This is a genomic window from Pseudomonas sp. SLFW, from assembly GCF_009905615.1.
GTDB classification, from domain to species: Bacteria; Pseudomonadota; Gammaproteobacteria; order Pseudomonadales; family Pseudomonadaceae; genus Aquipseudomonas; species Aquipseudomonas bambusae.
Window position 1 is genome coordinate 53,939 of record NZ_JAAAKW010000016.1, and the last position, 56,782, is coordinate 110,720.

The window sequence follows — 56,782 nt, forward strand, 5'->3', positions numbered from 1 at the left end:
GCTCTGACCCACCAGCTTGAACCCCGCGGTTTCGGCCAGCTTCACCACGTAATCGGTGGGCAGGTAGCCGTTCTTTTCGTTGTCCTTGGCCGTGGTGCCCGGCTTGGCCCGATGGTCGACCACGCCCAACGTCCCGCCCGGTTTCAGCACGGTGTAAAACGCCTTGAATGTGGCGGCTTCATTGCCTTCATCGACCCAGTTGTGCACGTTGCGGAAGGTCAGCACGGTGTCCGCCGAACCAGGCTTGCCGAAAACCGGAGCCTTGGGGGCATACGCTACGACGTCGACCTTGCCGTAATGCGCAGGGTCGGCGGCGTATTTCTGCCGGAGGCTCTCGGCGGATTTTTTCGCATAATCGTTTTCCGAAGGGTCGACGATGGCGGCGACGTAATGACCTTTGTCCTTGAGCAACGGGGCCAACACCTCGCTGTACCAGCCATTGCCCGGCGTGATTTCGATGACCGTCTGATCGGTGCGCACGCCAAAGAAGGTCAGCGTCTGTTCCGGATGCCGGTACTGATCGCGGGCCGCATTTTTGGGCACGCGCCAGTCGCCCTTGAGCACTGTGGCGAACTGTTCATGGCTGATGTTTGACGCGGAAGCAGGTGTGGCGGCAGTGGCCAGTGACGACCCGAAAAGGGCCGCGAGGGAAACGGCTAACAGCGTTGTTTTCATGTGCATCCCGGTTAACGGCAGGAAGTGATGGCCGAGGCTAGCACGCACACTTGAGGGACGCGTGGCACATTTGGTTTGGTCGTCATAACCAAACGATCTACATCTTTTCCGGTCTCGATGTACAACGTTGTATCGGTCATGTGCAGAATTGCAGGGCCGCTTCTTCCTTACGTGAAGGATCAGGGGGTTCGAGTATTCCTTTGGCGACCTTCGCACCCGACCGGTATCCCGACATGGCTCAAGGCTACGCAGAATTAAGAATGTACGTTGCCCCTGACCGCGTGCGCGAGGCGCAGGAGCAATGGGTGAGCCGCGTGCTTGAACTGCTCGGGGCAGAACGCCTGGACGCCCAGTCGCTTGATTTGCCGCAGCTCTGGCTGTCGCCGCATTTATTGATCACGCAAACCTGCGGCTACCCGCTGATGACCCAACTGCGGGGGCAGGTTCAGGTGGTGGGACGTCCGGTGTATCAACTGCGCCACAGCGCTGATGGCAACCATTGCAGCGTGCTGGTGGCGAGGACCGATGATGCGCGTGGGCGGCTGGAGGATTTCCGCGGCAGTCACGGGCTGCTCAACTCCCGAGACTCCAATTCCGGCATGAACCTGTTTCGCCACGCGTTGGCACCGCTGCAAGAAGGCGGCACTTTCTTCGCCCAAGTGTCGTTGACCGGGGGCCATCGCAACAGCCTCACCGCGATCAAGGAAGGGCACGGGGATCTTGCCGCCATCGACAGCGTGACCTTCGATTATCTCGCTCGGGATCACAGCGAGGAGGTGGCGGGAGTGAAGGTGATCGGGCGCACCGCCGAGGGGCCGTGCCTGCCCTATATCACCCGCGTCGGCGCGGATGCCGAGGCGATTCGGGCCGCGTTGAATCAGGCCCTCAAAGACCTGCCGCACGTTGCGCAGGTGCTGGCGATCAGCGAAGTGCTGCCCGCCCGCGAAGAGGATTACCAGGTGCTGCTCGATTACGAACAACATGCGCACCGCCTGGGATTGCCAGCGTTGTGAGCCGCCTCGCAGATCACAGGTTGGGGGCTGATGTGAAAAAACTGAAACCTGCGACGTGCGCGCAGGTCTTGAGTGAAACGTGTGCTGTGCCGAAGCCGACCGAGCCTGCCGTGACAGGGGCTTGATCGCTGACGATGTGACCGACCTCATTAACCAGAACTAAAAAGAGACAACCATGACATCGATCAAACACTTGCTGGGCGGCTCGCTGCTCGCGTTGGCGGTTCTGACCCAGCCCGCGCACAGCGCTGAAAAGACCACGCCCATTCACTTCGGCGACATCACTTGGGAAAGCGGCAGCCTGATCACAGAAGTCCTGCGGACTATCGTCGAGAAGGGCTACGGTTACCCGACCGACAAGCTGCCAGGCAGTACGGTCAGCCTCGAAGCGGCGCTGGCCAAGAACGACATTCAAGTGATCGGTGAAGAGTGGGCCGGTCGCAGCCCCGCGTGGGTGAAAGCGGAATCCGAAGGCAAGGTCTACGGCCTCGGCAACATCGTCAAAGGCGCCACCGAAGGCTGGTGGGTGCCGGAATTCGTGATCAAGGGTGACCCGGAAAAAGGCATCAAACCCCTGGCGCCGGACCTCAAATCGGTGGCTGACCTGCCCAAGTACAAAGACGTGTTCAAAGACCCGGAAGACCCGAGCAAGGGCCGGTTCCTCAACAGCCCGACGGGTTGGACCTCTGAAATCGTCAACACCCAGAAGCTCAAGGCGTACAAGCTCAACGACACCTATGTGAACTTCCGCACCGGCTCGGGCGCGGCACTGGACGCGGAAATCGCCTCGTCGATTCGCCGTAACAAACCGGTGCTGTTCTACTACTGGTCACCGACGCCGTTGCTGGGCCGTTTCAAGCTGATCAAGCTGGAAGAGCCGCCGTTCAATGAGGCCGCGTGGAAGACGCTGTCCGATGCCTCCAACCCGAACCCGATCGGATCGGCCTCGTTGGCCGCGCACTTGGCCATTGGCGTGTCCGAGCCGTTTCACAAGCAATACCCAGAGCTGGTGAGCTTCTTCGAGAAGGTTGATCTGCCGATTGATCAACTGAACAAAACCCTCGGCGAAATGAGCGAGAAACGTCTGGAGCCGGATGCGGTGGCCAAGACGTTCCTGAAAGACCACCCGGAAATCTGGACTGCGTGGGTGCCTGCTGACATCGCGAAGAAGGTCTCGGCGGGGTTGTAAGTCGTTTCGAGCAATTCCCCTTGTGTGCACGGGCTTGCCCACGAAGGCTGATTCCAGAAACCACAGGGATGTGGATGATCTGGCCCCTTCGTGATCAAGCCCACTCCCTTCTGTGCCGGTCTTCCAGACTGCAATCTCCTCTCAACCTTGCCCCGAATCTGTGGTCTCACCCCTGAACGCACCGCTCGCCTTGAGCCGGGCACGCGTTCGATCAGTTGGTAAAGCGTCGCTCAACTGCTAGCGTTCGGGGGAGTCAGTGAGTTGATCACACAGATAAAAGTCGCCGGGGAGAGGACATGGGATATAGCAGATCGACTGCGTTGACGATTTTGAACTTGGCGGCCGGAGGGCTGTTTGGCGTATTGGTGGGGGCGTCAAACTGTGCGATGGCGGGCGACACCGCTCCCGATCCCTCAGCCTCGCGCCCAGCACAACCCTCCGCTCAGCCACCGGCCACCGCATCTACAGCACCCGACGCGCTGGCTTTCGTCAAGGATCATCATTTGGGCGAGAGCCTCGGCTGGCTGGGGTACCAGGTGGCGTCGCGCACTGTGACGTTCACCACCATCGTCGAAGCCGTCGGACGCACCAAGGCTCAGGAAATCGTCAAGGACGAACTTCAGTATTTGCAGCCCCAGTATCAACAGGAATGGGATCGAAACCTCGCCGCTGCCTACTCGGCTTCGTTCACCCCTGACGAACTGACGGCCCTCGACGCGGGTGATCCCCCGCCTGAAATCGCCAATAAATTCCGCGCCAAGCAGCGCGACGTCGGCATGGACATGAAAGGCCGTTCCAGCGAGTTGCTCAAAGTCTATGTGTCGACCGCGCTGGACAACGCGCTGAAAAAAGCCAAGCCTTGAGGCGTCGGGTGCTGCGAGCAGCGTCCGGCCTATTTTTTGATCGACAGGGGAAGGAGAGACCATGGACCCATTCATGCAGGCGGCCATCGACGAAGCGCAGAAGGGGCTGGACGAGGGTGGCATTCCCATCGGCTCGGTGATCGTCCACGACGGCAAGATCATTGGTCGCGGCCATAACCGTCGCGTGCAAGAAGGCAGCGCGATCAAGCACGGCGAAATGGACGCGTTCGAAAACGCCGGACGCCAGCCCGCCAGGGTTTACCGCGAAGCCACGCTCTACACGACCCTGTCACCCTGCGCGATGTGCAGTGGCGCGATCCTGCTGTATGGCATTCGCAAGATCATCGTCGGCGAGAACGAAACGTTCATGGGTGAAGAAGCACTCTTGCGCTCGCGAGGCGTGCAAGTGGACGTGGTGCACAACGCCACCTGCATCGGGCTGATGAAGCAATTCATCGCCGACAAGCCTGAATTGTGGAATGAGGATATCGGCGAATAAATGTTGGCGGATGATTGATCCTGTGGGAGCGAGTTCATTCGCGAAGACGTCAGTACAATCGATAGGGATTTATTGACTGATCGTCCGTTTCGCGAATGGATTCGCTCCCACAGGTGCGTAGTGTTCCCGAGTGATGGGCTCAATCCAGCCGCAACGTCGAATTGAACTGGCTGATCGCATCCACCACATGCCGCGATCCCTGCTGGATTTCCAGAATCACTTCCCCGGCCTCATTGGCCAGTTCCACCCCGGTGCCCGTTCGGCTGAGGCTCGACTGCATGCTCGACACCGCGCTCTTGGCCAGCTCGTTGTTCTGTCGCACCACGTCCACAATCTCGATGGTCGCCTTGCTGGTTCGCGCTGCCAGCCCTCGCACTTCATCGGCCACCACCGCAAACCCACGGCCGTGCTCTCCCGCGCGTGCGGCCTCAATGGCCGCGTTGAGGGCCAGGAGGTTGGTCTGATCGGCAATCCCGCGAATGGTCTGGACGATGGTGGCGATGATTTCCGACTGTTTGTTCACCGCATCGATGCTGCGCGCCGCTTCGTTGAGGTCATTGGAAATCTGCTCAATCACCTCCACCGTTTGCTGCACCACGCTGGAACCCTTCTGCGCACAGGCATCGGTGCGCACCGAGGTGTCGTGGGCAGTGGTGGCGGCGTTACGCTGCACGGTCACTTGTTCAGTGATGTCGCTGGCGAATTTCACCACCTTGTACAGACGCCCTTTGGCATCGAACAGCGGGTTGTACGTCGCTTCGAGATAGACCGTCTGACCGTGCTTATCGACCCGCTCGAAACGATGGGCGTGGTATTCGCCGCGATTGAGCGATGCCCAGAACGCTTTGTACGCCGGGGACTCCACTTCGGCGCGGGTGCAAAACAGGCTGTGGTGCTGACCCACGATCTCGGCCAGCGTGTAATGCATGGTCTTGAGGAAGTTTTCGTTGGCCGTGATGACCCGACCGTCAGGGGAGAACTCGATCATCGCCATCGAGCGGCCGATCGCGCAGATCATGCTCTGGTTTTCGTGGCTCTTGTGCGCCCGAGCGGTGATGTCCGACGCCACTTTGATCACGCTTTGAACCCTGCCGTCGGTGTCATAGACCGGCATGTAGCTCGCTTCCAGCCAGATTTCCCGTCCGGATTTGTCCAGACGCATGAACTCGCCGCACAGCGGTTCGCCACGGGCCAGGTCGCGCCATAATTTGCCGTAGGCCTCGCTGTCGCAGAACGCTTTCTCGCAAAAGATCCGGTGATGCTTGCCGACCAGCTCACCCGGCTGATAGCCCATGGTGAGACAAAAATTCTCATTGGCGTCGAGGATGATGCCATCCGGCGTGAATTCGATCATGGCCATGGAACGGCTGATCGCCGCCAGCTTGGCCTTCGACTGGCACAGCGCGGCGGTGGAAACTTGCAACTCGGCTTCGACAGCCTTGCGGACGGAATTGAACATGGGCCAGACACCTCGATAATTACGAAAACGCGGTCAACGCGACCGTCTTCCTTGATTGGCTGATACGGAAATCGACCTGAGGGCGTCGTGCATGAGTCATGGCGGTATGACATCGCACGGCAATGAGCACTGCCGAAAAGGGCTGCCGGGCGCGTAATAGAAGGGTTGGGGAATGTTAAAACTTGTGAATACCAGTCGTCTGATCACAATCGAAGCGATCAGCGGTAGTCGATTTGCGGGGTGACCGAGCCTGTCCATATGCGGCGCCTGACTTCCAGTGTCGATGACTGATGCGGCCCGTGCACGGCGTGTTGTCAGCGCCGAGCCACGTTGGATCAGAGCATAGTCAACCTCATGGCGGTTGCAATCCGAATAGTGGCAATTTCACATGCGATTGCGTTGGAATTCACAAATGACCACATAAAACTGCGCCGTCTTCAGGAAGGACAGCGCGACGGTGGGGTAGATCAGTGCTGTGGATGGGCCGCGCCGAACAGCTGGACCTGGTGCAATTGGCCGTTCTGCTCGATGAGCCGGATCGGTGCTGTGCCGCCGGGCATCACCACCTCAACCAGACCCGCCTCGACCCAGCCGCAGAGCCAGGCCGTCGACGCCACCGCGCTGGCGCTGGTTCCGGAGGAGGCGGTCGGCCCTTCGCCGCGCTCGAACACCCGCGCCATGATCCGGTTGGGGGCGATGCGCGCGGCCCATTGCAGGTTGATGCCAGCAGGGCAGGGGTCGCCATCACCGAATTCGCCCGCAGCGAAGGCGATGCGAGTCAGGGCATCGTTGAGAGGGGCGTCGTGCAGCGCATCGAAACCGGGCAGGGACTCCACGTCCGGGACCAGCGTCACGCAATGAGGGTTGCCGACTCTGACGAACACGCTGGTGTGCCAGTGAGGGTGCAGCGTGGCGAGCCGTTCGACGCGATTGACCGGCGCGTCATTGTGTGTGGTCTCGCTGACGCCTGGCCCGATGGCCCCGACCGCTTTCGCCCCGAAGCCTGGCGTGCCGATGTCCAGCCAGAACCCCGACACGCTGTCGATCACGGTGGGCATCGCTTGCGTCGGCACCGGGCTGGCGGAGTCGGCGCTGTCGTGATGCACCCGTAGCGTGAACGCCTGATCCAGCGGTGTGCGACCGGTGTCGGCCAGGGATTGCGAGAAGATGGTCAGCCCGTTGCCACTGCGCTCGGCGAGGGTGGCGTCAGTGTTGACGATCAGCACGTCGAACGGCGCTGTGTCCTGAAACGGACCGACCAAGAGACCGTCGGAGCGATGAGCCTTGCTGCCCGCCGGCCGCTGGCCTTCAGGCCAGTCACAGATCGCCGCCACCGCCTGAGGCGCCCAGCTTAGACGGGCCAGCGCGGCGTCGGCGGCAGACAGCGGCACATTCACACCCAGCGCACGCAGGGCTTCAGGGGAAATCACAGCGTAGATATTGCCGCGCGCGTCGTAGAAAGGGGCCATGGCGGGAGGTCCGGAATTCGTGTTGAAAGCCGGCATTAAATCATGTGGGCGTCCCTTGCACAGATTTGTCATTGCGGCCGGGATCAGTCTTCAGGCTTCTGCAAAACCTGTAGGAGTGAGCTTGCTCGGGAAGAGGCCTGTACATCCGCCACATTTCTAGCGGCTAAGCCTCAGTCGTCGCGAGCAAGCTCACTCCTACAGAGGATCGCAGTTCTTCAGCGACCCTGGGGCATGTTGGCGACAACGCGGGAATTCTCACACCACCAACGTCAACCACGCCGATGCCACCAGCAGCAGTGCCATGACTTGATTGAACCGTTTCATGCTCTGCGGCGAACGGAAAAACTTCGCAGCGCTCACGCCCAGGTAGGCCCACGCAGCCATGCACGGGATCGCTACCAGAAAGAACGTCAGCGACAGCCACATCACCCGCAGCATCCGATCCGCGTCAGTCCCGGCAAACACACTCACCACGGCCAGCGCCATCATCCAGGTTTTCGGGTTGACCAGTTGCAGGCTGGCAGCGCTCCAGAGCCCCAGTCGCGGCCCAGTGCTCGCTTGGTCAGGATCAATGGCCTCGGCGGGCGCGCTGAAAATCTGCCACGCCAGCCAGGTCAGCCAGGCGATGCCGACCCACGCCATCACCGTTTGCACTTGATGATGACGGGCCAGCACGTCGCCCAGCCCCGTGCCGACGACCAACACCAGCAACGCCGCCCCGGCGCAGCCGCCCACGACGATCGGCAGTGTGCGCAGCAAGCCATATCGGGAGCTGTTGGTCAGCACCAGAATGTTGGTCGGGCCAGGGGTGATCGAAGAGACGAACGCGAACAGCAGGAACGGCAGAAAGGCTTGCATGGGGAACAACTCGGCAGCGAAGGATCATGCCGTGATGATCGCGGCGCGGGCGGGTGTCAGTCTGGAAGATTTGAGCAGCGCTTGCGGTAGTCGGCAGGTGCCATGCGGTAGGCGCGCTGGAACCAGCGGCCCAAATGGCTCTGATCGGCAAACCCCAGCGCCGCCGCGACATCGACCGGCAGTTCACCCCAGGCCAGCAGGCGGCGGGCGCGGGTCAGGCGCAGTTGAATGAGGTAGGCATGGGGCGCCAATCCGAAGGCTGCCTTGAACGCCCGGCTCAAGCGAAAACGGTCGACGCCGGTCACCGTCGCCAAATCGTCAAGACCGATGTCCTGATGCAGATGACTGTGAAGATAATCCCGCGCCCGTTGCGCCACCAGCGGCAGGCGCGGATCGGGATTGATCAGCGCACGCCAGCGCAAATGGTCCGTGAGACTCGATAAAAGGTTGTCCAGCGCGGTCTGGCGCACGATGCGCAGCTCGCCACTGTGCATGGCTTCGAAGGCGTTCGCAGTGGCGATGGCCAGGCGGTTGTCGTCGGCCAGGGTCGCGGCAAAGCTGACGTGCCCGTTGTCCGGCGCCTCTTCGAACTGGGCGCGCAACTCCCGGTCCATCCAGTGCGGGTCGAGGTACAGCGTGCGGTAGGTGAAGCCGTCCGCTTCCGGCGCGTGTCCGTCATGAATTTCGCCCGGTTCGAGCAGAAACACCTTGCCCGGCGTGCTGTTGTGCTGCTGACGACGGCAGTTGAATTGCTGCACGCCTTGCTCGGTAATGCCCACCAGATAACTGTCGTGCCAATGCGGGTCGTACGCATGCCCTTCGAAATGCGCGCGCACCGTCTCGATGCCGGACAAGGCGTCCTGCTTGAGATCGATCCAGTTGCGTTCGGGCATGGAGGCTCCTGAAAAAAGAGGCACGGCTGCACACGTTAGCGCCCAGCCTACCCTCAGGTCTGGAAGATTTGTGCAGCAGCCGACCGGCTGCCTTCGTTCACGCGTTCAGGTCGAAGCCGCTGCGGCCCAGGCATTCACCATTGATCAACACGTCCACCTCGTGCCGTCCGGCGTAATGCACGCGGGTCGTGAAATTGCGCACCTGTTGCTCGCGGCGCAGGGTCACAGACGCGCCAGCGGCCAATTCCAGCGTCTTGAACTTGAAGACCTTGGCCGAGGTGCCGCCCGATTTTTTCACGTAATGAATCGCGTAATCGATGATCAGGCGCTGAACGTCCTTTGATGTGGAGGTCAGCGTGAACGCCAGCTCGATCCGCTCACCCAGGCTGATGGCGTCAGGCGTCACTTTGAGGTCGCTCAACAGCACCTGCGCTTTTTCGCCCGCACCCATCAGCGTCAGCGCACGCACATCGCCTTTCTTGATCAATGAGCGCAAGGCGTGGCGAGCGATCCAGGCGCTGTTCGGGTTGTCCAGCGACCATCCCTCCAGTTGATCGAGCACCCATTCGGGGTTGTCTTTGGTGATGTCGTTGAAGTGATTGGCCACCGACTTGCGCACGTACAGGCTGTCGTCGGCCTTGAGATTGTCGAGGATATCCAGCACCGGCGAGGGATCGACCATCAGGTTTTCCAGCCGAAACGACCACGGCAGGCGAGGGCGGCATCCTTCACTCGCTAGACGCCGGACGTGCGGGTTGTCGTCAAGTGACCAGCCGTGCATCACCTCGATGGCCCGTGAGAAATCCCGGCGCAAGAAGTGCCGCACGGCGAATTCCGAAGAGCCGAAGGCAGTGAAAAACTTCAGCGCTTCCATCGAGCGTTCAAAGTCGTCCTGACCGTACAAAGCGACGTATTCCGGGAGGATCAGGCTGACGAACGCGCTGTTCAAGCGTGGGGCCAGTTGATAGAGGATGTCCAGTGCCGCGAGATAATCCTGGGGCAGTCCGGCGTGCAGGCTTTGGCTGACCCGGTTCAGGCGTTGCATGAGGGACAGGCCGTCCAGACCCTCTGTCGCCTGGGCGATAAAGCGCTTGCGATCAAATGCCGGATAGACCGCGAAGGTTTCATCGGCAATGTGCTTTAGCCGTTCGTGGTTGAAGATTTCCTTGAGGGCAGGGGCGTCGGACATGGCAGGTTCGGAACTCGGCGGCTTTTTTCGTCGGCAGAGGTTACACCCAATCCCGGGCCCGATCATCGAAGGCAGGCGACTGCCCGCTTTCCAGGCTCTCCCAGACTTTCCCAGGCTCTCCCCAGACACTCATCGTTACAAAGTGAAATGCCCTACCGGTTGCTCATCCTTTCTCGCACCGCGAATCTCTCTGCGCATCTCGTGGCGAACCTAGGGCCGCCCGCGCCATCCAATACCGGACTCGCCACTCAATCATGCCTCCGAGGTCAATGATGAACAGCTTTCTGCGACGTCTTGCTCTGTCTTCCCTGACTGCCTTGTTGGGCGTCGGCGTGGCTCATGCCGATGTGCCTTCCGCGCAATCCCCTCAACTGTTGGCCTCGGCCAGCTACCCCAACCGCAGCAACAACAACGTCGATGACGGCGCCATTCGCCGCGCCAATCCCAACAGCCGCCAAGGGACTCAGCCCATTGCGCCGGTCCCGCGCAATTCGACCCTGAATACGTCACCCCAACGCATGCCCACGCTGGAAAACGGCGGCATTGGCAACGGCTACCCTACTCGTCAGCAGTCACCGCGCCCGTCCAGCAACGCGCGCGGCAGCAACTAAAACCTCAGCAAAAGGATCGCCCATGTCCCATCGCAGCCTGTTCCGCAAGACCCTGATCGCCACGCTGTGTGCAACGGCCTTTTTCAGTCTCTCGTTGCAAGCCTCCGCCGCCACGTACAAAAGCGAGGAGGGCACACTGACGGTGGACGAGGTTGTGGGGGGCTTGAAACACCCGTGGGCTGTGGCGTTCCTGCCGGACCACAAAGGCATGTTGGTGACTGAGCGCACGGGCAGCCTGCGCGTGGTCAGCCCCGACGGCAAGCTTTCGGCGCCGCTGTCCGGCGTGCCGAAAGTCTGGGTGCAGGGGCAGGGCGGCTTGCTCGATGTCGTGCTGTCTCCGGACTTCGCCAAGGACCGCATGGTCTACCTGACCTACGCCGAAGCCTCGGCGGATGGCCAGACCGGTGGCACTGCCGCAGGGCGTGGACGGCTGTCGCCTGACATGACCAAAATCGAAGGCTTCACGCGAATTTTCCAGCAGCAACCGAAGTTGTCCGTGGGCAATCATTTTGGCTCACGAATGGTGTTCGACCAGGACGGCTACCTCTTCATCGCTCTGGGTGAAAACAACAACCGGCCCACCGCCCAAGACCTCGACAAGCTGCAAGGCAAGATTGTGCGCTTGAACGCCGACGGCTCGGTCCCGGACGACAACCCCTTCGTCGGCCAGAAAAATGTCCGCCCTGAAATCTGGAGCTACGGCCACCGCAACCAGCAAGGCGCCGCACTCAACCCTTGGAACGGCACAGTCTGGACCAACGAACACGGCCCCATGGGCGGCGACGAGATCAACATCATCGAACGCGGCGCTAACTACGGCTGGCCGATTTCCACCTTCGGCATCGACTACAACGGCCAGCCGATTCCCGAATCCAAAGGCAAAATCGTCGAAGGCGTTACCCACCCGTTTCACGTCTGGGAAAAATCCCCGGCCATCAGCGGCATGACGTTCTACAGCGCCGACAAATTCAAGCAGTGGGACCACGACATCTTCGTCGGCGCGCTCTCCGCGCAGGTGCTGATCCGCCTGGAACTCAAGGACGACAAAGTCGTGCACGAAGAACGCCTGCTGGGCGACCTTAACGCCCGCATTCGTGACGTGCGCCAAGGGCCGGATGGCTATCTGTATGTGCTGACGGATGAAGAGAACGGGAAATTGCTGAAGGTGGGGTTGGCGCAGTAAACGGGTTGTGAGCTGTCATACATGGGGCTCATTTCCGATTGGAATGAGCCCCATGTATGGGTGCGCTGTCCCTCAGCCGGACACCGGCTCCCGCGCCGACGCCGGCACATCGAACACCCGGTCGAACCCCCACTGAAACACCAACGCATAAAAGAAGAAAAACACGAACAAACCCAGGTTGGTCGCCAGCGCGCTCCACCACGTGATGTCCAGCCACCAGGCCACCAGTGGCACCAGCATCACCACCAGTCCACCTTCGAAGCCCAACGAGTGCAGCAGCCTGCGGCCCAAGGTCCGTGTGCGGCTGGTCTGGCGGGCTTCCCAGTATTCGAACAGGGAGTTGTAAACCATGTTCCAGAGCAGCGCGCTGGCCGAAAGCATGGCGGACAGCGCGCCCGCATGGGCCAGGCCGTCGTCGTAGATCAGTGAAAGGGTGGGCGACAGCACGGCAATCGCGATGACTTCGTAGAGGATGGCTTGAACCACCTTGCGTGTGGGGCCTTGCATGGGCTTTATCCTGAGGCGTGAAGAACGATGGCCGTCACCCTACCGAATCGTCGGCGTCGGGTGAAATGAGATAAATTGACTCCGCATCAATTCATTTCATGCAGGGAGCTTTCCGTGTTTTCCACTCTTCCGCTCAATGCGTTGCGCACCTTCGAAGCGGCGGCGCGGCTGGGCAGTTTCAAGGCGGCTGCCGAGGAACTGTCGGTGACGCCCGCGGCCATTTCCCATCAGGTCAAGACGCTGGAAGCCTGGCTGGGCGCGATGCTGTTCGTTCGGTCCGGTCAGGGCGTGGCGCTGACGGAAGAGGGCGAGCAGCTGTATCGCCAGAGCCATCAGGCGTTGCTGGACATCCGTCGCAGCCTGGAAAGCTTCAGCCCCGAAACGGCTTCTCAAACCCTGACGCTGTCGACCACGCCTGCACTGGCGTCGGCGTGGCTGATTCCCCGATTGGGCCGTTTTTATCGGGCATTTCCTCAGTTCAATGTCCACATCGACACGCGCAATGAGCTGGTCGATCTGTCGCGTGATTCCACTATCGACCTTGCGATCCGAACCGTCAGCCGCGATGACCCGAGCCTGTTTCAGCAGGACCTGATGAATGAGTGTTTCGGCGTCTATGGCGCGCCCGGTCTGCTGGACGCGCTGGATGAGCATCGGGTGGAGTTGATCGATTTGCGCTGGCCGATGCCGGGCGCTTTTTCGGTCAACTGGAAAAGCTGGTGCGAGGCTGCAGACAGCGACGGTTGGCTGAAAAAGGCGCGAATTCGTCAGTTCGACGACGAGCATTACGCCTTGAGCGCCGCAGTCGCCGGGCATGGGCTGGTGCTGGCGAGCACTGTGCTGGTGGCGGACAGCGTTGCGCGCGGAGAGTTGGTGGCGTTCCGGCCGGAGGTCAGCCTGCCCGGCCCGCGTTATGTGGCGGTGTGTGTGCCGGGTCGTGAGCGTGATCCACAGGTGAAGGCGTTTTTGGCGTGGCTGTCGGAAGAGGCGGCGGCCACACCCTTACGCTGAATGTCAGGGCTTGCGCGGCAACAACCCCGGCACCGCGTGGGTCAACGCGTGAATCGCAAACCCGATAAACATCACCCCGCACAGCCGCGTGATGGTCAGTTCGTGGCGCTGATACAGGGTACGCACGTGGCGAGCGCCGACCACGCCGATGATGATGCCGTAGGCCGCGATACCCCCCAAGGTGCTGATCAGAATCAACAGCGGCAGCATTGACCAGTTCAGCAGATCGACCCGGCTGGAAAGCAGCGCGGTGAACGTCGCGACTGCCACCGGGTAGGCTTTCGGATTGGTCAGGCCAAACATGATGCCGTGCCAGAACGGGTGGCGGGCTGGGGCTTTGGGCTCGTCTTCGCTGCTGCGTTCGGCGCGAATCGCCCGCCAGCCGAGCCAGAACAGGAACAGTCCACTGATGACCCCCAGCACGTCGAAGGTCGTTGACCCGATGACCTTGGCGCCGATGATCGCGGCCAGCGCGGTGCTGCACCAGATCACATCCCCCAGCAGATGCCCGCAGAGAAACGCCGCACCCGCGCGTCGCCCCTTGGATGCGCCGATGCCGAACACCGCCAACACCCCTGGGCCGGGCGAAATGGCGTAAATGAAGCCCGAGGCAAGAACGGCAAGCAGCAGCGAAGGGGTCATGACGGAAATATCCTGCAAGATAGGCCGCCGAGTGTAGATGAGTGGACGTCCCCGTTTCGAGCGTTTTCATACGTGCAAAGAGGACGTATCGAGGTTGTAAAAAAACCATACAGAACGTAAAAAGTGCGCCGAGAAACAATCCCTCCTGGAGCTTCACTGTCGATGACCACCCCACGCCGACCTGCAGCCGGTTTTCCGCGCCGCCTGCTGCCGCTGAGTATTGCCTTCGTCTCGCCATGGCTGGCCGCGCAAGAGGCTGAGCCGCTGACGCTGGACGCCGTCAAGGTCTCAGGCGAACAGGCGTCGATCTACCAGGCCAGCAGCGCGTCGGTGGGCGGTTTCAATGAAACCCCCTTGCGCGACACGCCGGCGTCGATTTCGGTGTTCAGCGAGGAGATGCTCAAGAACCAGCAGGCCAAATTGCTCAGCGACGTGCTGCGTAACGACGCGTCCGTGGGCGACAGCTACGCGCCAGTCGGTTACTACGAAAACTTCGTCGTGCGCGGTTTCTCCCTGGATGCGGCGAACAGCTACCGCATCAACGGTCGCAGCATCACCGGCGAGCAGAACGTGGCGCTGGAAAACAAGGAGCAGGTCGAGTTGCTGAAAGGGCTGTCCGGCCTGCAAAGCGGCGTGTCGGAGCCTGCCGGCGTGGTCAATTACAAGACCAAACGCCCGGAAGACGTGCGCTCGGTGACGGTGTCCACCAACGAGCACGGCGAGCGGTATATCGCCACGGACGTCGGCGGCTGGTTTGGCAGCGAAAAACAGTTCGGCCTGAGCGCCAACGTCGCCCACGAAGACATTCGTTCCTACGTCGAACACGCCAATGGCCAGCGGGATTTCGCCTCGCTGGCGTTCGACTGGAACATCAATGATCAATCGACCTTGCAATTGGACGTCGAGTACCAGACCAAAGAGCAACGCTCGGTGCCGGGTTATCAACTCATCGGCGGAACAGAGCTGCCCCACGATGCCTCGCCGCGCAAGTTGCTGGGCTACCAGAGCGGGTCGAACCCGGTGGGCATCGACTCGCTGAACATGAGCGGTCGCTATGAGTACCGTTTCAGCGACGACTGGAAGGGAAGTCTCAGCGCCTCGCGCAGCCGCGTGGTGATCGACGATTACAGCGCGTTCGCCTATGGCTGCTACTACCAAAGCGATTGCCCGGCGACACCGGTGACCGGCCATTTCAATACCAATGGCGGCTACGACATCTACGACTTCCGCAGCCCCGACGACACGCGCCGAAACGATGAAGTCGAAGCGGCCATGACGGGCCTGTTCAACACCGGCTGGCTCAAGCATGAGCTGACCTTTGGCACCAGCGCGTTTCGCCGCACGGTCGATACCCGGCCGTATTTCAGCAATTACATCGGGTCCGGCAACATCAACGAAACGCCGGAAAGCTTCGCTCCGTCCGACCTGCCCGTAGGTCACACCGAACGCCGTCTGGACAGCCGTCAGTACGGTCTGTTCGCAACCGACCGCATCAGCTTCAACGAGCAATGGCAAACCGTGATCGGCGGTCGTCAGGCGCGCCTCGATGAAAAGGCCTACAACGAAGACGGCAGCGACAATCGCCACACGCAGCGCTCGATTTTCCTGCCTCAGGGCGCGCTGATCTACAAGCCCGTGGACAACGTTTCGCTCTATACCAGCTACAGCAAAGGCCTTTCGTTGGGCGCCACGGCGTCGGTGTTCGACACCAACATCGGTGAGATTCTGGCGCCGACGATCTCTCGCCAACTGGAAGCCGGGGTCAAGTACGACTGGCAACGCATGAGTTTCACGGCGGCCGTGTTCCAGACCCGTCAGGCCTACCAGTATTCGAAGCCCAACGACGACGGCACGTTGACGTTCGTGCAGCAGGGCCAGCAGAAAAACACGGGGCTGGAGCTGAGCGCCAACGGCTGGCTGACTTCACAGTTGCAAATCTCGGCGAGTGCCGCCGCCATCAAGGCTCGCGTGGAAGACAGCGACACAACGGCCTATGAAGACCATCAGGCGATCAACGTGCCGAAATTCCGCGGCAGTCTGTCCGCTGACTACAGCCTGCCGATTCCGGGCCTCGCGCTGCTAGGCGGCATGCAGTACAGCTCCAGCAAATACGCCAACCGCGAAGGCTCGGTGAAGGTGGATGATTACACCGTGTTCAACGCAGGCAGCCGCTACAGCACCAGGCTCGATGGCTACGACACCGTGTTTCGCCTGACGGTCGACAACTTGTTCGACAAACGTTACTGGCGAGACGTGGGCGAATACCTGGGTGACGACTACCTGTTCCTCGGCGCACCGCGCACGGCGAGATTGTCCGCGACGGTGAGTTTTTAATCCGTTTCTCAGCATCCGCCGACGGGATGTTTGGCCTGCGGCCAGAAACGAGGCCCGGACCTTTCACCGTCGTATGTAAAAGCGCATCCTGTCGCTCTGGCTCAATGGCTGTGCGCGAACGCGACCGTTCGTGCGTTTTCTCCTTCCGGAATCGCGACATGATCGAACTCAAACCCGGCAATATTTCGGACATTCCCCTGCTCTGGTCGCTGCGCACCCGGGCGGTTCGGCAGCTGTGCGCCAGCCATTATTCGCCCGAACAGGTCGAGATATGGAGCGGGTCGCCACCCCCCGAGTCGTACCTTCGGCTGTTTGCCACGCGATGCGCGCTGGTCGCCCAGGAAGACGGTCAACTGCTAGGCTACGGCATTCTGGACCGGCAAAGCGGCGAAGTGATTGCTGTGTTCGTCGAACCCGCGCACGCCGGTCAAGGTGTCGGTAAACGCCTCATGGACGGTCTGGAGACGATTGCCGCCGAAGAACACTTCACCCGGCTCTACCTCTACGCTTCGCTCAACGCCGCTGATTTCTACCGAGCGATGGGTTTCGTTGCGATTCGCGATGAGGCGTACGAGCACCCCAGCGGCATCGCGTTGCGCAGCCTCTACATGGAACGGGTGATGCCAATGGAATCGGTGCACTGACCGACATTTGAAACTGGCGCCATGCCCTTTGGCTTGCTACCGTCGGCAAGCCACTCAACAGGGAAATCGGGCCATGCCAGCACAGTACCCGTTGCAACGCCGTATCCAGGATGGACGACCACTGCTGACCACGGCGCTGTTGCAGGCGGGCAGTGACGAGACGTTGCACCGTTACCGTGAGGGTCAATTGTGGGCCGTCCGGCAAGGGGTTATCACGGCCGAGCTGGACACTGGCAGTTGGGTCGTTCCATCGCGGCACATTGGCTGGATTCCTCCCGGGGTCGCCCACGCCACGCGTGTGCACGAGGCCACGAAAGGCTGGATCATCTACCTGCGACCCGATCTGTGTCCGCTGTTTCCTAACACACCGACGGTGTTCGACATGACGTCGCTGTCCAGCGCCTTGCTCGAACGCATCGGCGGCTGGAATGATCACTCGGGGGAGCTCACCGCGCCGCAGCATCGGCAGCTCGACGTGTTGTTTGACGAGTTGAAGGTGTCCCCCGCCAACACGTTGTTTCTGCCAATGCCCAGCAGTCCACACCTGGTCGGCATGACCCTGACCATCGTCGCCGATCCCGCCAACAAGACCAGCCTCGACGACTGGGCGCGGCGGGTCGGCATGTCCCGTCGCGGGTTGACCCGACACTTTCGTGCTGAAACCGGGATGTCGCTGATGCAATGGCGGATTGTCGCGCGGATGAAGCGAGCGCTTGAATTGCTGGCCGAGGGCGACAGCGTCAACCGTGTGGCCCAACGGCTCGGTTACGACAGCGTCAGCACCTTCATCAGCGCGTTCAGTGCGCAGTTCGGCATGACGCCCGGCGTGTATGCCCTGTGATGTGACGTAACGCCGGTGGTCTGCGAGCCGCCCTCAACCCGTCAGCTTTGTTATCCTGCGCGCCTTTGTCGCACCTAACTGCCGTTTTAACTGCCAAATGGGGTCTCTCATGACAGCCATTCTTCGACCACGTCCACAACCGATCAGCCGGGGCGACTATAAGACCCTGGGCTTGGCGGCACTGGGCGGGGCGCTGGAAATCTACGATTTCATCATCTTCGTATTCTTTGCGCTGACCCTCAGTCAGTTGTTCTTTCCGCCGGAAATGCCCGAGTGGCTGCGGCTGTTGCAGAGTTTTGGAATCTTCGTCACCGGCTACCTGGCCCGTCCGTTGGGCGGCATTCTGATGGCGCACTTCGCTGACAAGCTGGGCCGCAAGCGTGTCTTTAGCCTGAGTATCATGATGATGGCCCTGCCATGCCTGCTGATCGGCGTGATGCCGACCTATGCCGACATCGGCTATTGGGCGCCGTTGATTCTGCTGGGCCTGCGTATCTTGCAAGGGGCGGCAGTGGGCGGTGAGGTGCCGAGCGCCTGGGTATTCGTCGCCGAACATGCACCCAAAGGCCATCGCGGTTATGCCTTGGGCGTGTTGCAGGCCGGTTTGACGTTCGGCTACTTGATCGGTGCTTTGACCGCGACGTGGCTGGCCAAGGTGTTCAGCCATGCAGAAATCCTCGACTTCGCCTGGCGCATCCCGTTTCTGCTGGGCGGCGTGTTCGGGGTAATCGGCGTCTGGCTGCGTCGTTGGCTGAGCGAAACGCCGGTGTTCATGGCCTTGCATGCCCAGCGTCAAGGCATGACCGAACTGCCCCTGCGCGCCGTGGTGCGGGAGCACCGCCAATCGCTGTTGCCGGCTGCGCTGCTGACCTGTGTGCTGACCTCCGCAGTCGTGACCCTGGTGGTGATCACCCCGACCGTGATGCAACAACGCTTCGGCATGAGCCCCAGCGACACCTTCGCGCTGAGCAGCGTCGGTATTGTCTTCCTCAACATCGGTTGCGTGCTCGCTGGCATGCTGGTGGACCGCATAGGCGCCTGGCGCGGCGTGGTCCTTTACAGCCTGCTGCTGCCGGTGGGCGTGGGCCTGCTGTATGCCAGTCTGGTGATCCAGTGGCTGCCGATAAGCCTGGCCTATGCAGTCGCGGGCCTGGCGTGCGGAATCGTCGGCGTGGTGCCGTCGGTCATGGTCGGACTGTTCCCGGCGAACATTCGCGTGTCCGGCATCTCGCTGACCTACAACATCAGCTACGCGTTATGGGCCAGCACCACGCCGCTGGCGCTGATCGCCTTGATGCCGTGGAGCCCATGGGTGTGCGTCGGCTACTGCGCGATCATGGGCGCCGTGGGCTTGCTGACCGCCATGTTCTTCGGCATGCGCAAGGGCATGCAAGTGGATGACGCACTGCCTGCACGCTGCGGCCACTGACTGACGGGGCGTCGTTGAGCAACGCCCCGCTCGGGACTACGCTTGCCTGACCGCTATCCGAATGACTCACAGAACAGTCAAGGAGAACCGTCATGAGCGTCAAACCTATCCCCGACGGTCAGCATAGCCTGACCGTGTACCTGGGCGTTTCGCCTGCCGCCAAAGCCATCGAGTTCTATAAAAACGCATTTGGCGCCAACGAGATGTTTCGCCTCGACAGCCCCGACGGCCGTGTTGGCCACGCTGAATTGCAGATCGGCGACTCTCGCCTGATGCTTGCCGACCCTTGTGATCAGGGTGGCTTCACCAGCGCTGATCCTCACGGCAAAACATCCTTCGCCATGCACCTTTACGTGCCTGATGTCGACGAACAGTTCAAACGTGCCGTGGACGCGGGGGCGACAATCGTCACCGATGTTCAAGACATGTTCTACGGCGATCGCAGCGGCAGCGTTCGCGACCCGTTTGGCCATCTCTGGTTCATCGGCACTCACAAGGAAGACCTCACACCCGACGAGATTCGTGAGCGGGCCATGAAGATGTTCAGTCAGGCATCATCCTGATTTCTTGTCATCCATTTCCTTTTTTAGCGTCGGCGATTTGCACTTACTCTAGTACAAGTCGCCCTTCGTTTTATGAATGTCTCACCCCAAGTCAAGCCTCGCGCCGTCACATGATTTGTAACGGGTGATTGTATTTGAGAATTGTTCCGTTTATTGTCGCTGTCTATACCTCTGACTCGCACTCCTCATATGCAACCTTGTTTGCGTATGAGCCGAACTGTGCCTGTTGCATGCCTTTGTAAGACCAAATCAAGGATTTGTCTTCAGGGAGTGTAGGATTAATTACCTTTTGCGGTGCAAATTATAACCTTCATGCCGAATATTCAATTCAAGTGTAAAAAAGACAAATTAACGCTCAATAAACGCCCGTCGACGCCGATGGGAAGTTTAGTGCCAGGGAAGGCATCCACGAAAAGCGACATCAAGTCGATGCAAGAGGGAGAGCCTATGCGACAACGAGCGAACCGGGCGACGCCACGGGAGTATGAGGTCTTGCAGCTGGTGCTGTTGGGCTACACCAACAAGGACATCGCGCAACGATTGGGCATCAGTGATTACACGGCCCGTGATCATGTTTCGGCACTGCTGAAAAAGAATGATGTGAAGAACCGTGCCCAACTCATGGCGCTGCATGTGGTGGTTCCACGCAAACGAAAAACACAAGTACCCCCTACATTTGACGGATTGTTTCGGTGAATCAAATGCGCATAATAGGAAGTATCTTGGGTGGCGTTAATAGGCGTTGGTATTACTGGCAGACGCTTATGTGGCGTTCATAAAAGAATAAATGCGCACGGTGTAGGGCAATGACAGGGAAACGTCATGAGTTATGAATTGGAAGCCTGTTCATCATGTTTTTTTGAATTACGCAGCGTTAGCCAACAGTATGTTCGGGGGAGTGCGACGCTATGCGCATTGGATACTATCGATTTCACGCTAGATCACGGCGACACCTGTGCGATAGTCGGTGCGTCCGGGTCTGGCAAAAGCACACTGCTGAATATCCTGGGTTTGCTGGAACGTCCCATTCGGGGAAGTGCACGATTTGTCGGAAACGACATCGTGGCCGCTTCCGCCAATGATCTGGCTGCCTGGCGAAACCGGCATATAGGTTTCATTTTTCAGGCCTTCAACCTGTTGCCGCGCTTGAGTGCGTTGGACAATGTCGCACTGCCACTGGCGTATCGAAATGTGCCTCGAAAGTCGGCACGTGCGTTGGCGTTGGCACAATTGCAGGCTGTGGGGCTCGCCGACCGGGCGGAGCATCGGCCTGCGGATCTTTCCGGAGGGCAACGCCAGCGGGTGGCGATTGCCAGAGCTCTGGTGGGGCAGCCATCGCTGATTCTGGCGGACGAGCCCACCGGCAATCTCGACCCCTGTTGTGCCAACGAAATCCTGGAGCTGTTCCTTACGCTCAACCGTGAACAAGGCGCGACGTTGGTCATGGTGACTCACGACGCGAACCTAGCCGCACGCTTCGAGCGCAAGGTCGAAGTGGCTCAAGGTCGCGTATATGAGCGTGTCGGGCATGTCGCGGTCTGACGCGCTGGCACTCGGTCCTTGGGCCATGCAGGTTGCCGAGTCTGTGCACAACCTGCTGGCGATGGGGCAGCGCTCCTGGCTGGGATTGCTGGGCATCGCAGTGGGGAGCGCATCGATCGTCGCGCTGCTCAACATCGGTCGCAGTGCATCGGACGACGCGATGGCGACCTTCAAGGGGCTGGGCACGGACGTTCTGGTTGCGAGTTTTCCGGGGTTCGATTCGCGCAGAACGCCAATGCCGGGCACCTTGGACACTCGATCCGTTCACTTCGCGATGCCTGAGCTGATGCAGCTGGCGCCTGTCAGCCAATACGCCGTCAAAGTCAGGGCGGGCGGTGCCGAACTTGATGCCACGGTGATCGGAACCTCTGCTGCGCTGATGCCTGTCATGGGCCTTGAGTTGGCTTCGGGGCGGTTCATTTCGCGGCTGGATCGCAACGGGCTGTTCGCGGTGATTAGCGACGGAGCTGCCAGCGCATTGGGCATCGAAACGCGTCCGCTACGGCCCGGAGACTTGCTCGGTCTCGGCGATTATCAATTTCAGATCATCGGCATTCTGAGGCCTCAGCCTCACAACCCGCTGCTTCCGGTGCCCGTCGATTCGTCAGTTTTCATACCCGCACACAGCATGGCCCGACTGTCCTCAACCATCCGCTTGGGACATGTGATCGCCAGGGTGCAGCCGAACGTGGACGCGTCCGTAGCCGCCCAATCGCTCCAGCGACAGTTGCAGGAGCGACTGCGGGGGCATGAGGTGAACGTACAGATCCCTCGCCAACTGCTTGATGGCCTCAAGCGTCAGGCCGACATCTTCGCTTGGCTGCTCGCGGGGCTTGGCGGGATTTCCCTGTTAGTGGCAGGGGTAGGCGTCATGAACGTCATGCTCATGAGCGTGCGTGAACGCCGTCGTGAGATTGGCGTGCGCATGGCGCTTGGCGCCCGGCCTCGGGACATCAGGTCACTGTTCCTGATCGAAGCTGCGCACCTGTCGGTGATAGGCGCTCTGCTCGGGGCAGCGTTCGGCTGTGGCATCGCCTGGTTATTCACGCAGCTCAACGGTTGGCCATTGAACCTGTCATTCGACGCGCTACTGCTCGGGGTCGGCAGTTCACTGATGACCGGTCTGTTTTTCGGCTGCTACCCGGCGGCACTGGCCGCACGACTCTCACCCGCTGTAGCGCTCAGGGATGACTGATCCACCTGCCGTACGAACTGAACAGATTCTCGACTCAACAACAAAAAGGAATGCCTCAATGACTGACTGCAATTCAAGCGACCACAGCCCTGCAACCGCGGAGCGTCCAGGCATCACCGACCACGGCGACGACCTGGAAATGGACCGCTTTCATGAAATGGTTCACAAACAGGCTGTGTACAGCAAGGAGGATCTGCACACGATGCACCGACAATGGCTCGGCCCCCGTGGCGTGTTCGCGACCTTTGAAGAGGAAATCGAGCAACTGGGGCGACAGGCGCCTGCCCTGGAAGACCTCAAGAAGCTCACGACGCCGGAACGCTTGCAGCAGGCCGAGCAGGCTGTGGCATTTGCCTTGGCCCAGAGCCATCGTCGTACGGCGGCGATCAATCCGTTCGCGGGCCTGAGGCGCGAAGCGCTGTGCGGTGTGGTGTTCGACGACTCCGGGCTTTACACGCTGGTCGAGCGTTACGCCGCATATCAGGCGGTACGCAAGAGTGACGCAGACATCTTCATCAAATTAATCGCCACCACCCGGGGTGTGGTGGAGAGACGCATCGTTTTCCGGGGTTTGCTGGAGCATTACGACCGGCTGTTGCCCATCGAGAAGAGCATCTATCCCGAGGGTTATCGCAGCGTTCAGCAAGGTCATCTGGACCGTGAGGAAGCCCTGTATGGGCCGCTCAAGATGGAGGACGAGATCCTGACCTTGCTCGGGACGATGTCCGCTGCCGAGCTGTTGGAGCGCGTTCAGCCACCGGCGGGTTCATCGCTGTGAAACACCTCGCTTGGGACCGTAGCCCGGTCCCAAGCCGGACTGGCCGGTGTATCCGGCCTGTCCGCCTGATGGGGTATGCGCGGCCATTGATGATGGTGTTCAGCGTCCTGTCGATTGAGCAGGCGCGAAGTGAGGTGGGGCCGGAACCCCCGATGTCTGCGCCGAGTATGCCTGTGTCTGCCACGAAGGGCGGCCAATGGGCCTTGTCGCAAGGCACTGTCAGCAGCCTGCAATTGAGCCTGGCTGACGCAGTGGCAATGGGACTGCGCACCAACCGGGACATTCGCCGCTCCTACTTGCAGCGGGTGGCGCAGAAGTTCGACGTGCAGGTGGCGGAGGCTTTTTTCTCTCCGCGCTTTCATTTAAGCGCTCGGCAGGTTGCACGCCGTGATTCGGAGGATCGCAGACAGGAAGTCAGCGTGACGCCGAAAGCCTCGCTCAATACGGAATGGGGAACCCGCTTCAGCCTGTCCTGGGCGCAACGGGTCGATCGGACTGATCGCGCAGGCCGCCAGCAACAGCGGGGCCTGGGCATCGAAGTTGTGCAGCCGCTACTGAAGAACGCGGGGCGGGACGTCGTCACCGCTCCCCGCCAGCGCGCGCGGTTGAACGAACGCAGCCATCGGCTCGGGTTGGAAGCGTCAGTGGCGCAAAGCGTGACTCAAATCGTGTCTGCCTACCGCGAGTTGCTCAAGGCGCAAGAGCAACTGCGGATTGTGACTCGTGCGCTGGAGCGGTCGCGCGAGCAGATGCGAGTCAACGAAGCGTTGATTGCGTCCGGGCGCATGGCGCAGGTGGATCGTCTGCAAAATGAGGCGGATCTGGCCTATCAGGAACTCAATGCCGAACAGGCCTCGCATCACCTGGAGGCGAGCCGTCGGGCGCTGCTGAAATTGTTGGCGCTGGACCTCACCACACCGCTGCACGCCAGTGATGATCTGAGCGCCGAGCGTATCGACATCGATCCCGAGCACGCATTGAGCATTGCCCGACAACGTCAGCCCGCCTACCTGCGACAGCGCATTGCAGAGGAGCTGGCCGATATCGACCTGTTGATCGCCAAAAATCATCAACAGTGGGACCTGTCTCTGGTCGCCGGAGCCGCCGAGGATCGCCAGCGTAATTCGTCGAATGCACAGCAACGTCAGGACAGGCGATGGAATGCCTACGCAGGCGTGCAACTGGACATTCCGATTGGCGACCCTGCGCAACGTCAGCGACGGGTTCACGCCCAGGTCGCCGTTGACACCCAGGCGCTGCAACAGGCTGAAGCCCGACAGTGGCTGGAGCAGGAAGTCACCGATGCCATTCGTACGATGCAGACCCATTGGCGGCAATACGAAATTGCCCTTCGCAGTCGCAGTTTGTCCGAGCAAAAACTGGCTGTGGAAAGGCGAAGGTTGCACGTCGGGCGCACCAGCACCTTTCAGGTCTTGAGTTTCGAGGAGGACCTGCGTCGCGCCGAGAATGCCGTGCTCAATGCGCTGATCGCCTACCTCAATGCCCAGACACGACTGGATGAACGCTTGGGCACGACCCTGGACAGCTGGGAGATCGCGCTCAATGACTGACGTATTGAAACTCAAACCCGCTGCTCTGAAGGCGGGTATGGCGGGCGTTCTGGCGCTGCTGATCGCAGGTGCGGGCTTTTATGGGAGCAGGCAGGATGAGCCAGCGCCAACGGAGCGCTGGGTACAGGTCACGCCGGCTCCGCTGGAGCATCGCATCGGTCTGGTCGGACGTATCGTGCCCGGAGAGGCCATGACGTTGATCGCGCCCTTCGAGGGCCATATCGAAGCGCACATGTTCGCCATCGATCAACGTGTCGCTCAAGACCAGTTGTTGCTCAGGATCAGCCCCGACCTGTTGCACCTGCAGATTCGGGAAGCCCTGGCCGAACGTCTCAAGGCCGAAAGCGCCGTGCAGGTGTTTGAGAGCTGGGCTGACGGCGAGGAAATGGCCAGGGCACGCCGGGCGCTAAACAGTGGTCAGTTGGGGCTGGCGGATACCCAACGCAAACTCGCAGAGACGCAGGCCTTGCTGGAACAGGGCATTGTGCCGCGCATGGAGGTCGACAGCCTGACGCAGCAACTGCGCACGCAGTCGCTGGATGTCTCGGCGGCTCAAGCTGAGCTGGCTCAGGTCAGCAAGCGAGGGAAGGGAGAGCATCGACAAATCGCGGACATGCAGCTCGCCAGTGCGCGTGCCCGGCATGACGCATTGCTGGCGCTTGAACAGCGCGGCGAGATCAGGGCCCCTTTCTCCGGCATCGTCCTGCGTCTGCCGGACGGCCCGTCTACCTCGAACGACCGACCCATCGCCGTAGGCGCGCGGGTGAGCCAGGGCCAGGCGTTGTTTGGTCTGGCCAGCGTCGAACGTTTGAAGGTGCAGGCGAGGGTGGACGAGGTCGACATCAACCAGTTGCATGAAGGCATGCCCGCCGAGATCAGCGGTGACGGCTTCAACGACGTGTTGCACGGCACGATCACCGCTGTAGGCGCTCAGGCGATTGAGTCCGACATGCGCGGCAACGGCGCTTCCTACCACGTCACCGTAAGCCTGCCACCGCTTGATCGGGACAGCCGTCAACGGCTGCGTTTGGGCATGAGCGCACGGCTGTCGATCCTCATCGCCCGCCACCCCCGACGCCGTCGTCCTGCCCACCGATGCCGTGGGTGAAAAGCAGGGCGGACATTTCGTTATTCATCGGGCGGCGCTCGATGCCCCGGAATCAATGCGCCCCGTCACCTTGGGAAAGACGACGGTCAGTGGGGTGGAAGTGTTTGGCATGGACGCCGGGTTCGTACGGAGGGAGGTCAGTATGGATTAGCGATTCGATAACGAAGTTTGATCCGTTACAAAAAGGACTGAAAACCTTTTGGTGAGTTTGGCTCACGGGAGTTGTTCGGCCTGAATAAATAAAGAACAAGAAATAAGGATGTGAATCATGAATAAAAAACTATTGCCGCTGGCGTTGGTGTTTGTGTCGATGTCTGGGATGGCAGCAGAAATGTCTGTGACTAAAACCGGTACGCCGGGCCCTCTTTCCAGAATTAGCGGAAAGCAGACTACTGTCCATCGAGTTGGCGTTACCGATGCACCGGCTACCGTTAGGCGTAATGGCGCAATCGTGGGTGTTTCATGGAGCCTCGCTTCTTATCCTCAAAGTGTTGGTGAGCAAGTTGAGATCTGCATGAACCGGCTGGGTGCCCAGGAGGACTGTCGATTCATCACTCCCGGTACTCGTGGTACGACACACGAGTTCGATCACCCGGTACTGGGCTATGCCACCTTCATCACGATCAAACATAGCCAAAAAAGTGGGCCACCCCTTAGTCACCCCGTTGGCGTAGACGCGGTGACGTTCCACATCAAGTACTGACCGATATCCTCCTGCTGGCACTGTCGGCAGGAGGACTGGGAGATTGACCATGCGTATTGAACAGACAGTTCCGATCATTGCATCAGGTTCCCATTTAAAAACCGGGTCATTGGGAGAGCCAAACGACAGCAGACCTGAAACACTTGCGGTGCAGGGCACCACCGTTTCGATCAGCGGTCAAGCATTGCTCAGGCAACGGCTCTTTTGCAGCGATCCGAATGTTGAGCCCGCCATGCCAGATATCAAGCACGATCCAATGGTGCTCAGGCCGCTCTTATATCTCAACAAAGATGATCGGCAACTGCTGGGGGATATTTATGAGTTTGCGCAGGCGGAAGGTCTGGATCTGGTTTATGTTGATAGTTTGGGCCACAGTCTTGCAGAGTTTCGAGGCAGTGAGGATGGCAAACGAAGAAGCCCGCTGAATCAGGGTAAGGAATTTGATTGGGAAGGCCATATGGTCTCTTACAGCTTTACAGACAAAGATGCGGTTATCGCCGAGCGAATTCGAAACAGCTCTGCTCTACCGTCGACCCGTCTGGATAAAGCATTTATTGCTTATGAGACGGACAAAAACCATACGGCGATATGTCACAGCGAATTCGATTTTCTGGAACTGGTGGTCACCCATTTCTCGAATGCACCCCAGGCCGTGCCCATAGACGGACGTTTTCAAAAACATGAGTACATCAAAAATAACTTTGTGAGACATGTCTCGAAGGAAGTCTATGAGCACATGATATTTCCCAAAGGCGATAAGCCTGACAAAACAGCAGATGGTCCAGACGCAACGGCTGCGAACCCTGTGCCCGAATTTGAACAAGCGCTGACGTTGCGCCAAGCCATCCACAAGTACCTCCAGCAAAACGCCATCCCCACGCTCTTCCAAACCATCGCCCGGCTTCGCCGCTGACTCACTCAAACGCCAATGACCCACGCGCTCTCACCCCGGGCGGCGCCGAACTGACTCGGTTTCGCCCGGTGCTTTTCGCGGCGTATAACGCCATGTCCGCTTCGTGCAGCCACATACCCGCGTCGGTGAGGTGCGGGCCGTAGGCCGCGATGCCGATGCTCAGGCTTAGCCGCAGGTCGGGAAGGGCGGTGTGGGCGTGGTCGTGCACCGTTCGGCGCAGGCGTTCGAGGATGTCGTTGGCTTGCGCGAGCGTCGTATCGGGCAGGATCACGCAAAATTCATCGCCGCCGTAGCGACCGGCCAGATCCGTTTCCCGAAGGCTCGCGGTCAAGGCACCACTCAATTGCTTGAGCACGTTGTCGCCGATGATATGGCCGTAGGTGTCGTTGATGGTCTTGAAGTGATCGATGTCGATCAGCGCCACACTGTTCTGACGCTTGAGTGTCTGGCAATTGTTGAACTCGACGCGCAGCAGGTCCTTCCAGGCACCGTGGTTCATCAGGCCGGTCAGGCTGTCGGTGGTGCTGAGTTTTTCCAGCGCCTTCTTGCTTTTCGACAGCTTCACCGCGACCCGATAGCACACCAGGCCAATCGCCATTGGGTAGATCACCAACATCGGCAGGCAGGCGTAGATCTGGATCTGGCTAATGTCAGGAAACAGTTCCGGGACGAAAATGCCGTAGGCCACCAGCCCGCCGACCACTTGCGCTAAAGCGCCCAACAGAAACAGCCGTGGTCCGCCCGCAGCAATGTTATTCATCGCCATCATCGACAACGCGGTCACGCTGGCCAGGGGGCTAAGCCCCATCGCACCGGCCCAGAAGCCCCCGGCCAGTGAGTCGTACATCAAATTTCGGCGTTCGGCCTTGTAGGGCTGTTTTGATAACTTAGCCAGAAGATACGCCAAGTGCGGCCATCCATAGCCATGCAAGACCATCACCACCCAGACCCAAACCGGTAGGTGTGACGGGTAAAGCGCGGCGGCAACGGCAAAAAAGCCGATGCCCATCCCCACGCTGCGCGGCACATGCATGCGCCGGGCAAACGAGAGACCTTTACGGACTGAGGTGTTCATAGCTCTTCACCGGGTAGTGACGCAGCATCCCGACTGAAACATCGGCCACGACGAACGACTCTGAGTGTCACCCCCTTCCCTGAGGGTGGGAAGAGCAATTTGCCACTACTGGTCGAATAATCACCACCGGCTGTCGTTAAGCCTGGCATCTGTCCGGGTGCTTTTTTCCCGAATCTGTCTATAGACGCTCTTCGGAGATTGGCGTGGAATGCGCACAACCCCTCTCGGCTGCTTTCGAGCGGGTCATTTCCTACAATGGCTGGACAGCGCTCATGCCAGAACTTTCGAACCTCATCGCCTTTTCCCTCATCTCTCTGGGCATGGTCCTGACGCCGGGACCGAATATGATCTACGTGATTTCGCGATCGATCTCACAGGGTCGCAAGGCAGGACTGATTTCCCTCGGCGGCGTTGGCATCGGTTTCATCTTCTACATGCTGTGCGCGGCATTTGGGATCACCGGGCTAATCATGGCGGTGCCCTACGCCTACGACACCTTGCGCATCGCGGGCGCGCTGTACCTGTTGTACCTTGCCTGGCAGGCGGTCAAACCAGGCGGCCGCTCGCCGTTTCAGGTCAAGTCTTTGCCGCAGGACAGCAATAAGCAGCTGTTTCTGATGGGGCTGCTCACCAACCTGTTTAACCCCAAAGTCGCCGTGCTCTACCTCTCGCTGCTGCCGCAATTCATCACCGTCGGAGCGGGCACCAGCGTGCTCAGCCAATCCCTGATATTGGGCAGCGCGCAGATCGGCGTCAGCCTCACGGTCAATGCGATGGTCGCCATGGCCGCGGGGTCGATTGCGGTGTTTCTGGCCACCAAACCCACGTGGGCTAACGTGCAGCGCTGGTTGATGGGCACGGTGCTGTTCGGCTTTGCCGTGCGCATGGCGGTCGAAAGCAGAAAGTGACGGGTTCACACCTTCTGAAAAAACGTTCACCAATCCCTTGTCAGATGCGGCGTCAACGGCCAGATTAGCCGCCGAATTCGCATCATTTCAAAGGATCGGCTGATGCCCCTGAAACGCTTTCTCCCTCAGATGACGTGCCTCGCCGCGTTGATGGCACCGCTCGCCCATGCCGCTGATGCCCTGCACGTCTTCACCGGCACCCTCGGTAAATCGCCCATCGTGGTAGAGCTGGACCTGACCAAGCCCGACGACATCAGCGGGCGCTACTTCTATGAGAAGTACCACAAGGATTTGGCGCTTTCCGGCAAACAGACCGGGCAGGATCTGACGCTGACCGAGGGCCTGAGCTACGACGACAATCCTGATTTACCCACCCTGCGTCTGCATAAATCCTCAGACGCTGGTTGGGCAGGGGAGTGGAGCAGTTCCAAGGGGAAATCCTACAAGGTGCAATTGAGCGAAAAGAAGGTCGCCGCGCCTGATGCCACCGCCGAGCCCGGCTGGCAAGGCATCTATCGGGACTCTCCTTACGACTACCTGCGCCTCAGCCAGTTGAAACTCAAGGCCGATAAAAAAGAGACCTTCATGGGCCACGACCTGCAATGGTGGGTCGAGCCCGAATCAGGCATCACCCTGTTCGAAATCACTTCCGGTTACGCCCCCGAACAGGCCGAGAAAATCAACCGACAACTGCGCTCGCGGCTGTGGAATGAAGTCGTCAGCTACCACCAGTGCATGCTCGGTGGCAGCCGCACAGAAGGTGAGTTCGACCAGTCCGTCACCCCGGAACTGATGACGTCGGGCATCGTCAGCCTCAACATCTCCACCTCCTACGATTGCGGTGGCGCACACCCGGACTTCGGCGATTCGCCCCTTAACCTCGACGCGACCACCGGAAAGGAACTGACGCTGGAAGATGTCCTCTGGGTCGGCAAAGGCAAGCCCTTCCACTATGAACGTGATGAAGCAGGCGGCGTGAGCTTCGACACGTACTCGGACTACCGCAGCAAGGCCTTCGCGCCCTGGCTCGTCAGCCAACTGAAAGCCGCCCACCCCGACGACATGAAAGCCCCCGAAACCGACGACGACTGCGACTACACCGACGAATCCGTCTGGGACTTCCCGTCCTGGTACTTCACCGAAGAAGGCATCTACGTCGGCCCATACTTCGCCCGGGTCATGCGCGCCTGTGAAGGGCCGGAATGGTCGGTGGTGCCGTACGCCGCGATCAAGGCGCATCCGGGGGGCGTGAAGGTGGTATTGCCAGAATAAAAGTGGATGAACGAGCAAGATTGCTGCTTAAAAGGCAGCAATCGCTGCCCAAAAAGCAGCACTCATCATTTGCCTCCCGTCACACCCTTCACCAAAGTCCCGTGAGCCTTGGCATCCTTCGCCAGCGAGATCACGTTGACCATCGCTGTGCGATTTCCGGAGGCCGCGGCGACGGTGGTGCTCAGCACCTTGCCCCCATCGACGCTGCCTGAGATATCCAGCTGACGCAGCCCAAGGCCGTTTCTGACGACCTTCTTTTCGCCCAGTTTGCTGAAGTCCTTGTAGCTGGACTGCTGCTGAACGAGGGTTTCCGCGATGATGTCGTCCAGGGTTTCCGTATCGTTTGACGGCACTGTCTTGCGGTCGGGCAGCGGCGTTTCCGTGATGATCACCACACGCTTCGCGGGTTTGTTCATGTACAGCGAGCCGGTAACCCCCGCAGCCTTCGCCTTATCATCGATCTCTTCCATCGGCCCTTTGACGTAGTCCTTGGGCAGGTAAAACACGAACTTGCCACCCAGCATCGACACCTTCTGCCCCGTGGGTTTGGCAGGCACGGTCTTGGAAGTTTTCGAAGCCTTCGAGGATTTAGTCGAGTGAGTGGTCTTGGACGACTTGGCAGGGTGCTTGGTGTCGGTGGCAGCCTGGGCACCCGCCACGCTCAGGCCAAGCGACAGCGCAGTGCAGATCAAAGCTGATTTCAGGGTGAGCAAGCGCATTCCTACCTCATCAAAGGCTAATTCCTACAGAGGTCCGCATTTTGCCTGACGCTTGCAGGCGATGGGTAGAAATGCGTTTGCGCAGACCGATGACCGTAGGGGCTCCCTTGCCCGCGAAAAGATCTAACAGCGAAACGTGGCTTCAAGCCTGTTTTTAATAAACCAACCCAGGCCCGTTATTTCATCGTTATTACGGCCGTCACTTTTTAAGGCCGAAAAAAAGCCGCTAGGGAAAGCGGCTGAAGTTTGGAGCTTTGGGGTCCCACGTCGGGAGCAACGACGCGGAGAGTTGCAACAACAGAAACACAACAAAGAAAAAGACAGAACAGAAACGGCGTACAGGTCAGGTGTGTTTGGCGTTCTCCACTTGAGGGTCGTAGGTTGAGGCTTGCTGAGTCTTGTCCTGCTCCTTGGCCTTCGCAGCCAGGGCTTCTTCGTGCTGCTCGACGTTCGCTTGCAGCGCTTCGTTGCGGGCCACGAAGGCAGGAGATTCTTCGGCGAAAACGGCAGGGGAGGCCATCAATGAAGACACAGCGAGTGCGCTGATAATGCCGATGGATTTGAACATTTGAAATAAACCTTCTTGCGTGTGCAAGTTCGATTAGGTGAGGCCACTGTAAGAACCCAGCGCCTCAGGATCAAATGAAACCCGGCTAAATATTGATTAGCGAAAAAGTTATGTGGGTGTCAGGGAATTAAATGTTTTTCATTGGCGCAAAAATAGGTCGAATGCCACGACACTTCGGATAATCCCCACAGCCCCAGAAATTACCACCGGCGTTTGCGCCAGTGCGAGCGACGCGGATCACCATCGGTTTGCGGCAATGCGGACAAGCGGGTGGCTTGGGCACGACCGGCGTTGCCACTGGCTCTTCAGGCACTTGTTCAAGAACCACCGCCGCTGGCTGCATCGGCTCAACCGCCGCAGGCTCAGCACGCTCGGGGCCAATTTCAGTCGTTGGCTGAGGACTGGGCTTGCTCGTCTCGGCAATCCACTGCCGCAACACGTCCCCGTCCACCAGTTGCAGATTGCGTCCTGATGCAAAGTCCCGCGCCTGCCTGGTAAACGTCCCACTCGTCACCACGAACCCGCCGACAGCCCCCTCGGCCGCCATCGCCCCGTACAACTCCCGCACCACCGGCACACCCACCTGCACCGCGCGCCATTGCTTGCACTGCACCAGATACGTTTCACCGTCCTTGCGCGCCACCAGATCAATGCCGCCATCCGGCCCGCGACCACCGGTGTCCTGCACCTTGAAACCGCGACGACGCAACGCCTCACCCACCAGCAACTCGAACTCGCGCCAACTGATGCACAGCAACGTATTGCCGCCTGGGGTGGTGATGGATTTCAACAGCGTGCGTGATCGGAAACGGCGGAAGAGCGAGGCGATGGTACCGCAACCGAAAATGAAGGGCAGGGCGTACTGCCCGATGCCCGTCGCTACCCGCGTCACATTGCCGATGACAAGCGACTGAAACTGATGCGGATCGCCAGAGAACGCCGCTGGCGTAGACGAGGCCACCGCGTGCAGGCCAACCCCTGAGATCAGCGCAATCGAAAGACTCAGCCACCAGGGCAATTTGCTGGCGATTACAAAAAGGTCGTCAAACAGAGAAGATTTCTTGGCCATATCCGTGGTCTTTCACACATCCGTCAAAGAGGATTCAGTCAACAAGCGGCACACACCTGCAGCAGTCCGGCTTGCCGGCGGCAGCGATCATAAGCGTTCTGCAAACTTCGGTTCAGAAAACAACGAACCGTCTGTAAGAACCCTCATCCACAGCAGTAAGAATGCAATCACAGTCTACAGCGAAAAAGCATTGTAGTGGCTCAATGATGTCATGGTAAAACGCTGTCCGGAAAATCCATCCGCACCGCTAAGGAACAGCCATGACCAAGGTAGGAACCGTCTTCATCGCAGCACTCGCACTGCTCAGCGCCTTCACCGTTAACGCGAAAGAAACCCGCCTCACCGATGCAGCGATCGCCCAAATCCTCATCGAAGACTCCATCGCCAACTACTCCGGCAACTGCCCATGCCCCTACAACCCCGCCCGCAATGGAAGCCGGTGTGGGAAGCGCAGTGCATACAGCCGGCCGGGTGGATACTCGCCGTTGTGTTTCAAAGAGGATGTGACGAAGGAGATGGTGCAGGAGTATCGGGCGCGGACGAAGGGATGATGTTTTGGGTTGTCGCCGCCGTGAAGTAGACAGGGCGGGGCACAGGATGCTGATGCTGCCTAGGACGTCTCCGAACCCTCAGTAAGGTCCGTCTGTTTCAGCCAAGTTTGCATTCCTCAATGCGAATCGCACCTTCAGAATTCAGCCCCTCATTACTGGAGCTAAGGTTAAGGGCGATGACAATCCCTATGATTTTCGGCCTCGGCATGACAATCAACTGGTTGCTTGTCTACACTCTCAAGCCCCGTGCATGGCGAAAATAGTTGGGCTCGGGGCTGCTGATCTTTGGAGGCATTGCGATGTTCAAACTCAGAAGTCAAAGCAATGAAGCATCCCTGTCGTTTCTCATCGCCTTCATGATCGGATGGTCCCTGTTCTCGACTCGCGATCGGTTCGCTCTGGAAGAGGACTAAATCCGGTGCTCTTCATCCTCGGAATCTTCCTAACCTGCACCGCCTACTACCTGCTCGACCGAAAACTCGTTCACAGAACCCCTCGAAAATGGACCGGCCTTGCCTTCATAAGCGTTGGCGCCACAGCGACCTTCACGCTTGATTCGCACATAGGCGACTTCCTCATCTGGGGCTTCGTCGTCGCTTGGTGCATTGGCCTAGAACTGTTCTTCAACTGTGAGAAGTACAAGGGTTACTACGGGTAGCGTCGGGCGCCCGGCGCAGTGCAAAGGGTTTCGCGACTGACATCTCATCCCCATCGAAGCACCTGAACCGCCATTCTCCACCAAGGCGCACGCGACTTCTGCTCGCTGGCGCCACTCGCATCTCATCCACCGCCAACACCTGCGGCATATCCCGCAAGCGAATCCACGGCTCGCTCTCCCAACGCAGCATGCTCACCGACAACCCCGGCCACTGCAGAAAACTCTCGCAGGGATAACAGGCCGCCGACGGCACCGTTTTATCCCACAGACACGGCACCACATCATGGGTATTCCAGCGCCGCAACGCCCGATTCTCCCCGCGGTAGTGATAGGTCAACAACGCATACACTGCCGATTCACTCACCACCAGCACCTCTTTCTCGTCTACATCATCTGCTAGCGCCACTGTACGGCGCTGATCTACGTCGAGCTTGCGCGTCGCGCGCTCGTTCAGCGGCCAGCCCATGAGACGGCCAAGATCGCGGGCGCAGAACCAGACTTCGGATTCTAGGAGGAAGGTGCGTAGGGGGCGGTTGTGGCGGTGGAAGGTGGTGGGATGAAGCGCTGTGGGCATGATCCGTATCTCTTCTGAATGCCTCAATGGCAAGGGTGTCGGGAGTTAAGAAACCCACAGCGGAAAGGCCGGACTGATTCCCCTTACGGGTCTTGTATTCGTCCACTCCCGACATAGAGCTTTTATGACGCGCAGCCGTAGGCCGCAGGATCAGAAAAGCCGCATGGTATCGGAAGCGGGCAGGCCGCTGCTGTGGTGGTCTCTTTGAGCGTTTCTTAGGCGCGGCCCAACGATATTAGATTTGCCTGCGTGAAATCTGTTGGACTGTTCCGAAGTTTCCGATTTTTCCAAAATTTCCGCTGTTGGAACAAAAACGTGCTCCAGCAAACCAGCAGTGAGATTACAGGTAGGGTTTCATCCCTTGTAGCTCAAACTTCAATCGATGGGCACCCTTCTTTAGCAAAAGTCTGCGGATCTGGCTTTGTGGTCCTCAAGCATCGCACCCTGCTGGTTGTTCTTGGCTGATAGCTAATGCTGAATTTTCTTACGCGAAAATCGTCGTTTACCCGCAACTCCGCTAGGGATAGTATCGCAATAGCGTGTTGCCACATTGTCCAAATGGACGGACGGAGGAATAAGAATTGAGGATAGCGAATCCGCCTCAGGCAAGGGACCTGATGGCTACCGCACGGAGTTTTGGCAACTATGACCTAGCAGCCGCACTTGCCGATCTTATCGATAACAGCATCAAAGCTAAGGCTTCGCGGGTAGATATCTCATTTGAGCCTGAGGGCGATGATGTAGTGGTGAGGATCCGCGACGACGGCATGGGGATGGACCATGAAACTCTCAAGATTGCGATGCGTCCTGCAAGTGCCAATCCACAGGATGTGCGTGACACCGATGACCTCGGAAGGTTTGGATGGGGGTTGAAATCGGCTTCTTTATCTCAAGCGAGAGTGTTGACTGTAGTGACGTGGTGCCAAGGGGGTATCAGTGCTGCGCGATGGGATATAGATGATATTGATGATTGGGCTATGGACATATTTGAGGGGCACGAAGCCAAAAGTCTGCTGGTTGAACCGCCTAGGTCGAAGTCGGGTACGGAGATAATATGGACCCGCTCTGACAGAGTGCTTGACACAGATATCGTTGCTTCGTTCGATGACTCTCTGACATACACAATTGCAAATGCGAACCAAAGGCTATCGTTGGTATTTCACCGCTATCTGGCGGGAGAGGCTGAGCGGCGATTGACTGTTTCAGTAAATGGGCGAGTATTGCGCCCGATTGATCCGTTTATGACTTCTCACGATGCGACACAAACTCTCGATGCCGAGGAGATTAGAACAGCAAACGGATCTGTTGTGAGCATCCAACCCTATGTTCTGCCCCATTTTTCAGCTTACAGTCGAAGAGCAAGAACGGCTTGGTGGGCCCGAGGGTATGGTCAGAAACCAAGGGTTCTATGTTTATCGAAACAAGAGACTAATAATATTTGGCACTTGGTTTCGACTGGTCCCTCACGGAGAGTTATCACAACTGACTCGGGTCAGGGTTGATCTTCCAAATACTTTAGACGACGAATGGCGTATTACAGTAGATAAGTCAGATGCACAGCTCCCGGCAGCCCTCAAACGTCGCCTCCAAAATGTAGTTAAGCGATTTAATCGGCGATCATTCTCGGTCCACCGTAAAAAAGGAGTGAGTCTGGATGTGCCAAAGGTGCAGTCAGTTTGGATACGATATGTAAAAAACAGTCAAGTGCGTTACAGGGTGAATAGGGACCATCCGATGGTGCTGAGCTTGATGGAGGCAAACTCAACGTCTCATATTGCCGATTCCGTACTTCGATTGTTAGAGTCCTACTTTCCAACTGACAGATTTCTTATCGATGCAAATGGGGTAGGCGTAAATCAATGTCCAACCTCCACTGAGGAGTTTGAGTCGTTGCTTCACCAGTGTGTGATTAATTTCTTGCAAACCGTTGATGGGAAACTCAATGTAGATGAGTTTCTGGAGTTTATAAGGGCCGTCGAACCCTTCTCCACCCAATGGACTTACACAGAAAGCTATGTTCGAAAAAATACTGCAAAAAAATGGGGTATGGGAAATGGATTTTGACGCTGCTCTCAGTTTTCTTCGAATGGAAATAGATAAAATCGTTAAAGGGCGAGCCGCTGTTTCTCAAGGTTTTTTGGAGGAACACGTAAAACAAAAGTCTGGGATTGCAAGGATTTTGGAAGAAGAATTCGCGAATCGATTGATTCGGCATCTTGAAACTTTTTACGGGACTAGCCAAGGTGATGGACATGTCCTGAAAACTGACTTTGAAGAGTGGTTTCCAAAGCGTAAAGGAGAAGTAAATTTCTATTTTTGGCGCCGGTTACAAAAATACTGGCTGGATCACTCGGTTCTTCCGGTCAATGTTGTCGGGTCTGTAGATAACGTTACAGACGAAATTGTTGGTTACCTAGGCAACCCCCAAGAAATCAAATCTTGGAGGCGCCGCGGCTTGGTGATGGGACATGTTCAGTCAGGTAAGACTACAAATTACTCGGCGCTTATTGCCAAGGCTGCAGATGCAGGGTATCGAGTTATTATTGTTCTTGCAGGTATGACAAACTCATTGAGATATCAAACCCAAGTTCGACTTGACCAAACTTTTGTTGGAAAATCCTCCCTTGGTGATTCGGTGGCCTCAGTAATCTATCCGGTCTCTAACGTCTTCAAAGGAGTTGAAGGTGAGAATACGGATATTCGTCATCCGTATTGTGGTACCACTCAAGCGTCTGATTTCAATGTCGGGAAAGCAACTGGAATAGGTGCGGCCGAAGGTAATTTCGCCGACCCTATACTTTTTGTTACAAAAAAACACGAAAAGGTGCTTGAACAACTTGCTGGGTGGCTTCGGGATCTTCGCCAAGGAGGCCAGCTCGAAGGTCCTATGTTACTGATTGACGATGAAGCGGATAATGCTTCAATCAATACAGCTAGAGACCCAAGTGCGACAACTAGGATAAATGCTCGTATTCGAGAACTTTTGGATTGTTCTCGTCGCTCTTCATATGTTGGGTACACTGCGACTCCATTTGCCAATATATTCATTGATCCAGACACTAACGATGACATGCTTAAAGATGATCTCTTTCCCGAGAACTTTATAAAGTCGTTGGAGCCACCAGAAAATTATATAGGTGCAGATAAGCTTTTTGCCGAGGGTGGGGCTTATAATAAAGTTTGTGTAAAGCCTATTCCTGATGATTATCAAGACCTGCTCCCTCTTAAGCACAAGTCTGGGGATGCTGTTGCCGATCTTCCTGAAAGCCTTAAAAACGCTTTTTTTGAGTATGCCATTTTCAGATGCCTGAGGATGTTGGCTGGCGAAGGAGATCGACACTCTTCAATGCTAGTGAATGTAAGCAGATTTAATGCTATTCAACAAAAAGTTCATGACCATTTGTATCGCTTACTTCAGGAGTTAAAAGCCGCAGCCGAAGTGTGGTCTGGCAGTCCGACTTGGGAGCGGTCTGAGACGTTAAGTAGATTGAATAGTGTATGGCGGGAGGAGTATGAAGTATCTTCCGAGTATAGCTGGGATGATGTTCGAGAAGTGCTGCAACGGGCGATCTCGTCGATAGAGGTTCGGTCAGTCAACATGCGTGGGGGGGGCTTGGATTACTCCAAAGCACCGGAGTCTGGACTACATGTCATCGCTGTAGGTGGATTCGCGCTTTCGCGCGGCCTTACCCTAGAAGGACTTGCCATCTCTTACGTGCTTCGTAATGTGGGGGCCGCGGACACCCTTCTTCAGATGGGACGTTGGTTTGGCTACCGGCCAGGGTATGCAGAACTATGCCGAATTCACGCAACGAAGGACATGTTAGGGGATTTTCGCGAGGTTAGTGAGTCAGTTGAGGAGCTCCGTGATGATTTAGTCCGAATGGAGAGAATGGGGCTTACTCCGGATCAATTCGGTCTCAAGGTTCGTCAGAGTCCGACAGGTATAGCGATCACCGCTGCGAATAAAATGCGAGCGGCGAAGCCGCTATTGATGGCGTTAGATCTGTCTGGTCGGCACTTGCAAGCGTATGAATTGTTTAATAATGATGAAATCAATCACAAGCACTTTGATTTAGTTGTCTCGCTGGTTGAAGTGCTTAATTCGCGCTTCTCTAGCAAAAAAATAGAAGATACATCGGCGATGGTGTGGTCGGGCGTGGATGTAGCAGTCGTAAAAAATTTGCTCCAAGAGTTTAGGCTCCCTCAGCTAGAGTTCGCATTAGGCAACGAAGAGAGTAGCTTGGCGCTCGACTATATTTCTGATAGGGCAGGGGGTGAACTTGCGCAATGGGATATTGCTATTCCTTATCGAAAGAGGACTGGTGAGGTGGAATTCCCGTTTAACGTCGCTCAGGGAGGTGACATCTACTGTCGAGAGCGCCATTCCGGCGTACCAAAATCAGATGATCCTGGCGTGGTAAAAATTACTGAAAAAAATGTTGTTGCTGATGCTGCGCCTAATGATCTTATGTATGGTGAGCGCGGCGCTGAGTTGACAAATAAAATCCGCGAAATTGAACTGAATGACCCTAAGATTAGTGCAGAAAAATCTTGTTTGCTTTCAAGAAAGCGTCCGCTGCTAATTATTCATTTGATCAACTATTCGCTTGATCTGAAAAGGGGCGCGGGGCAAGAGCTAAAGTTTAAAAAGGGTACGCCGGTTGTTACTTTAAGTTTGGCGTTCCCCAACACCAAAGTTCCTCCTAAACCGCGAGAGTATGCAATCTCTGTCCGAATGGCGCAGTTGCTGGAACAACAGTTGGATGAAGCGCAGAGCGACGAGGAGTTTGACGATGAACTGTGACTTTGCTGGAAAGTGGGACGAAATTTCCGGGCGGGGATACGTTGCCGGCCGCTTTCGTGTCTGTCCGGATCATCTGCTTAACATGTTTGTTGGCTTTTCAGCCGGAGGATGGAGAGAGTTCACTCTTGAATTTCTCGGGGTGCAGTTGAATATGGAAACAATTCCGACCTTTGAGAATATTAATATTCGAGTTCAAGATGTAAACGGCCTCCATAGCCTGATATTACAGTTGAGGGATCGAGATCTCTCCGATCTGTTTTCAAATATCTGTAGTGATTTAGCTGAGGGGTCTTCTGCTGCCGTTACTTCGGAAAGCGCTGTTCATATATTCATTGCAAGACTGAACCGTTGGGCAGATCTTCTGCGTCGCGGGCGTAATGATGAGCTTTCTTTTATAGAAAGATTGGGGTTGCTTGGAGAACTGTGCGTACTTTCCTGGATGGTCACTGAATGTAGTGTGCAGCCTTCGCTGGCTGTTCGTGGGTGGCGTGGGCCAGAAGCAGATACGAATGACATAGGAGTTAACAATCTACGCGTCGAAGTAAAGGCACAACTTTCCACGCAGCGAAAATCCTTGAGAATTTCCTCGCTAGATCAGCTAGGAGGGGATGGTAACAATCTGTTTTTGGCAGTCAATTGCTTTTCCCCTTCGGAGGATGGAGTGAGTTTAGAATCCTTGATTTCTTCTATAATCTCTCGGTTGGACATCCACAGTAAAGGGGGGGTGGAGTTTCAGCGGAAATTGGTTATTGCAGGTTACGATCCTAACGCAGCCTACGCTAAAGAAAAATTCAAGCTGGAGGAAATGCGGATATATCACGTTATCGATGGCTTCCCAAAGCTTGTGCCTAGCAACGTTCCTATTGGGGTCTCAAAGGTGAAGTATGAAGTGGAATGTGAAGCTATAAGGGACTTCATGGTGCCTTCGTCTGAGCTGAAGGCTTTTTTCAATGCTTGATTTACAGGATGAGTACTCGCAATTGCTTGAAGAGGTCCGTATTGGAAGCATTGCGGATCATGAACTTCAGATTACTGAGTTCTTCCGAATATACTCAGAGCTAGCAGCGGAAAATGGAGATACACCCGATCTGGAGTATTGCCCCATCCTCAAGCAAGGGCAGGGTGGCTACCGAGTCGATGGATATGCATTCGACATACTTGAAGGCGAGTCAGGTGAGTCTGGCGATCTTTATCTGGCTGTTTGCGACTATCGACAAGAAACGATGCTTCCATCTATCAATAGTCGTGATATAGAGCGCGCTGTTGATGGGGTTGAGCGTTTTTTCAAAGCGGCTTCCAGCAAGGAGTTCCTTGAAAGCTTGGAGGAAGCCAGTCCAGCTTACCAGTTGGCAGTGCTGATACAGCAGTTCAATACGAGGGTCCGTCGATTACGTTTGATACTCCTCACAAATGGCCATTTGCGAGTCCGCAAGAGCGTTTTTAAATCCAGAGACCTAGGCGCTGTGACTCTGCACATCAACATCCTCGACTTAGAGCGTTACTCGAGAATATCTTCTACTGGTTCAGAGCCTGTGGAGATCGACTTTGAGGAAGATTTTGACGGCGCGATTGAGTGCTTGCCTGCTTCTGTGGGAATAAATAACTACCAAAGCTTTCTCTTTGCGATTCCTGGGGCGGTTCTAGCGCAAGTTTTTGCGGTTTTTGGGAATCGTTTGCTTGAGCAAAACGTCAGGACCTACCTGCAGGCAAAAACAGGTGTTAATAAAGGAATTCTGCGCACTATTGCCGAAGAGCCGGGAATGTTTTTTGCGTATAACAATGGTTTGACTGCGACTGCATCTTCGGTGCACACACAAAGGCTCGAAAATGGTACGCTAGCAATTGCCCATATAAAGGATTTCCAAATTGTTAATGGCGGGCAGACTACAGCTTCTTTACTTTATGCACGTGATGGTCAGGGACGGAACCTTGAGCACGTATACGTCCAGGTTAAGTTATCTGTAGTGGAGGTCGATAAACTTTCTGACTTGGTTCCTAGGATTTCCGAGTTTGCAAATACACAAAACAAAGTTTCTCTTGCTGATCTCGCCTCTAATAGTCCGGTACAGGTCCGGATTGAACGGTTCTCAAAAGAAATCGCTGTGCCCCAAAAAATTGGTGAGCTTCATAGCAGCAAGTGGTTCTACGAGCGAACTCGTGGACAGTACAAGAATCTTTTTGCGTATAAGTCCAAGGCTCAGCGTAGCAAACTTGAGTTGATGTACCCCAAAGCTAAGCTTGTGAATAAGACCGATATGTCGAAGTTCGAACTATCATTTGAAGGGTGTCCTCATCATGTTAGTGAAGGTGCTCAAAAGTGTTTCAATCGATACACCACCACCGTGCTTTCCAAACTTGGAGATGGATCTTCTCTTACAGAAACATGGTTTCGTCGAGCTATGGCTAAGGCGCTAATTTTCACAAGTCTGGATGATGCAGTCCAAAAGTCGGTTTGGTATCAAGCGGACCGAGGGTACAAAGCCCAGATAGTCACATATACGATAGCCGCCTGTGCGGACGGCTTTCGAACTAAAGGTCATCAGATTGATTTAGATCGCATCTGGCGAGAGCAAAGCGTCGCAGTGCCCATGCTCGCTTGGATGCTAGGGGTTGCTGAGGAGGTCTCAAATATTCTGAAGACTCCTCCTGATAATGTGAGGAATATTTCGGAGTTTGCGAAAAAGGATTTTTGCTGGGAGCAGCATGTGAAAGGCCGAGTTGGCGTTCCGGATGGCCAGACTCTCTCGTTTGGTATTTCAGAAGAAAGCTATCGTGATGAGGCCCGCCAAGGCGGCCGAGAGGCAATCAGAAACCTTGAGGTTGACTTTGATGTAGCCTTATGTGGGCTGATCCCCCGGGCGAACGAGATCATTGTGCAAGCTAAACAAAGCGCAGTGGTGTCGCCCAAAAATATGAGTGCGTTGAGCAAACTTGCATCTGGCAGTCTGAACCTGTCGAAGGGAGAGAAGACGGCTCTAAAGTATTTGTTGGAGCGCTTGGATATCGAGTATTGAGAGCTGCGGGTGCAGCTCGATGGGGTTCGCCGTCCGATGAGGGTTTAGACAAAGAAGTCGGGCCAGGAGATGCTTTTTTGATTACAATCCCGCACGGCTTCCAAAAGCCAATGCATCTCTACTTCCGGCTTGCGTATCCCACATTCCCACAGCTCGAAGACGCGCCAGCCCTGCTGTAGCAGCTCTGTCCTCTGTCTTAGGTCTCGTTTCACGTTCTGGTCAAATTTCATGCGCCAGAACTCTTCGCGAGTACGAGGATTTGTGGCATATCTGCACCCCGGATGTCGATGCCAGAAGCAGCCGTGAATGAAAATGCAGACGTTGTAGCGCGGGAGTACAACGTCCGGTTTACCTGGAAGCTCTCGAGGATGCAGGCGATACCTGAAGCCATGCTTATGCAGGAGTTTCCGTACCTTCATCTCGGGAGATGTGTTGCTGCCACGAATGGCGGCCATCATGCGAGACCTGACCTCTTTACTGACTATGTCCATGACTGAACCTCAGATGAATTTGCCCTTAGGCCGAGAAATAGCTGTTGATAGCCTTGTTGAGCTTTCGGAGCCGATTCAGATCGTCGATCTCTTCGCGGGCCCAGGAGGGCTAGGGGAAGGGTTCTCCACATCTGGTGGCGGCAATCGTTTCGAAATCGTGGTTTCTGCTGAAATGGACCCCACTGCGAGGCAAACGCTCAAGCTCAGAGCATTTTTTCGACTTCTCAAGCAGAAAAATCCTAGCCGGCTATGTGACTACTACGACTTTTGTAATGGTTTGAGGGATACCCCCTACAGCGACGGCAGCAAGGCTCAGTGGGATGAGGCTGACGAAGAGGCCAAATGCATCACCTTGGGTTCAGCAGAAGGTAATCTGGTGCTGGATGAGGCGCTGAATAAAAGGCTGAAGGACCAACCTTGGGTATTGATAGGTGGCCCGCCGTGCCAAGCCTATTCCATCGTAGGACGTTCGCGAAACAAGGGAAAAGCTGATTACAGCGCGGAAAATGATCACCGTCATTTTCTGTACAAGGAGTATTTGCGAATCATCAAGGAGCGAAAGCCGACCGTTTTCGTAATGGAGAATGTGAAAGGCATTCTTTCTTCCAAAGTTGGTGGTGAAAGCATTTTCTCTCAGATTCTGCAGGACCTTACTGATCCAAACAAAGCCTTAGGGGATCCCACTCCAGGCGTCAAATACCGCATTTGTTCGTTAGTGAGTGAGCAATCTTTCGGCCCTGGGGACGATGTAAGCAAAATCGACCCCCGCAGCTACATCATTAGGGCAGAGAATCACGGAATTCCTCAGGCCAGGCACCGAGTCATCCTCTTAGGGGTTGCTGTGGATGAGGAAGGGAATATCCCACACCACGAGAATTTGTTCGAGGCGTCTAGAAAAGTAAGCACGAAGGAGGTTATCGGTGAGCTACCCGAGCTGAGGAGCCGGTTGACTAAGCAGGCTGATGGCCGTGAGGTTTGGTACCGCGAGGTAGCGAATCATCTTGATGAGCTGAGAGCTGAAGTCGATCCCAAGGTAGAGCCCAAGCTCGCATCTGCAATGAGGATAGCTCGAGATTCTCTGTTTTCGACTCCTCTGGATGTTGGCGGACTTCGAGTACCCCGAAAACAATCGGATGGTAAAACTGGAAGTAGCGAATTGGATCGCTGGTATCTAGACGAGCATTTGAGGTATTGGCTGAATCATGATGCTCGTGGGCATATGCCCTCCGACCTTCGTCGATATATGTTCGCGAGTGTTTATGCTCGGGCCTATCATGTGTCTCCTAAAGGACATCAGCAGTTTGGGTTGTCTGGTCTAGCGCCAGCCCATAAAAATTGGGAAACGGGAAAGTTTAGCGACCGGTTTAGAGTTCAACTGGAGCAACTGCCAGCGACCACCGTGACCAGCCATATTTCGAAAGATGGTCATTACTTTATTCATTACGACCCAAAGCAGTGCCGTAGTTTAACGGTCAGAGAGGCAGCTCGGCTGCAAACCTTTCCTGATAATTATTTCTTTCAAGGGAATCGTACTCAGCAATTTCATCAAGTTGGAAACGCTGTTCCTCCGCTTTTGGCAAATAAAATAGCATCCGTTGTATATTCGGTAGTATGCCGTCGAGCCAAGGAACGTCGTGATACTCATAGTTCTCTCATTTCTAGTTTTTGACCGATTGCTCCTGTGAGGGGGTAATATTAATCTTTCGGCTGCCCCCCGCTCTTAGGGTGGCTGAAGGTTTAGTGGTAAAGACTGTGTCTGTCGTTCTAGCTAAAGTTAACGTCGCATTTTAAATGTGGGATCTTGAAAGGAATAATTTCATGGGGCTGAAAAAAATAAGTTTATATGCTGGTGTGTTGGGTGCCTTGGCATCTGTAGGAGCTTTGTTGATACCGCAGGCTGTATCCTCTCAGAGCTCTGGTTCGAATAGTCCAGTTATTTCTGGTAATGGTAATTCCGTGAGCTACCAAAACGGCTTTCCAAGTGCGGAGGAAATCAGAGCTCAGCGGCCAAACATAACTGATGGACAGTTTGAGGCAATAAAGCCGGGGATGACTTACTCCGAGGTTCTCGAAGTTGTGAAAATCCCAGGCAAGGAGGCAGCAGTTAACGGTCCCGTTCAAATCTACACGTGGGGTAATGAGATATACGTCTATATGACAGTCACGCTGGTAAATGGGCGAGTCCAATCGAAGAGCCACTAATGTTCGTCTTATCGTTCCCCCGCTTCGCGTGGGAACGTATCTTCGTCGTCCTGAGTTAGTTAGTACTAGCGCTGCACATGAATTAGCCTCGGCTCTCTTTGATGTCTCACGCATCTAAGTACCGTCAATCCTCCAAAAACCGAAACACCTCATCTCACTGGGTAAGTGGGATTTATCCACGTCGGCGATTGTGTAACAGTGGCGGGCTATGTCTATTTCTTGAATTTGACGTTCGGCGCGGAGCGTTGAAGCTACTTTAAGCTTTGTAGAGAGGAGAGCGTTTGAGCGTATCGAGGCGCTTCTATGGCGTGTTGGATGAGGTGATTTCAGGTCGACACATATCGTCGCGAGTGGCATTTTCATGCTGATCGTGGAGCTATCAGAAACTAAAAAGGGCCACCATCTCTGGCAGCCCCTTTCATTCCAAACAGTGATAGCAGGATCAAATCAATCCCAGCTCAACGCCCCACCCGTCTGATACTCAATCACTCGCGTCTCAAAGAAGTTCTTCTCTTTCTTCAAGTCCATGATCTCGCTCATCCATGGGAACGGGTTCGTAGTCCCTGGGTACTCTTCCTTCAACCCAATCTGGCTCAGACGACGGTTAGCGATGAACTTCAGGTAGTCCTCCATCATCGCGGCGTTCATGCCGAGTACGCCGCGGGGCATGGTGTCGCGGGCGTATTCGATCTCCAGTTGGGTACCTTGCAGGATCATTTGCGAGGCTTCCTCCTTCAGTTCGGCGTCCCACAGGTGTGGGTTTTCGATTTTGATCTGGTTGATCACGTCGATGCCGAAGTTCAGGTGCATGGACTCGTCGCGCAGGATGTATTGGAACTGTTCTGCGACGCCGGTCATTTTGTTGCGGCGGCCCATGGAGAGGATCTGGGTGAAGCCGCAGTAGAAGAAGATGCCTTCCAGAACGCAGTAGTAGGCGATCAGGTTGCGCAGCAGTTCTTTGTCGGTCTCGACGGTGCCGGTGTTGAATTCCGGGTCGGAGATGGCGCGGGTGTATTTGAGGCCCCAGGCGGCTTTTTTCGCGACCGACGGGATCTCGTGGTACATGTTGAAGATCTCGCCTTCGTCCATGCCCAGGGATTCGATGCAGTACTGATAGGCGTGGGTGTGGATCGCTTCCTCGAAGGCTTGGCGCAGAATGTACTGGCGGCATTCAGGGTTGGTGATGAGGCGATACACGGCCAGCGCGAGGTTGTTGGCAACCAGGGAATCGGCGGTGGAGAAGAAGCCCAGGTTGCGCATGACGATGCGGCGTTCGTCGTCGGTCAGGCCTTCCGGGTTACGCCATACGGCGATGTCGGCGGTCATGTTGACTTCTTGCGGCATCCAGTGGTTCGCGCAGCCGTCGAGGTACTTCTGCCAGGCCCAGTCGTACTTGAAAGGCACGAGTTGGTTGAGGTCGGCGCGGCAGTTGATCATGCGCTTTTCGTCGACGGCAACGCGGGCGGCGGAGCCTTCGAGCTCGGCCAGACCTTCGGCGACGTCGAGTTTGTCCAGCGCGGCTTTGGCGCGGGCGATGGCCGCGGAGTCGTTGGCACTGACGGCGCGTGCATCGCGAGCGGCGGCACCACCGGCGCTGTCGAGTTTGTCCATGGCAGCTTCCGAAGCGTGGCCAGCGTTGGCGCCTTTGGCGGGTTCAGCGGCGTCTTCTTTGTCGAATTCGTCCCAGCTCAGCATGACGATGAGTCTCCTGCGTGAGGGTCAGTGGTAGTGACTGACCGGGTGGATCTTGAGTGTTGGTTGCGTATCAGGCGTTGCACGCAAAGAACATGAATAGGTGAGGGGTAGCCCTCGGTGTTTCTTCTTTTGAGTGTCGATTCGGGAATCGCCGGTGCATGGACTGGCGTATTCGCGAGCAAGCTCACTCCTACAGGTGTGCGGTGTAGGGCCGTTTGCAGTGGTCCGGTTTGCGGGTGGTGGCGGTTTTGAGACGCTACCGCCGGCGAGCCGGACTGCTACATGTGTTGTGTCAGCGACTCCAGAGTGTCTGGTTCGCGGGCAAGCGCGCTCCTACAGGAGGAGCGCGGTGTGCCTTACTGGCAAGCCTCGCAATCCGGCTCGTCAATGGCGCAGGCTTTTGGCACTGGCGCCGGGCCGGCGGCCGGGGCTGCTTCGGCTGGACGCGGGGCGGTGATCGCCGAGTCGTCCGGGCCGTGGCCGCCGCTGGAAACGGCGTTGAGCTTGCCGGTGTTGATGGTGGATTTCTCGGTGCTGGTCGCGGCCAGGGCACGGAGGTAGTAGGTGGTTTTCAGACCACGGTACCAGGCCATGCGGTAGGTCACGTCCAGCTTCTTGCCCGATGCGCCAGCGATGTACAGGTTCAGGGACTGAGCCTGGTCGATCCACTTCTGACGACGGCTTGCCGCGTCGACGATCCACTTGGTGTCTACTTCGAAGGCAGTCGCGTAGAGGTCTTTGAGCTCTTGCGGGATGCGCTCGATCTGCTGAACCGAACCGTCGTAGTACTTCAGGTCGTTGATCATGACCGAGTCCCACAGGTCGCGGGCTTTCAGGTCGCGAACCAGGTACGGGTTGATCACGGTGAATTCGCCCGAGAGGTTCGACTTCACGTACAGGTTCTGGTAGGTCGGTTCGATCGACTGCGAAACACCGGTGATGTTGGCGATGGTCGCGGTCGGTGCGATGGCCATGATGTTCGAGTTACGGATGCCTTTCTGAACGCGGGCACGGACGGGCGCCCAGTCCAGGGTTTCGTTCAGGTCGACGTCGATGTACTTCTGGCCACGGGCTTCGATCAGGATCTGTTGCGAGTCCAGTGGCAGGATGCCTTTGGACCACAGCGAACCCTGGAACGTCTCGTAGGCACCGCGCTCGTCCGCCAGATCGCAGGAAGCCTGGATCGCGTAGTAGCTGACGGCTTCCATGGAGCGGTCGGCGAATTCGACGGCAGCGTCGGAACCGTAAGCGATGTGCTGCAGGTACAGCGCGTCCTGGAAGCCCATGATGCCCAGGCCGACCGGACGGTGGCGCAGGTTCGAGTTACGGGCTTGCGGCACGGAGTAGTAGTTGATGTCGATCACGTTGTCGAGCATGCGAACGGCGACGTCGATGGTGCGCTTGAGCTTCTCGTTGTCCAGCTTGCCGTTGACGATGTGGTTCGGCAGGTTGATCGAGCCCAGGTTGCAGACCGCGATCTCATCCTTGTTGGTGTTCAGGGTGATCTCGGTGCACAGGTTCGAGCTGTGGACCACGCCCACGTGCTGCTGCGGCGAGCGCAGGTTGCACGGGTCCTTGAAGGTCAGCCATGGGTGGCCGGTTTCAAACAGCATGGACAGCATCTTGCGCCACAGGTCTTTGGCCTGGATGGTCTTGAACAGCTTGACCTTGCCTGGGTACTCGGTCAGCGCTTCGTAGTACTCGTAGCGCTCTTCGAAGGCTTTACCGGTCAGGTCGTGCAGGTCCGGGACTTCGGATGGCGAGAACAGGGTCCATTTGCCGTCGTCGAAGACGCGCTTCATGAACAGGTCAGGAATCCAGTTGGCGGTGTTCATGTCGTGGGTACGGCGACGATCATCACCGGTGTTCTTGCGCAGTTCGATGAACTCTTCGATGTCCATGTGCCAGGTTTCCAGGTAGGCACAGACAGCGCCCTTGCGCTTGCCACCCTGGTTCACGGCCACAGCGGTGTCGTTCACGACTTTCAGGAACGGCACGACGCCTTGAGATTTGCCGTTGGTGCCCTTGATGTACGAGCCCAGCGCACGGACCGGGGTCCAGTCGTTGCCCAGACCGCCTGCGAATTTGGACAGCATGGCGTTGTCGTGGATGGCGTGGTAAATGCCCGACAGGTCATCCGGAACGGTGGTCAGGTAGCAGCTCGACAGCTGTGGACGCAGGGTACCGGCGTTGAACAGCGTCGGGGTCGACGCCATGTAGTCGAAGGACGACAGCAGGTTGTAGAACTCGATGGCGCGGTCTTCACGGGCTTTCTCTTCGATCGCCAGGCCCATGGCCACGCGCATGAAGAAAATCTGCGGCAGTTCGAAACGCACGCCATCCTTGTGGATGAAGTAACGGTCGTACAGGGTTTGCAGGCCCAGGTAAGTGAATTGCTGGTCGCGCTCGTGGTTGATCGCCTTGCCCAGTTTCTCCAGGTCGAATTCGGCCAGCACAGGGTTCAGCAGTTCGAACTCGATACCTTTCGCGACGTAAGCCGGCAGGGCCTTGGCGTACAGGTCGATCATTTCGTGGTGAGTGGCGCTTTCGGCGACGCCCAGGAAGCCCAGGCCTTCGGCACGCAGGGTGTCCATTAGCAGGCGGGCGGTCACGAACGAGTAGTTCGGCTCACGTTCGACGAGGGTACGCGCGGTCATCACCAGCGCGGTGTTGACGTCGGTCAGCGCCACGCCGTCGTAGAGGTTTTTCAGGGTTTCGTTCTGGATCAGGTTGGCATCGACTTCAGCCAGGCCTTCGCACGCTTCGGTGACGATGGTGTTCAGACGGCCCATGTCCAGTGGCACCAGGCTGCCGTCTTTGGCAGTGATGCGGATCGAGGGGTGCGCCTGAACCGGGGCATCGCCGCCACGACCGGCACGCTCTTTGGAGCGGTCGTTACGGTAGATCACGTAGTCGCGAGCCACTTTTTGCTCGCCAGCGCGCATCAGCGCCAGTTCTACCTGATCCTGGATTTCTTCGATGTGGATGGTGCCGCCCGAAGGCATGCGACGTTTGAAGGTCGCGGTGACTTGTTCGGTCAGACGGGCAACGGTGTCGTGGATACGCGAAGACGCGGCGGCGGTGCCACCTTCAACTGCGAGGAACGCTTTGGTGATGGCAACGGTGATCTTGTCATCGGTGTACGCAACGACAGTGCCGTTACGCTTGATCACACGCAGCTGACCCGGTGCGGTCGCGGACAGGTCCTGCTGGGTCGTACCTGTCTGCGGCGCGATGGCCGGCGAATTCTCGCGGGTTGTGTCTGTTTGCATGGGTGTCTCCACGTTCTCTAATGTTTATTGGGCATGAATCACATGCCCACCGTTCCGTCTTGAAGCAGTTGACCGACAAACGTCGACCCAATGACTTCAGAACGAATGGGAAGGCTGAAGGAGCGCCGACCCTGGCTTTGAAGTCCGAAAAGGGTGCGGCTCTACGGCTCGTCACCCGGAAAATCTGAAGCAGAATGCTGGTTTAATGTTGCAACACTTGTACCGAAACGCGCAGATCATGAAGCCTGGTGTCTGCCATTCGCGTGTGAACGGTCAGGCGGTGAAACGGGGATAATTCAACCCATTGGGCGCGAGAAAAATGCTTGAAATCTCTCGGTCACTTGTGTTTGGTTTTTTCAATGAAACCCTACATGTAGGGTCTCGATCAGCGACGGGGTACAAGATAATGCGTTTCGGACACTAATTGCAACGCATCCTAGACACATGACCTGTGGATAAAGCTGTGTGTAATTTGTGTGGGATATGGGGAAATCCCGCGTAGGCCGCGTAGCCACTGGGATGGGCTGCCGATCACCGTTTTTTCGCGAGTAAAAAGAATTTTACGGGTTGTGCGTGAGTGCAAATTCTGTCTCGGGCGTCGGGGTGAACAGGGATGCGTTGAGGGTGGTTTTGCATGTCGCGTGTCATGTTGAGAAACAGGGCGATGCACCTCTCATTCATCAGTGGAGTTCATCCTGTGGGAGCGAATTCATTCGCGAAAAATCGTTCAGACCACAGAGATGTATCGTCAGCCCCATCGATTCGCGAATAAATTCGCTCCCACAGGTGCCAAGTGCGCCCTATGATTTGTCGCCACGCGAGACCAACGGATCTTCTATTAATAAGAACAACCCCAGGAGACACGGAACGTGCAGCAAGAACCCTGGCAGGTGCTGATCGTTGAGGATGACCTTCGGCTGGCCGAACTGACCCGCGATTACCTTGAGAACAATGGCCTGCAAGTGAGCCTGGAGGGCGATGGCGCGCGGGCGGCGAGGCGCATTGTCGAGGAGCAGCCGGATCTGGTGATTCTCGACCTCATGCTTCCCGGCGAAGACGGCTTGAGCATTTGCCGCAAGGTGCGCGCCGACTACGACGGGCCGATCCTCATGCTGACGGCCCGGACCGACGACAGCGATCAGGTGTTGGGGCTGGATATGGGCGCCGATGATTTCGTCTGCAAACCCGTGCACCCCCGTGTGTTGCTGGCGCGCATTCATGCGCTGTTGCGGCGCAGCGACACGCCTGACACCCCTGCGCAAGAATCACGGCGGCTGACCTTCGGTCCTTTGGTCGTGGACAACGCCCTGCGCGAAGCCTCGCTAAACGGCACCGGCATCGAGCTGACCAGCGCCGAGTTCGATCTGTTGTGGCTACTGGTGAGCAACGCCGGGCGCATTTTATCCCGCGAGGAAATCTTCACCGCCCTGCGCGGCGTCGGTTATGACGGGCAGGACCGCTCCATCGACGTGCGCATCTCCAAAATCCGCCCCAGAATCGGTGACGACCCCATTCACCCACGGCTGATCAAAACCGTGCGCAACAAGGGTTACCTGTTCGTGCCGGAAGCGGCGAAAGAAATGAGCGTCTTCGCCCGGGCCGAGCGATGAATTCGATCTTCCTGCGAATCTACGGCGGCATGCTCGGCGTGTTGGTGCTGGTCGCGCTGCTCGGCGTACTGACGCTGCACCTGGCTAACAAGGTGCGCAGCGAGCAATACCGCGAACAACTGGCCCACGGCACGTTTGCCCTGATGGGGGACAACCTCAAGGCGATGGATGGCATTGAACGCACCCGCGCCTTGGCGGTGTGGGAACGTTTGCTGGGCATTCCCCTTGAACTGGAAACCGCCGAACAGGCGCATCTGGACGGCGGGGCGCGCAATCGTTTGAGCCGCGATCAAGTGGTGGTCGAACAGACTGGCCCCCATGCCGCCCGTGTGTTTCGCGAAGTCGAACCCAGCGCACCCGGTAAACCCGGCAGTGCTCTGCTGTTGACCGGCGAGGTGCAGCAGATCAGCGAGCAACTGGCCCGTGCGACGATTTTTCTGCTGCTCGATGAATTGGTGCGTTTCCCCGTCGATGAGCAGCCGGTGCGTCTGGAAACCCTGCGTGTGAGCAAGGGCTTCGGCTTCGACATGCACCTGATCAAGCTGGAAAAAGCCGACGTGGACGATGACCAGCGGCGGCGCATTGACGAAGGCGACACAGTCATGGCGCTGGGCAAGGGCGGCGATTCGATCCGCGTCCTGTCCGGCGTCGGCGAAACCCCGTGGGTGCTGGAAATTGGCCCGCTGTACCAGATGAATCCCTATCCGCCCGAGCTGCTGGTGCTGATCGCATTCCTTGGGCTGTGTCTGATCGGTTTGGTGGTGTATCTGTTGGTGCGTCGGCTAGAGCGTCGTCTTCGAGGGCTGGAAGCGGCGGCCACGCAGATCGCCCAGGGCAGCCTGGAAACCCGCGTGCCGGAAACCGGCGCCGACTCGGTGGGGCGGCTGGCCTCGGCGTTCAACGGTATGGCCGAGCATTTGCAGCGTTCATTGACCATTCAGCGCGAACTGGTGCGTGCCGTGTCTCACGAGCTGCGCACGCCGGTGGCGCGCCTGCGTTTCGGCCTGGAGATGATCAGCGATGCCAGCACCCCGGAGGCGCGGCACAAGTACATGGTCGGGATGGACAACGACATTCAGGACCTCGACAAACTGGTGGACGAGATGTTGACCTATGCGCGGCTGGAGCAGGGTTCGCCGACCCTGAGTTTTCAGCGTGTCGACCTCGACGCCTTGATTGATCAGGTCATCACCGAACTGGCGCCGCTGCGCGCCAATGTGCGGGTGTCGCGTGGGATTTGTGTTTCCGTCAACGAAGACGCCTTGGAAGGCGATGAAGCCTGGGTCGAGGCCGAACCGCGCTATCTGCACCGGGCCTTGCAGAATCTGGTGAGCAACGCGATGCGTCACGCTGAGTCCGAGGTGCGTATCGGCTTTCAATTGAGCCAGGCGCGTTGCCGCATCGATGTTGAAGACGACGGCCCCGGTGTCCCGGAAACCGCATGGGAGCGGATTTTTACGCCGTTCATGCGCCTGGACGATAGCCGGACGAGGGCGTCGGGTGGTCATGGGTTGGGGCTGTCGATCGTGCGGCGCATCGTGCATTGGCACGGTGGACGGGCGTTGATCGGTCGCAGTCAAGCGTTGGGCGGCGCGTGTTTCAGCCTGACCTGGCCCCGTCAGCAGGGGGATGTGTGACGCAGGACATCTTTAAAGGGCCTTTCGCGGGATTCGGCGAAACGTGGGTTCAGGACGATGGCCGCCCTGTGATTCCGCTGCCGGAGTTGTTGTGCGACGAGGTGCTGGATCGGCTGCTGATGCAGGTCTACGGCCCGGAACTGATGCCCGAGAAGCTGCCGGTGCTGGTGTCGCAGTGGTTCAAGTTCTACGCCATGCAGTTGATCCCTCCCGTGGTAGTGGCGAGTCTGGTGAAGGGGATGAGCTGGTCATTGGCGCTGGATGATCTGGCGTTTGCCCTGCATGAGCGGGGTTTTCTCGACGGGGTTCGATTTGAAGGGGAGGCGTTTCAGGCGTCGGATTCCATAGATCCCTTCGAGCGATTCGCGCCGCTGCTGGACAACCTGCAACAGGTGATCGAGCGGTTAAATGCCTATGGCAGCCTTGCATCGGCGGTGTTGTGGAGCAGTGCCGGGGATTATCTGGAGACGTGCCTGCGGCAACTGGCGCAAGTCGATGCTGCAGCTGCCGAGGTCGGTCATGGCTTGCTGAATCGGCGGTTTCGGCCAGATGGGACGCGCAATCCACTGTTCAAGACCATTACCTATAAAGAAGGGGCCGAAGGGCAATCGATTCGGCAGCGACGCAGTTGTTGTTTGAGTTACCGGGTGGAATGGGTGGGCCGGTGTGAGCATTGTCCATTGCAAGGGCGACCAGACGCAGCGGGTTGACCTGTGGGAGCGAATTCATTCGCGAAAGATCGCTCAGATCACCTCTCAGTGTCGCTTGATCCACCGCTTCGCGAATGAATCCGCTCCCACTGGGGATTTACATCCGCCGGGATATCACGGGGTCAATTGGCAATCGCCACCAGACTCAACAACTGCCCCCCCTCCACGCTGAACTGCGCGTCGAGTTCCTTGCCGCTGTGCCACTCCTCCGACAACTCAATCTTCAATCTCAGCCTGGCCGTGCCCGTTTCCGTCCAGCCCAACAATTCAGCGTCTTCGAAATAGAAGCGCTTGAGCACGAGGGGGTAGAGCGCCTTGAACAGCGCTTCCTTGAGGGAGAAGGTCAAGGTCACATGCAGCGCGATCTGGTGTTCGGGGCCGGCGGCCATGCGTTGCAGTTCGTCGGCGGTGAGGATTTCCCCGGCGAGTCTTGAGGCCCGCTCGGTGGTCATCAACTGTTCGACGTCCATGCCCAGCCCGCGCCAGTCTCGCTTGTTCGCGACGACGGCGGCGGCCCATCCGGTGCTGTGGGTGATCGAGCCGCACAGGTCGTTTGGCCAGATCGGGGCGCGATCTTCGCCAATCAAGGGCACGTGTTGACGGCCGTCAAGCCGGTGCATCGCTTCCCGTGCGCAGAGGCGTCCCGCGAGAAATTCGGTCTGACGTTTGGCGACCGAGCGTTGAATGTTGACGGGTGGTTCGATCAAGCAGCGCTGGAAGTCGCCGTCGACGAGCTTTTGCGGGTCGAATGGGGTGCTGACCAAAACCACGTTGGCCAATGGAAATGGAAGCGGCCAGTGGGCGGTGAGGGTGGGGCAGCAGTCAGGGAGGCTTGGCGTCATGGGCGGCATTGTGCCGTGGGATCGTTTGGTTGTCATGGGAACTGGGCATTGAGCCCAATGGCAAAGATCAGCCTGTGGGAATGAGCTTGGTCACGAACACGATATTCCAGTTGCCCCAAATCACTGACTGCACTGGCGCTTTCGCGAGCAAGCTCACTCCCACAGGGACGAGAATCAATCCGAATCTCAGATCGGCTTACAACGTCGAATTCTTCGCAAACTGCTCTTTCAGGAACGCCTTCATGTCAGCCCACGAGCTCATGTCGGCGGTCTGGTTGTAGCCGATGTCCGGACCGCCATGGTCGCCGTGGCTCAGCTTGTCGGCGTCGGGGTTAGTGAAGCCGTGTTTGGCGCCGTCGATGCCGACGAATTTGTAGTCAGCCTTGGCGGCGTCCATTTCCTTCTTGAAGTCCGCGACGTTCTGCGGGGTGACCATGGTGTCGCCATTGCCGTGCTCAATCAGCATCGGCGTTTTGGTCACGCCTTCCTTGGCTGGGCTTTTGGTGGTCAGCGCGCCATGGAAACTGACGACGGCGGCCAAGGGTTCCCCACGACGTGCCGCATCCAGCACCACGCCACCGCCGAAGCAGTAGCCGATCGCAGCGATTTTCTGCGGGTTGGTTTCAGGCTGCTTCTTCAACTGCTCAAGGCCCGCGTCGAAGCGCTTGGCCGAAGCGCCAGCGTCTGCGGTGGCGGCTTGCATGAAGGCCATGGCGTCTTTCGGGTGTTCGGTGTTCTTGCCTTCGCCGTACATGTCGATGGCCATGGCGCTGTAGCCCAATACGGCCAGATCGCGGGCGCGACGCTTGGCGTAATCGTTCAGGCCCCACCATTCATGCACCACCACGATGCCCGGACGCGGACCCTTGATCGCGTCGTCGTAAGCGTAATAGCCCACCAACTTCGTGCCGTCGGCGGCCTGATAGTCGAGGGTGCGGGTTTTCACTTCGGCCTGGGCCAGTCCAGCCAGGCACATGAGCGTGAGGGCCATCAGTAAACGCATGGAACGCATGTCTCTCTCCTTTTCGGGGGTGTCCCCTTTTAGAGGGCTTGATCTTGAGGGCTTCGCCTGGCGTTGAGCCTAGACGATTGTGCCGTACAGGTTCCGACCCCGTGCGGTACATATGTGTTCAGCCGACGTTCAGAACGTGTTCAGGAGGGGTTCAGCGCTGGCTGCGTATTCTCGGCCCCGTACCCACCAAGGCGCCTGGCGCCGGAGGACCTGCACATGCCGACGATCAACAAGCTCTTTCTGGCGCTGGCGTTTCTGGGTGGCAGCGCTGCCGCACACGCCACTGAAGGCCGAGCCGACGTTTCCCGTGCCGACGCGGCGAGAAACAGCAAGAAACTGAGCGGGATAATGATGCCGAGCGCGGCTAAACTGTCCGACGCCGCACCGGCGATGAGCGGGGCCTACGCGTCGCAG

General features: G+C 57.5%; 52 protein-coding genes and 1 pseudogene (2 of these 53 cut by a window edge). 34 read left to right on the forward strand and 19 right to left on the reverse strand.

Annotated elements, in window-relative coordinates; translation table 11 throughout:
- On the reverse strand, positions 1-675 hold the 5' portion of the coding sequence (locus GVN17_RS23180) for a class I SAM-dependent methyltransferase (RefSeq protein ID WP_166597595.1). 156 nt of this gene lie to the left of the window's left edge; only the first 675 of its 831 coding nucleotides appear in the window; its start codon is at positions 673-675; its stop codon lies beyond the left edge, outside the window.
- A gap of 233 nt (positions 676-908) precedes the next feature.
- On the opposite strand from GVN17_RS23180, the gene GVN17_RS23185 reads away from it, so the two are divergent.
- The 4 genes from GVN17_RS23185 to GVN17_RS23200 all read left to right on the forward strand — a co-directional run bounded on the left by GVN17_RS23185 (position 909) and on the right by GVN17_RS23200 (position 4,239).
- Complete coding sequence (locus tag GVN17_RS23185; protein ID WP_166597596.1) at positions 909-1,688, forward strand: phosphate/phosphite/phosphonate ABC transporter substrate-binding protein; 780 nt, start codon at positions 909-911, stop codon at positions 1,686-1,688.
- 175 nt (positions 1,689-1,863) lie between these two features.
- Complete coding sequence (locus GVN17_RS23190; RefSeq protein ID WP_166597597.1) at positions 1,864-2,877, forward strand: ABC transporter substrate-binding protein; 1,014 nt, start codon at positions 1,864-1,866, stop codon at positions 2,875-2,877.
- 296 nt (positions 2,878-3,173) lie between these two features.
- A complete protein-coding gene (locus GVN17_RS23195) occupies positions 3,174-3,740 on the forward strand; it encodes a hypothetical protein (RefSeq protein WP_166597598.1) in 567 nt (188 codons plus the stop codon).
- A 61-nt stretch (positions 3,741-3,801) separates the two neighbouring features.
- Complete coding sequence (locus GVN17_RS23200) at positions 3,802-4,239, forward strand: nucleoside deaminase (RefSeq protein WP_166597599.1); 438 nt, start codon at positions 3,802-3,804, stop codon at positions 4,237-4,239.
- Positions 4,240-4,378: 139 nt separating this feature from the next.
- Here GVN17_RS23200 and GVN17_RS30050 read toward each other — a convergent pair whose 3' ends face one another.
- From GVN17_RS30050 to GVN17_RS23225, 6 genes and pseudogenes are all read right to left on the reverse strand, one after another.
- Complete coding sequence (locus tag GVN17_RS30050) at positions 4,379-4,918, reverse strand: methyl-accepting chemotaxis protein (RefSeq protein ID WP_371928604.1); 540 nt, start codon at positions 4,916-4,918, stop codon at positions 4,379-4,381.
- Positions 4,913-5,698, reverse strand: a pseudogene (locus tag GVN17_RS30055) (PAS domain-containing protein); the annotation flags it as partial. The pseudogene GVN17_RS30055 and the gene GVN17_RS30050, both read right to left, overlap by 6 nt.
- A gap of 467 nt (positions 5,699-6,165) precedes the next feature.
- Complete coding sequence (locus tag GVN17_RS23210) at positions 6,166-7,167, reverse strand: diaminopimelate epimerase (RefSeq protein ID WP_166597601.1); 1,002 nt, start codon at positions 7,165-7,167, stop codon at positions 6,166-6,168.
- Positions 7,168-7,422: 255 nt separating this feature from the next.
- Positions 7,423-8,025, reverse strand: coding sequence for a LysE family translocator (locus GVN17_RS23215; RefSeq protein ID WP_166597602.1), 603 nt, complete (start codon positions 8,023-8,025; stop codon positions 7,423-7,425).
- Between the two features lie 56 nt (positions 8,026-8,081).
- Complete coding sequence (locus GVN17_RS23220; protein WP_166597603.1) at positions 8,082-8,918, reverse strand: AraC family transcriptional regulator; 837 nt, start codon at positions 8,916-8,918, stop codon at positions 8,082-8,084.
- A 97-nt stretch (positions 8,919-9,015) separates the two neighbouring features.
- The gene (locus GVN17_RS23225; protein WP_166597604.1) at positions 9,016-10,107 is read right to left on the reverse strand and encodes a DNA alkylation repair protein; all 1,092 of its coding nucleotides are present in this window, start codon (positions 10,105-10,107) and stop codon (positions 9,016-9,018) included.
- A gap of 272 nt (positions 10,108-10,379) precedes the next feature.
- Here GVN17_RS23225 and GVN17_RS23230 point away from each other — a divergent pair, with 272 nt between their 5' ends.
- On the forward strand, positions 10,380-10,718 hold the full coding sequence (locus GVN17_RS23230; RefSeq protein ID WP_166597605.1) for a hypothetical protein: 339 nt from the start codon (positions 10,380-10,382) through the stop codon (positions 10,716-10,718).
- Positions 10,719-10,755: 37 nt separating this feature from the next.
- Entirely contained in the window at positions 10,756-11,901 is a 1,146-nt protein-coding gene (locus GVN17_RS23235; protein ID WP_166597649.1) for a PQQ-dependent sugar dehydrogenase, read from the forward strand.
- A 72-nt stretch (positions 11,902-11,973) separates the two neighbouring features.
- On the opposite strand, the gene GVN17_RS23240 is transcribed toward GVN17_RS23235, so the two are convergent.
- Positions 11,974-12,408: a PACE efflux transporter gene (locus tag GVN17_RS23240; protein ID WP_166597606.1), complete on the reverse strand. Its 435-nt coding sequence runs from the start codon at positions 12,406-12,408 to the stop codon at positions 11,974-11,976.
- Between the two features lie 114 nt (positions 12,409-12,522).
- On the opposite strand from GVN17_RS23240, the gene GVN17_RS23245 reads away from it, so the two are divergent.
- Entirely contained in the window at positions 12,523-13,419 is an 897-nt protein-coding gene (locus tag GVN17_RS23245) for a LysR substrate-binding domain-containing protein (RefSeq protein ID WP_166597607.1), read from the forward strand.
- A gap of 3 nt (positions 13,420-13,422) precedes the next feature.
- Here the strand turns inward: GVN17_RS23245 and GVN17_RS23250 are convergent, their stop codons facing one another.
- On the reverse strand, positions 13,423-14,061 hold the full coding sequence (locus tag GVN17_RS23250; RefSeq protein WP_166597608.1) for a LysE family translocator: 639 nt from the start codon (positions 14,059-14,061) through the stop codon (positions 13,423-13,425).
- A 162-nt stretch (positions 14,062-14,223) separates the two neighbouring features.
- Between GVN17_RS23250 and GVN17_RS23255 the strand changes: the two genes are divergently transcribed.
- The 13 genes from GVN17_RS23255 (at position 14,224) to GVN17_RS23315 (ending at position 27,682) form a co-directional block, all read left to right on the forward strand.
- Positions 14,224-16,395, forward strand: coding sequence for a TonB-dependent siderophore receptor (locus GVN17_RS23255; RefSeq protein ID WP_166597609.1), 2,172 nt, complete (start codon positions 14,224-14,226; stop codon positions 16,393-16,395).
- A gap of 158 nt (positions 16,396-16,553) precedes the next feature.
- Positions 16,554-17,039 carry a GNAT family N-acetyltransferase gene (locus tag GVN17_RS23260; RefSeq protein ID WP_166597610.1) on the forward strand — a complete coding sequence of 162 codons (486 nt, stop codon included), beginning with the start codon at positions 16,554-16,556 and terminating at the stop codon, positions 17,037-17,039.
- Between the two features lie 73 nt (positions 17,040-17,112).
- Positions 17,113-17,880 (forward strand): helix-turn-helix domain-containing protein, encoded by a 768-nt coding sequence (locus GVN17_RS23265; RefSeq protein WP_166597611.1) that lies wholly within the window; start codon positions 17,113-17,115, stop codon positions 17,878-17,880.
- A gap of 109 nt (positions 17,881-17,989) precedes the next feature.
- On the forward strand, positions 17,990-19,309 hold the full coding sequence (locus GVN17_RS23270) for an MFS transporter (RefSeq protein ID WP_166597612.1): 1,320 nt from the start codon (positions 17,990-17,992) through the stop codon (positions 19,307-19,309).
- A gap of 92 nt (positions 19,310-19,401) precedes the next feature.
- Entirely contained in the window at positions 19,402-19,872 is a 471-nt protein-coding gene (locus GVN17_RS23275) for a VOC family protein (protein WP_166597613.1), read from the forward strand.
- Positions 19,873-20,319: 447 nt separating this feature from the next.
- Positions 20,320-20,568, forward strand: coding sequence for a LuxR C-terminal-related transcriptional regulator (locus GVN17_RS23280; protein WP_166597650.1), 249 nt, complete (start codon positions 20,320-20,322; stop codon positions 20,566-20,568).
- 126 nt (positions 20,569-20,694) lie between these two features.
- The gene (locus GVN17_RS23285) at positions 20,695-21,414 is read left to right on the forward strand and encodes an ABC transporter ATP-binding protein (protein ID WP_166597614.1); all 720 of its coding nucleotides are present in this window, start codon (positions 20,695-20,697) and stop codon (positions 21,412-21,414) included.
- Entirely contained in the window at positions 21,401-22,609 is a 1,209-nt protein-coding gene (locus GVN17_RS23290) for an ABC transporter permease (RefSeq protein WP_256665352.1), read from the forward strand. Before GVN17_RS23285 ends, GVN17_RS23290 begins: the two co-directional genes overlap by 14 nt.
- Positions 22,610-22,667: 58 nt before the next feature.
- On the forward strand, positions 22,668-23,387 hold the full coding sequence (locus GVN17_RS23295; protein ID WP_166597615.1) for a hypothetical protein: 720 nt from the start codon (positions 22,668-22,670) through the stop codon (positions 23,385-23,387).
- 152 nt (positions 23,388-23,539) lie between these two features.
- Complete coding sequence (locus tag GVN17_RS23300; RefSeq protein WP_256665353.1) at positions 23,540-24,958, forward strand: TolC family protein; 1,419 nt, start codon at positions 23,540-23,542, stop codon at positions 24,956-24,958.
- Positions 24,951-26,066 carry an HlyD family secretion protein gene (locus GVN17_RS23305; protein WP_166597616.1) on the forward strand — a complete coding sequence of 372 codons (1,116 nt, stop codon included), beginning with the start codon at positions 24,951-24,953 and terminating at the stop codon, positions 26,064-26,066. Before GVN17_RS23300 ends, GVN17_RS23305 begins: the two co-directional genes overlap by 8 nt.
- A 268-nt stretch (positions 26,067-26,334) precedes the next feature.
- Positions 26,335-26,769, forward strand: coding sequence for a hypothetical protein (locus GVN17_RS23310; protein ID WP_166597617.1), 435 nt, complete (start codon positions 26,335-26,337; stop codon positions 26,767-26,769).
- 49 nt (positions 26,770-26,818) lie between these two features.
- The gene (locus GVN17_RS23315; RefSeq protein ID WP_166597618.1) at positions 26,819-27,682 is read left to right on the forward strand and encodes a hypothetical protein; all 864 of its coding nucleotides are present in this window, start codon (positions 26,819-26,821) and stop codon (positions 27,680-27,682) included.
- A gap of 1 nt (position 27,683) precedes the next feature.
- Here the strand turns inward: GVN17_RS23315 and GVN17_RS23320 are convergent, their stop codons facing one another.
- On the reverse strand, positions 27,684-28,757 hold the full coding sequence (locus tag GVN17_RS23320; protein ID WP_166597619.1) for a diguanylate cyclase: 1,074 nt from the start codon (positions 28,755-28,757) through the stop codon (positions 27,684-27,686).
- Positions 28,758-29,029: 272 nt separating this feature from the next.
- Between GVN17_RS23320 and GVN17_RS23325 the strand changes: the two genes are divergently transcribed.
- Both GVN17_RS23325 and GVN17_RS23330 read left to right on the forward strand, forming a co-directional pair.
- Positions 29,030-29,665, forward strand: a complete 636-nt coding sequence (locus GVN17_RS23325) for a LysE family translocator (protein ID WP_166597620.1) — start codon at positions 29,030-29,032, stop codon at positions 29,663-29,665.
- A 102-nt stretch (positions 29,666-29,767) separates the two neighbouring features.
- Positions 29,768-30,937: a hypothetical protein gene (locus tag GVN17_RS23330; protein ID WP_166597621.1), complete on the forward strand. Its 1,170-nt coding sequence runs from the start codon at positions 29,768-29,770 to the stop codon at positions 30,935-30,937.
- A 65-nt stretch (positions 30,938-31,002) separates the two neighbouring features.
- On the opposite strand, the gene GVN17_RS23335 is transcribed toward GVN17_RS23330, so the two are convergent.
- From GVN17_RS23335 to GVN17_RS23345, 3 genes are all read right to left on the reverse strand, one after another.
- Positions 31,003-31,656: a polyribonucleotide nucleotidyltransferase gene (locus tag GVN17_RS23335; RefSeq protein WP_166597622.1), complete on the reverse strand. Its 654-nt coding sequence runs from the start codon at positions 31,654-31,656 to the stop codon at positions 31,003-31,005.
- A gap of 343 nt (positions 31,657-31,999) precedes the next feature.
- Positions 32,000-32,224: a hypothetical protein gene (locus GVN17_RS23340; protein ID WP_166597623.1), complete on the reverse strand. Its 225-nt coding sequence runs from the start codon at positions 32,222-32,224 to the stop codon at positions 32,000-32,002.
- Between the two features lie 127 nt (positions 32,225-32,351).
- Complete coding sequence (locus tag GVN17_RS23345; protein ID WP_166597624.1) at positions 32,352-33,293, reverse strand: restriction endonuclease; 942 nt, start codon at positions 33,291-33,293, stop codon at positions 32,352-32,354.
- A 260-nt stretch (positions 33,294-33,553) separates the two neighbouring features.
- Between GVN17_RS23345 and GVN17_RS23350 the strand changes: the two genes are divergently transcribed.
- On the forward strand, positions 33,554-33,844 hold the full coding sequence (locus tag GVN17_RS23350) for a hypothetical protein (protein WP_166597625.1): 291 nt from the start codon (positions 33,554-33,556) through the stop codon (positions 33,842-33,844).
- Between the two features lie 623 nt (positions 33,845-34,467).
- Here GVN17_RS23350 and GVN17_RS23355 read toward each other — a convergent pair.
- The gene (locus tag GVN17_RS23355) at positions 34,468-35,076 is read right to left on the reverse strand and encodes a Bro-N domain-containing protein (protein WP_166597626.1); all 609 of its coding nucleotides are present in this window, start codon (positions 35,074-35,076) and stop codon (positions 34,468-34,470) included.
- A gap of 617 nt (positions 35,077-35,693) precedes the next feature.
- Between GVN17_RS23355 and GVN17_RS23360 the strand changes: the two genes are divergently transcribed.
- The 5 genes from GVN17_RS23360 (at position 35,694) to GVN17_RS23380 (ending at position 42,897) form a co-directional block, all read left to right on the forward strand.
- Positions 35,694-36,578 carry an ATP-binding protein gene (locus GVN17_RS23360; RefSeq protein ID WP_166597627.1) on the forward strand — a complete coding sequence of 295 codons (885 nt, stop codon included), beginning with the start codon at positions 35,694-35,696 and terminating at the stop codon, positions 36,576-36,578.
- A 232-nt stretch (positions 36,579-36,810) separates the two neighbouring features.
- Positions 36,811-37,140 carry a hypothetical protein gene (locus GVN17_RS23365; protein ID WP_166597628.1) on the forward strand — a complete coding sequence of 110 codons (330 nt, stop codon included), beginning with the start codon at positions 36,811-36,813 and terminating at the stop codon, positions 37,138-37,140.
- The gene (locus GVN17_RS23370; protein WP_166597629.1) at positions 37,130-39,883 is read left to right on the forward strand and encodes a Z1 domain-containing protein; all 2,754 of its coding nucleotides are present in this window, start codon (positions 37,130-37,132) and stop codon (positions 39,881-39,883) included. The genes GVN17_RS23365 and GVN17_RS23370 overlap by 11 nt, the downstream gene beginning before the upstream one ends.
- Positions 39,873-40,841 (forward strand): PD-(D/E)XK motif protein, encoded by a 969-nt coding sequence (locus tag GVN17_RS23375; protein ID WP_166597630.1) that lies wholly within the window; start codon positions 39,873-39,875, stop codon positions 40,839-40,841. The genes GVN17_RS23370 and GVN17_RS23375 overlap by 11 nt, the downstream gene beginning before the upstream one ends.
- Positions 40,834-42,897: an AIPR family protein gene (locus tag GVN17_RS23380; RefSeq protein ID WP_166597631.1), complete on the forward strand. Its 2,064-nt coding sequence runs from the start codon at positions 40,834-40,836 to the stop codon at positions 42,895-42,897. The genes GVN17_RS23375 and GVN17_RS23380 overlap by 8 nt, the downstream gene beginning before the upstream one ends.
- Positions 42,898-42,941: 44 nt before the next feature.
- Here GVN17_RS23380 and GVN17_RS23385 read toward each other — a convergent pair whose 3' ends face one another.
- Complete coding sequence (locus GVN17_RS23385; protein ID WP_306167761.1) at positions 42,942-43,355, reverse strand: very short patch repair endonuclease; 414 nt, start codon at positions 43,353-43,355, stop codon at positions 42,942-42,944.
- Positions 43,356-43,401: 46 nt separating this feature from the next.
- Here GVN17_RS23385 and GVN17_RS23390 point away from each other — a divergent pair, with 46 nt between their 5' ends.
- Both GVN17_RS23390 and GVN17_RS23395 read left to right on the forward strand, forming a co-directional pair.
- On the forward strand, positions 43,402-45,057 hold the full coding sequence (locus GVN17_RS23390) for a DNA cytosine methyltransferase (protein ID WP_166597653.1): 1,656 nt from the start codon (positions 43,402-43,404) through the stop codon (positions 45,055-45,057).
- A 149-nt stretch (positions 45,058-45,206) separates the two neighbouring features.
- A complete protein-coding gene (locus tag GVN17_RS23395; protein ID WP_166597633.1) occupies positions 45,207-45,590 on the forward strand; it encodes a hypothetical protein in 384 nt (127 codons plus the stop codon).
- Positions 45,591-46,037: 447 nt separating this feature from the next.
- On the opposite strand, the gene GVN17_RS23400 is transcribed toward GVN17_RS23395, so the two are convergent.
- On the reverse strand, positions 46,038-47,285 hold the full coding sequence (locus tag GVN17_RS23400) for a ribonucleotide-diphosphate reductase subunit beta (RefSeq protein ID WP_166597634.1): 1,248 nt from the start codon (positions 47,283-47,285) through the stop codon (positions 46,038-46,040).
- Positions 47,286-47,641: 356 nt separating this feature from the next.
- Positions 47,642-50,557: a ribonucleoside-diphosphate reductase subunit alpha gene (locus tag GVN17_RS23405; protein ID WP_166597635.1), complete on the reverse strand. Its 2,916-nt coding sequence runs from the start codon at positions 50,555-50,557 to the stop codon at positions 47,642-47,644.
- An 869-nt stretch (positions 50,558-51,426) separates the two neighbouring features.
- Between GVN17_RS23405 and GVN17_RS23410 the strand changes: the two genes are divergently transcribed.
- The 3 genes from GVN17_RS23410 to fhuF are packed head-to-tail and all read left to right on the forward strand — an operon-like array spanning position 51,427 to position 54,514.
- Positions 51,427-52,167 carry a response regulator gene (locus tag GVN17_RS23410; RefSeq protein ID WP_166597636.1) on the forward strand — a complete coding sequence of 247 codons (741 nt, stop codon included), beginning with the start codon at positions 51,427-51,429 and terminating at the stop codon, positions 52,165-52,167.
- Positions 52,164-53,804: an ATP-binding protein gene (locus tag GVN17_RS23415; protein WP_166597637.1), complete on the forward strand. Its 1,641-nt coding sequence runs from the start codon at positions 52,164-52,166 to the stop codon at positions 53,802-53,804. Before GVN17_RS23410 ends, GVN17_RS23415 begins: the two co-directional genes overlap by 4 nt.
- On the forward strand, positions 53,762-54,514 hold the full coding sequence (fhuF, locus tag GVN17_RS23420; protein ID WP_166597638.1) for a siderophore-iron reductase FhuF: 753 nt from the start codon (positions 53,762-53,764) through the stop codon (positions 54,512-54,514). The genes GVN17_RS23415 and fhuF overlap by 43 nt, the downstream gene beginning before the upstream one ends.
- Positions 54,515-54,636: 122 nt before the next feature.
- Here the strand turns inward: fhuF and GVN17_RS23425 are convergent, their stop codons facing one another.
- Positions 54,637-55,356 (reverse strand): 4'-phosphopantetheinyl transferase, encoded by a 720-nt coding sequence (locus GVN17_RS23425; protein ID WP_218576378.1) that lies wholly within the window; start codon positions 55,354-55,356, stop codon positions 54,637-54,639.
- A gap of 196 nt (positions 55,357-55,552) precedes the next feature.
- On the reverse strand, positions 55,553-56,359 hold the full coding sequence (locus GVN17_RS23430) for a dienelactone hydrolase family protein (protein ID WP_166597655.1): 807 nt from the start codon (positions 56,357-56,359) through the stop codon (positions 55,553-55,555).
- A 225-nt stretch (positions 56,360-56,584) separates the two neighbouring features.
- On the opposite strand from GVN17_RS23430, the gene GVN17_RS23435 reads away from it, so the two are divergent.
- On the forward strand, positions 56,585-56,782 hold the 5' portion of the coding sequence (locus tag GVN17_RS23435; RefSeq protein WP_166597639.1) for a hypothetical protein. Its footprint extends 57 nt past the window's final position; only the first 198 of its 255 coding nucleotides appear in the window; the start codon lies at positions 56,585-56,587; the stop codon falls past the right edge of the window.

Excerpts from the sequence above, each read along its gene's own strand:
- GVN17_RS23185 (WP_166597596.1), top strand. The coding sequence starts at position 909 with ATGGCTCAAGGCTACGCAGAATTAAGAATGTACGTTGCCCCTGACCGC.
- GVN17_RS23190 (WP_166597597.1), top strand. The coding sequence starts at position 1,864 with ATGACATCGATCAAACACTTGCTGGGCGGCTCGCTGCTCGCGTTGGCG.
- GVN17_RS23195 (WP_166597598.1), top strand. The coding sequence starts at position 3,174 with ATGGGATATAGCAGATCGACTGCGTTGACGATTTTGAACTTGGCGGCC.
- GVN17_RS23200 (WP_166597599.1), top strand. The coding sequence starts at position 3,802 with ATGGACCCATTCATGCAGGCGGCCATCGACGAAGCGCAGAAGGGGCTG.
- GVN17_RS23210 (WP_166597601.1), bottom strand. The coding sequence starts at position 7,167 with ATGGCCCCTTTCTACGACGCGCGCGGCAATATCTACGCTGTGATTTCC.
- GVN17_RS23215 (WP_166597602.1), bottom strand. The coding sequence starts at position 8,025 with ATGCAAGCCTTTCTGCCGTTCCTGCTGTTCGCGTTCGTCTCTTCGATC.
- GVN17_RS23220 (WP_166597603.1), bottom strand. The coding sequence starts at position 8,918 with ATGCCCGAACGCAACTGGATCGATCTCAAGCAGGACGCCTTGTCCGGC.
- GVN17_RS23225 (WP_166597604.1), bottom strand. The coding sequence starts at position 10,107 with ATGTCCGACGCCCCTGCCCTCAAGGAAATCTTCAACCACGAACGGCTA.
- GVN17_RS23230 (WP_166597605.1), top strand. The coding sequence starts at position 10,380 with ATGAACAGCTTTCTGCGACGTCTTGCTCTGTCTTCCCTGACTGCCTTG.
- GVN17_RS23240 (WP_166597606.1), bottom strand. The coding sequence starts at position 12,408 with ATGCAAGGCCCCACACGCAAGGTGGTTCAAGCCATCCTCTACGAAGTC.
- GVN17_RS23250 (WP_166597608.1), bottom strand. The coding sequence starts at position 14,061 with ATGACCCCTTCGCTGCTGCTTGCCGTTCTTGCCTCGGGCTTCATTTAC.
- GVN17_RS23255 (WP_166597609.1), top strand. The coding sequence starts at position 14,224 with ATGACCACCCCACGCCGACCTGCAGCCGGTTTTCCGCGCCGCCTGCTG.
- GVN17_RS23260 (WP_166597610.1), top strand. The coding sequence starts at position 16,554 with ATGATCGAACTCAAACCCGGCAATATTTCGGACATTCCCCTGCTCTGG.
- GVN17_RS23265 (WP_166597611.1), top strand. The coding sequence starts at position 17,113 with ATGCCAGCACAGTACCCGTTGCAACGCCGTATCCAGGATGGACGACCA.
- GVN17_RS23270 (WP_166597612.1), top strand. The coding sequence starts at position 17,990 with ATGACAGCCATTCTTCGACCACGTCCACAACCGATCAGCCGGGGCGAC.
- GVN17_RS23275 (WP_166597613.1), top strand. The coding sequence starts at position 19,402 with ATGAGCGTCAAACCTATCCCCGACGGTCAGCATAGCCTGACCGTGTAC.
- GVN17_RS23280 (WP_166597650.1), top strand. The coding sequence starts at position 20,320 with ATGCGACAACGAGCGAACCGGGCGACGCCACGGGAGTATGAGGTCTTG.
- GVN17_RS23285 (WP_166597614.1), top strand. The coding sequence starts at position 20,695 with ATGAGTTATGAATTGGAAGCCTGTTCATCATGTTTTTTTGAATTACGC.
- GVN17_RS23290 (WP_256665352.1), top strand. The coding sequence starts at position 21,401 with ATGTCGCGGTCTGACGCGCTGGCACTCGGTCCTTGGGCCATGCAGGTT.
- GVN17_RS23295 (WP_166597615.1), top strand. The coding sequence starts at position 22,668 with ATGACTGACTGCAATTCAAGCGACCACAGCCCTGCAACCGCGGAGCGT.
- GVN17_RS23300 (WP_256665353.1), top strand. The coding sequence starts at position 23,540 with ATGTCTGCGCCGAGTATGCCTGTGTCTGCCACGAAGGGCGGCCAATGG.
- GVN17_RS23305 (WP_166597616.1), top strand. The coding sequence starts at position 24,951 with ATGACTGACGTATTGAAACTCAAACCCGCTGCTCTGAAGGCGGGTATG.
- GVN17_RS23310 (WP_166597617.1), top strand. The coding sequence starts at position 26,335 with ATGAATAAAAAACTATTGCCGCTGGCGTTGGTGTTTGTGTCGATGTCT.
- GVN17_RS23315 (WP_166597618.1), top strand. The coding sequence starts at position 26,819 with ATGCGTATTGAACAGACAGTTCCGATCATTGCATCAGGTTCCCATTTA.
- GVN17_RS23320 (WP_166597619.1), bottom strand. The coding sequence starts at position 28,757 with ATGAACACCTCAGTCCGTAAAGGTCTCTCGTTTGCCCGGCGCATGCAT.
- GVN17_RS23325 (WP_166597620.1), top strand. The coding sequence starts at position 29,030 with ATGCCAGAACTTTCGAACCTCATCGCCTTTTCCCTCATCTCTCTGGGC.
- GVN17_RS23330 (WP_166597621.1), top strand. The coding sequence starts at position 29,768 with ATGCCCCTGAAACGCTTTCTCCCTCAGATGACGTGCCTCGCCGCGTTG.
- GVN17_RS23335 (WP_166597622.1), bottom strand. The coding sequence starts at position 31,656 with ATGCGCTTGCTCACCCTGAAATCAGCTTTGATCTGCACTGCGCTGTCG.
- GVN17_RS23340 (WP_166597623.1), bottom strand. The coding sequence starts at position 32,224 with ATGTTCAAATCCATCGGCATTATCAGCGCACTCGCTGTGTCTTCATTG.
- GVN17_RS23345 (WP_166597624.1), bottom strand. The coding sequence starts at position 33,293 with ATGGCCAAGAAATCTTCTCTGTTTGACGACCTTTTTGTAATCGCCAGC.
- GVN17_RS23350 (WP_166597625.1), top strand. The coding sequence starts at position 33,554 with ATGACCAAGGTAGGAACCGTCTTCATCGCAGCACTCGCACTGCTCAGC.
- GVN17_RS23355 (WP_166597626.1), bottom strand. The coding sequence starts at position 35,076 with ATGCCCACAGCGCTTCATCCCACCACCTTCCACCGCCACAACCGCCCC.
- GVN17_RS23360 (WP_166597627.1), top strand. The coding sequence starts at position 35,694 with ATGGCTACCGCACGGAGTTTTGGCAACTATGACCTAGCAGCCGCACTT.
- GVN17_RS23365 (WP_166597628.1), top strand. The coding sequence starts at position 36,811 with ATGGTGCTGAGCTTGATGGAGGCAAACTCAACGTCTCATATTGCCGAT.
- GVN17_RS23370 (WP_166597629.1), top strand. The coding sequence starts at position 37,130 with ATGGATTTTGACGCTGCTCTCAGTTTTCTTCGAATGGAAATAGATAAA.
- GVN17_RS23375 (WP_166597630.1), top strand. The coding sequence starts at position 39,873 with ATGAACTGTGACTTTGCTGGAAAGTGGGACGAAATTTCCGGGCGGGGA.
- GVN17_RS23380 (WP_166597631.1), top strand. The coding sequence starts at position 40,834 with ATGCTTGATTTACAGGATGAGTACTCGCAATTGCTTGAAGAGGTCCGT.
- GVN17_RS23385 (WP_306167761.1), bottom strand. The coding sequence starts at position 43,355 with ATGATGGCCGCCATTCGTGGCAGCAACACATCTCCCGAGATGAAGGTA.
- GVN17_RS23390 (WP_166597653.1), top strand. The coding sequence starts at position 43,402 with ATGAATTTGCCCTTAGGCCGAGAAATAGCTGTTGATAGCCTTGTTGAG.
- GVN17_RS23395 (WP_166597633.1), top strand. The coding sequence starts at position 45,207 with ATGGGGCTGAAAAAAATAAGTTTATATGCTGGTGTGTTGGGTGCCTTG.
- GVN17_RS23400 (WP_166597634.1), bottom strand. The coding sequence starts at position 47,285 with ATGCTGAGCTGGGACGAATTCGACAAAGAAGACGCCGCTGAACCCGCC.
- GVN17_RS23405 (WP_166597635.1), bottom strand. The coding sequence starts at position 50,557 with ATGCAAACAGACACAACCCGCGAGAATTCGCCGGCCATCGCGCCGCAG.
- GVN17_RS23415 (WP_166597637.1), top strand. The coding sequence starts at position 52,164 with ATGAATTCGATCTTCCTGCGAATCTACGGCGGCATGCTCGGCGTGTTG.
- GVN17_RS23425 (WP_218576378.1), bottom strand. The coding sequence starts at position 55,356 with ATGACGCCAAGCCTCCCTGACTGCTGCCCCACCCTCACCGCCCACTGG.
- GVN17_RS23430 (WP_166597655.1), bottom strand. The coding sequence starts at position 56,359 with ATGCGTTTACTGATGGCCCTCACGCTCATGTGCCTGGCTGGACTGGCC.